Here is a 55,585-nt window from a genome sequence, read left to right as displayed (position 1 = left end):
ATGCAGGTGATGTGCATGAATTCGGGCGCAAGGTCGACGCACTGGCCGCCGCGATCACGACACAGGTGAAAGCCGCCTACATGGGCGAAGACGCCATCGGTAGCGCGGCAAACGCCAAGCAGGACCCGGCCGAGAAGAAAATGCTCGAGGACGCCGCACTGATCGGCCATGCCATGCAACTGGCCTATTTGGGCGAGAAGACCAACAGCAAGTCCCCGCCGGTGTTCAAGGCGTGGATCACCGACCGTGACCTGATCAAACAGAACATCCCGACCACTGATGTGCGGGTGCTGCTGACCAAGTCTCAGCTCAGCGACTTGAGTGACGTGATGAAACAGATCCTCGACGCCGCCAACGAAGGCCTGATTTCGCCGACGGAAATGTTCGAGCGTCTGCGCTCGGTCGCCGCAACCATGGGTGCCGACCCGAACCAGCTCAAGCAGAACGGCAACGCCAAACTGGCGGACATGGGCGTGCTCGGCGAGTACCTCGAAGACCTGCCGTATCAGAGCGAAGTGCTGAACCTGGACGAAGAAACCTGGAAGAGCTGGGACGGCCTGGCGCAGGAGAAATTCATCCGCACGCTCAATACCAAACTGCGGCACTACCAGCGCTACAACGCTGACGTCGACCGTTGGGTGGCTTTAGCCAAGGACAGCGATGCACGGGACAACGTGTACCCCGTGCCACTGGAAATGATGCCTTAACGAGACGCCAATGCTCGATATCAAAAACCTGCTGGTGCGCCGTGGTGAAGGCGCGCTGGCCCATCACGTGCGCCTGCCGCACTTGCAGGTGGGTGCCGGGGAAATCCTCGCCATCACCGGAGAGAGTGGCAGCGGCAAAAGCACCTTGCTCGAAGCCATTGGCTTGTTGCTGGCGCCGGTCGAGCTCGAGCGCTTTCGGCTGGGCGCTGCTCACGATCAGGACATCGCCCAACTGCTGGCCAGCGACGACCAGCCAGCCTTGGCGGCCGTGCGTTCGCGTCATCTGGGGTTCATTTTGCAGAGCGGCGGCTTGCTGCCGTTTCTGAGTGTGCGCGACAACATCAGCCTGCCGCGCCGCTTGCTCGGCATGCCGGTCAAGAGCGCGCATGTCGATCACGCGGTTGAGGTATTACGCCTGCAAGGGTTGCTGGATAAACAGCCACAGGCGCTGTCGATCGGTGAACGCCAACGCGTTGCCTGCATTCGTGCAATTGCCCATGAACCGCTGCTGCTGTTGGCCGACGAGCCGACCGCGGCACTCGATCCGCACAGCGCCCGGCGCTTGTTCGAATTGCTGCTGAGTCTGGTGTCGAGCATGGGCCTGAGCGCCTTGGTGGTTTCCCATGACTGGGCCTTGCTCAAGGATTTCGGCTTGCCGCGACTTGGCGCTATCAGCCGTCAGGGAGAGACTCTGTTTGAACCGATGGACTGACCGCTTGCGCCTGCTCGGAACGCTGGCCCTGCAAGACCTCTGGCACGACCGCAAGGTGTCGTTGTGCATCGCCGCCTCGCTGGTGGCGGTGATCGCGCCGCTGTTGCTGCTGTTCGGCCTCAAGCACGGCGTGGTCAGTCAGTTGCAGGACGAACTGCTGCGCGACCCGCGCAACCTTGAAGTGAAGATGCTCAGCAATGGCAACTACGACAGCGCCTGGATCGAGCGTGTGCGCCAACGTCCCGAGACCGGTTTTGCCCTCGGCCAGACACGCTCGCTCAACACCCAGGCCGACTTGCTGATCGGCATGCAACGGTTTGTCGAAGGCGCGGAAATCATCGCCACCGAGCCCGGCGACCCGCAACTGAACCTGCCGCAACTCAACCCGACCGGCGATCAAGTGATCCTCAGCGCCCGCGCCGCGCAACGTTTGCAGGCCAAGGTCGGCGACCGCGTGCAACTGCGCGTATTGCGCCGCCTGGAAGGCGTCAACGAACGCGGCGAGATGACGCTGACGGTGCTGGCGGTGCTCGACGGCGCGCGTTTCGGACGTGCTGCAGGGTTTGTCGCCCCACCGCTGCTGCTGAACCTGGAACGCTTTCGCGACGGTTATCAGGTCAGCGCATTCGGCATCGCAACCGGCAAGCCTCAGGGTGATCTGCAACCGCTGTACGCCCGCGCCCGCCTCTATGCCCGTGACATCGACCAGGTAGCACCACTGGAACGCTGGCTCAACGAACAACACATCGAAACGTCGAGTCGATTGGCCGACATCGACAACGTCAAAGCCATCAATCATGTGCTGGGGCTGATCTTCGGGGTGATTGCCCTCGCGGCGTTGATCGGCTGTGTGGCGTCGATGGTCGGGGCCTTTCTGGCCAACATCGACCGCAAGCGCAAAAGCCTCGCGGTCCTGCGTCTGCTGGGTTTCAAACGCACGGCGATCGGCGGTTTCGTGGTCCTGCAAGCACTGGTGCTGAGCCTCGCCGGTTACCTCGGCGGATTGGGCTTTTACGCGGTTGGCAGTCATTTGTTCGACTACCTGCTCGGCAGCAGCCAGGCCACCGGCACCTTCGTTTGCCACATCACACTCTGGCATGGCCTCGCGGCCCTGCTCCTGACCTTTCTGGTCGCTGCACTGGTGGCCGTTATCGGCGCCGTACGAGCGATCAACATCCAACCTGCGGAGAGTCTGCGTGAGCTATAAACGTTTGGGCTTGCTGTTGCCCCTGAGCTTCGGCTACTTGCTCGACGCCTCGGCGGCGGGCTGGGAAGAGAAGTTTTACAACCCGATGCCCGAGACCAGCGACGTCGTGCTGCCGATGCCGTGCGAAGGCTCGATGGTATTTCGCAAGGTGTTCATTCCGGTGGCCGGACCGCTTGACGACTATCCGATCAACATCGGTCAGGACGGCGCGGAATACGGCTACGTCGAACAGACTCGACCGACCTTCATCGCAGGCAGTTTTACCGGCGCGAAAAATGATAAATCCCGCTACTACTTGATGGCCAAGTACGAGATGAGTCAGCTCCAATACGCCGCGCTGACCGACGAAACCTGCCCCACCGCCGCCACCAAGATGCGCCTGCCGCAAGTGTCCGTGAGCTGGGTGCAAGCCGTCGAGGCGGCTGACAAGTACAACCTGTGGCTGCGCAAAAACGCCGCGGCCAAGCTGCCGAAAGAAGACGGCGCACTGGGTTTCCTGCGCCTGCCGACGGAAGTCGAGTGGGAGTTCGCGGCGCGCGGTGGCCTGGAGGTCGGTGCGGCAGAATTTCGCGATACACGCTACCCGATGGCCGAGGGCATCAACGCTTACGAGTGGTTCGCCGGGGCGCAATCGTCCAACGGCAAGCTGCAGTTGTCCGGTTTGCAAAAACCCAATCCGCTGGGCTTGCACGACATGCTCGGCAACGTCGACGAGATGATGTTCGAGCCGTTTCGCCTGAACAAACTCGATCGCCAGCACGGCCAGGCCGGTGGCTATGTGGTCCGGGGCGGCAACTACCTGACCGCTCAGGCCGACCTGCGCACTGCGTTGCGCAAAGAAGAGCCGTATTACAACGCCGAAGGCCAAGTGAAAAACAAAACCACCGGCCTGCGTCTGGTGCTGGTGTCGCCGACCCTGACCTCCCGCGAGCGCGTGGCTGGCATCGAAAGCAGCTGGAAGAAACTCGGCACCGGCAGCAAGGAAACCGAATCCGCCGACAAAGGCACGGTTCAGTCGCTGAACACCCTGGCCTCGGGCGTGGAAGACAAGGCGCTCAAGGAAAAGCTTCAAGCGTTGGAAAACCAATTGCGCGCCAGCAACCAGCAGCAGGAAGAAACGCGCGACCAGGCGATCCGCGCCAGCCTCAACCTCGGTGCGTTCCTGTGCACCAAGATGCTCGACGACGGCCAGTACGTGGACTTCCTGCAGAAGAACTACAAGCTCAACTGCGAATCTGCCGACAGAGACGCCAGCTGCGACATGCGTAAAGGCAAGCTCGACGAGCAGAAGGATCGCCTGCACAAACTCAGCCGGTACTACGCCAGCAGCCTGGTGGAATCAGCGACCTTGTACGGCCAGCCACTGCTGGAAGCGCAGGTGCCGGTGATGGAAGAAATCATCACCCGCAACAAACAGCTGCAGGAGCTCAAACCTTATTTGCGCACCCACTGGGCCAATCAGAAGACCTTCCTGCAAAAGCAGAAGATCGACACTGACGCCTGGCTGACCAGTTGCAAAACCGTCACTCAATAACTTTCTCAACAACAACAGCCAACACCGTCACCAAGGAGTTTCACCATGTCGCGCAGCCTTTGGACTCGCTTCAAGCTTCAGATCGCTTTCGTCCTCACCGGCAGCCTGCTGCTGACCGGTTGTGCCAACACCGGCAGCTCGATGCTCGGCGGCAGCGACGGCGCCGACCCGCGCCTGACCCAAGGCAATGACGCACAGTTCTTCAGCAAATCCGGTTACCAGGCCTGCGCGGTCGGCGCCGGTGTCGGCATCCTCGGTTGCGCGCTGTCCAACAGCAGCAACAAAGCCGTCTGCGCCATCGCCGCCGGTATTACCGCGTGTGGCGTGGCCATGGGTGCGAACTACTATCTGGATCAACGTCGCAGCGAATACTCCGACACCACCACTCGCCTGGCGAAGATGAACAGCGATGTCGAACTGGACACTCAGAACGTGATCGCCCGTACCGCGACCGCTCAGCAAGTGATCAATGATGATCAGGCGCGCATCGCCCAGATCAAAAAAGACATCGCCAGCAAAAAGGTCGACAAGACCAAGGCTCAGGTGCAGATCGCCGAGATCGACCAGAACATTGCACGTCTGCGTAAAGACCTCGGCAACATGCGCACCAAAGTCACCGAGTACACCAAAGTGGCGGACGCCGAGCGTGCGCAAGGCACCAGCACCGAGATCAAACAGGTGGACGTGAGCATCCTGAAGCTGAACGAGAAAGTTGCCGCCCTGCAAAAAGAAGTCGACGGCCTTTACAACCAGCGCTCCGCGATCACCCTGGGCTAAACACATGACTCTACGACAGCTGGCGGTCCTCACCGCCGTCCTGGCCTTGAGCGGTTGCGCGACGAAGCCGGGCGAATGCGATGCGACCAATCGCGACAGCAGCATGCTGACCAAAATGAACTGTGACTACTCCGGTGGTTACAGCGATCAGGTCAAGCAGAAGGAGCAGGCCCTGACCGTGTCCCGTCAGGAAAACGCAATGTTCCGCCAGGTGTACGAGAACATTCAGGCCCAGCAGCTGAGCACCAAAACCGACCTGGCCAGCCAGCAGAAATCGCAGGCTGAACTGAACAAGTCGCTGGGCCAGTTGCTGACTTCGCTGAAGGCCCGGCATGGCAATGAAAGCCAGGTGCAGAAGCAGATCGCCGGGCTTGAGCAGCAACTCAAGGCCTCGCAGGCTGCGCCCGCGACCAAGGCGTCTCCTGCGACGCTGGCGGCCAAGCAGGAACAACTGAAGGCGTTGCAGAAGAAAGTTAACCAGCTGCAATTCAGCCTCGGTTACGAAGAGTAACTTTTCACCCCGCAGGCCTCCCGATGGAGGCCTGCATCTTTTCAGGAATCGTCGTCATGCAGCGGGTCATCAGGGATGCGCAAGCCACACCGGAGGGGATGAGTGCGCTGCAAGCCAAAGTCGCCCTCATCCAGAAACACTTTCCGCCGACCGTCGCCAGCCTCTTCGCCATCCCGCGAATGGGCAGCGGCGACGTGCTGGAATGGTGGACCGAACTGGGTGGCCAACCCACGCCCTATGCCGACCTCAGCGAGGACGCGCAACGACGCTTGCTGGAAACCTATGAAGTGCGTCAGACGTCCCTTGGACAGCTGGCGGACGAACTGCAAAAACGCGGTCAGCCCACGGTAGCGAATGACCTGCGCAGCCTGCTCGGCACGCCCGAACTGGACAAACTCTACAGCCTCAACGGCGAACCGCTGGTGGTGCGCTGGAACCAGCGCCCGCCGAAACCGATCGTGCCGCCGGTTGTTCCGGTGGTGCCGGTCGTGCCGCCGTCGCGTCGTGGCTGGTGGATCGCGGCGGCCTTGCTGGCGTTGCTGTTGCTGCTTCTGGCGCTCTGGGCTTACTGGTGGTTTATGCACCGTGAACCCGTCGTCGTGGTGGTTCCACCTGTAGCGCCCGTGGTCACACCGGTCGAGAAACCGGTTGAGCCTGTTCCCGAGCCTGTCGTAGAGCCGGTGCCAGTGCCGGAACCGGTTCCAGAACCAGAACCCGTGCCAGAACCGGTCCCGGCCCCCAAGCCCGTTCCGCCGCCAAAACCGGTGGTGGTCGCCCCGCCACCGGCGCCGACGCTGGACAACTTCGCGTGCCGTAAAAAAGCGCCAAACGCAGAGATCCCGCAATTCGTCGTGGTCTTCGACACCTCGAATTCGATGAATCTGAACATCAAGTCAGTGAAAGCCGACGAAGACTGGGTCTTCGGCAATGAGCTCAACAAGTACCTGGATGCGAACCGCACCATGCAGGTCTTCGCCAAACCCACCCGCATGGACGTCGCCAAAGACTCCATGGTCGGCATGATCAACGGGCTGGACCCGAAGATCGACACGCGCCTCATCACCTTCGCCGGCTGCAACAGCACACCGGACCAGGGCGTGTTCAAGTTTGGCGACCGCCAACGGCTGATCAACGGGATTCGAGGCCTGGAGCCCAACGACGGCACACCGCTGGCCGACAGCCTCGCTCACGCTGCAAGCACCGTCGACGGGCGCAATAACGATGCCGTGATCGTGATGTTCGTCGACGGTGAGGACGGTTGCCAGAAAGACGCTTGCGCGGTATCCCGCCGAATCGCCAAGGAACAACCGCGCCTGCGGGTCAACGTGGTGAAAATCGGTGCCGGTGGCCCGTCACGTTGCATCGCTGATAACACCGGTGGCCGGGTTTACAGCAGCACCAACGCGGCGGAGCTGGGCAAGCAGTTGAAACTGGCGAGCAAGGAAGTGTCGAGCAACGCCAAGTGCGATTAGTCGTCTGCCTGGGCAAACCCCAGTAACAACGCAGCGACTTCCAAGACTTCATCCAGGGCCGCTTCGGCGGCCTTGGCTGATGGTTGCAACAACAGGTCATCGGCGTAGCCCATCGCCTGCGCAAAGATCTGCCGCGCTGCCCGTTCCGGAGAAGCACAGCGAAACACCTCAGTGACGACACCTTGCTCGATGATCTGCGCCAGCATCGTCTGCCATTGTTTGTTGACGACCAGGTAAGCAGCGGCCAGTTCGGCGTCGTGCATCGCTTCATCCCACGCGTCCAGCCACAGCGCCCAGCCATCGTCGGCGGAGGCCGGCAGGCAATCCTTGAGAAAACCCTGCAAAGCCATGAGTGGTGCAACGCCCGCCAGCGGTGCGCGGACTTCTTCCAGCTGTTCGTTGGCAAAACGTATGAAGGCTTCGCGTCGCAACTCCTTCCAGTCCGTGAAGTAGTGATAAACGTGACTGCGTGACAATCCGGCGTGCTCAGCCAGGTCACGGGTAGACACATCGGCGAAACCTTTGCTGCGAAACAGCTCCAGTGCGGAGGCGATGATCTGGTCTTTGCGTTCAGTGCGCGACATTCGGAAATAACCTCGTGGCGCCGGGCAGATGGACGGCGCTTGCTTCTTGAGCGGTCGCTCAAGGATACTTGAGCAGTCGCTCAATAGTAGCGTTTATCTTTCTCTTGGTGCACCCATGACAGCCGTCACCCCACACATCCTGATCGATGAAAGCAAAAAACTCGGTCAGCAATCCGCCAGCCAGACGCTCAAGGCCATTGCCAGGGCCTATCCCGGAAAGCTGTTTTTTACGTTATCGCTGGTGGCGCTGGAGAACGCGCTGCTGTTGGCGTATCCGCTGTTTGCCGGCTTCGCCGTGGACTCGATCATCCGTGGCGATGCCACCAGTGCGCTGTTTTATGCGCTGGTGGTGTTGGCGTTCTGGGTGGTTGGGGCCGCACGCAGGGCGGTGGATACCCGCACGTTCACGCGAATCTATGCCGACCTCGCCGTGCCGGTCATCCTCAATCAGCGCCTGCAAAACCAGAGCACTTCCACATCGGCGGCGCGGGTGGTGCTGGCGCGCGAATTCGTGGATTTCTTCGAGAAGCATGTGCCGACCATTGCCACGGCACTGGTGTCGATCGTCGGCGCGGCGGTGATGCTGCTGGTGATCGAGCCGTGGATTGGTCTGGCCTGCCTGATGGCGTTGCTGTTGTGCATGACCTTGCTCCCACGGTTCGCCCGGCGCAATCAGGCGCTGCATGAGCGGTTGAATGATCGGCTGGAGAAAGAGATCGGGCTGGTCGAGAAAGTCGGCGCTGACACCTTGCAGCGCCACTATCGAGTGCTGTCGCGGCTGCGAATCGGGCTCTCGGACCGTGAGGCCATCGCCTATCTGTTCGTAGGCTCGGTGGCGGCGGTGCTGTTTGTGATCGCCATCAGTCAGCTGGCGTTGTCACCGGCGGTGAAGGCGGGGCATGTGTATGCGGTGATGACGTATCTGTGGACGTTTGTCAGCAGTCTGGATGAAGCACCGTCGATGGTGGATCAGTTGGCGCGGTTAAAGGATATCGGCAAGCGGGTTGATCCGGGGCTTGGGGATAAGCTTGAGGATTGAGGTGATGCCAATCGCGAGCAGGCTCGCTCCCACATTGGGTTTGTTGTGAACACAGAATCTGTGAACACCAAAATTAAAATGTGGGAGCGAGCCTGCTCGCGATGGCTATTTCAGAGGCGACTCAACGAAACCGGTCAACCTCTTGGCGCAGGTCCGCCGCCAGCTTCTCCAGCTCTTTGGCGGTCACGGCCAGGTTCGACACCACTTCGCGCTGCTCACTGTTTGCCAGCGCAATGCTTTGCAGGTTGCTGCTGAGCAACGTCGCGGTGCTGCTCTGCTCCTGAGTCGCGGTGGTGATCGCCGCGAATTGCTGGCCCGCCGAACGGCTTTGCTCATCGATCCGCGCCAGGGCCGAGGCCACGTTGGCGTTGCGTGACAAGCCTTCCTGCATCAGCACGTTGCCCTGCTCCATGGTGCTGATCGCGTTGCCGGTTTCCTGCTGGATGCTTTGAATCATCCCGGAAATCTCGTCAGTGGCCTGACGCGTACGCGACGCCAGGTTACGCACCTCGTCGGCCACCACCGCAAAACCACGACCCTGCTCACCGGCACGGGCCGCTTCGATGGCCGCGTTCAGCGCCAGCAGGTTGGTTTGATCGGCGATCGAGGTAATCACCCCGACGATGCCGCCGATTTCCTGGGAGCGCTGGCCGAGGGTGTTGATCACGGTCGCGGTGCTGTTCAGCGCGCCGGCGATTTGCTCCAGCGACGAGGACGCTTCGTCCATCGACGTACGACCGATCTGCGTTTGTTGTGCGTTTTCCTGTGCCAGGCGCTGGGTGCTGCCCATGTTGTCGGCAATGTTCAGAGAGGTCGCGCTGAACTCTTCCACGGCGCCAGCCATGCTGGTGATTTCGCCCGACTGCTGCTCCATCCCTTCATAGGCGCCACCGGACAGGCCGGACAACGCCTGGGCGCGGCTGTTGACCTCGCCCGAGGCCTTGCGGATGTGCTCGACCATGGTCGACAAGGCCTGGCTCATCTGGTTGAAGGCACGGGCCAGCTGGCCGATTTCGTCATTGCTCGACACGCTCAGGCGCACGCTCAAATCACCGGCGCCCAAGGCTTCTGCCTGGCGCACCAGATCACCCAGCGGCGCGAGTTTGCTGCGCAGCAGCCAGACTGCCGAACCGACTGCGATCAACATCGCCAGCAGACTGCCGATCGCCAATTGAATGCCGACGCTCCAGGTCACGGCGCTGATTTCAGCCTGCGGCATGCTTGCCACCACCGACCACGGACCGCCTTCAAACGGTACGGCTACGCTGTAAAAGTCTTCGGACTTGTCGCTCCAGAAGTCGCCCTTGCCCGGGGTTTTCGCCAGATCGACGATGGCCGGAACTGCCTGATCCAACGCTTGCACGCCGGCGATCGGCACCAGCCATTTGCGTTGTTCATCCAGCAACGCCAGCGATCCGGTCTGGCCGATGCGGAAGCGTTTGAGGTTTTCGAACTGCGCGTTCTGCGCGTCGGTGTAATCAAATCCTACATACAGCACGGCGATGACCTTGCCGCTGCTGTCACGTACGGGGGTGTACTGCGACATGTAGAAGCGTTCGAACAGCAAAGCGCGACCCACGTAATTCTGCCCCGCCATCAACCGCGCGTAAGCCGGGTTTGCATGGTCGAGCAACGTGCCGATGGCGCGGGTGCCGTCCTGTTTGCTGACGTTCGTGCTGACCCGGATGAACTCATCGCCGCTGCGTACGAACACCGTCGCAACGCCCGCGGTCATTTGCTTGAACTCGTCCACTTCCTTGAAGTTGTTGTTCAACACTTCACCGCCCAGGTGCAATCCAGGCGTCTGGGTGCCCGCCACTGTCACCGGTTCATCCGGATGCACGCTCAGCCCCGCGCTGAAGCGCTTCTCGAACAGACCGGCCAGACGCTGGGTGCTTTCACGCAACGTGCCGTGAAAGGTGCTCAACTGATCGGCCAGCAACCGGGCTTCACTGGCCAGGTGCTCTTCGCGGGTGGCAAGGTTGGCGGAGTCCAGCGAACGCAGGGCGAACACGGTACTGCCAGTGATGACAATCGCCAAAATCACGGCGAGCGCAAGACCAAGCTGTGAGGCGATCCGGGCACGAGGTTGAGACATGACAGCTCCTGGCCGAGTGACCGGATCATCCTGATCACGATGCGCACTCGGCAAAAATTCAAATGGGAATTGCGACGAACCTGCACGAAGGTTCCACCTGCAGATTTTCGGCGGCAAATCTGAATACTTGAGTAAATAGCGGGGATATGGCGCAAAGCCTCTATTGCAGAGGCTCTATCGATTCAGCTCAAGCGCTCGACATCCGGTAAATCCATGGCCCGGACCTCGCCTTGGAGGAAATCGCTGAGCCGGCGCAAACGTTCACCTCCTGGACGGGTTTTCGGCCAGACGAGGTAATAATTCTCGCCGCTGGCGACGGCTGTAGGCCATGGCAAACTCAGGCGACCCTGTGCAACGTCCTCCGCCACCATCAGCAAATCCCCCATGGACACACCGTAGCCCCGCGCCGCAGCAATCATCCCCAGCTCCAGCGTGTCGAACACCTGCCCGCCCTTGAGCGACACCTGATCGGCCAGGCCCATGCGTTGCAGCCACGTGCGCCAGTCACGCCGGTCCGGTGCGGGGTGCAGCAACTCAGTGCTGGCCAGGCGTGCGACGTCCCACGGTTGATCGTCCATCAGGTTCGGTGCGCCGACCGGAATCAACTCCTCCGGGAACAGCAGCGTGGCCTCCCAGTCCGGTGGAAAATTCCCGGTGCTGAGGATGACGGCGCAGTCGAAGGGTTCGTGGTTGAAGTCCACGGTATCGATGTCCATCCACGCACTGGTCAATTGCACTTCGTTGCCCGGTTGCAGGTGCCGGAAGCGGCTCAGGCGTGCCAACAGCCAGCGCATGGTCAAGGTCGACGGGGCCTTCATGCGCAGGATGTCGTCTTCGGCGCGCAAGGTATTGCAGGCGCGTTCAAGCGCGGTAAAACCTTCACGAATGCCGGGCAGGATCAACCGCGCCGACTCGGTCAGTTGCAGGTTGCGCCCGCTGCGGTGAAACAGTCGGCAGGCAAAATGCTCCTCGAGCGTACGAATGTGTCGGCTGACCGCACTTTGGGTGATCGACAATTCTTCAGCGGCGCGGGTAAACGAGCTATGCCGCGCCGCCGCTTCGAATGCGCGCAGGGCATACAAGGGAGGAAGACGACGGGACATGCGGAAAGCTCCTATAGCGCGGTTACGCCACGTTAGCAGAAACTTGTCAGCATGAGTCTGACTCATGCCACCCATCCTTTTTATCCCTTTGTGAAAAGCCCGCAGAGCGCCGAGAATCGGCTCTCTCCTGTTCTCTCTGATAATCGAGGCGTGATGACCATGCAGCATCCAGCACGTACCGAACTCTGGGCCATCCTGCGGCTGGCGGGGCCGTTGATTGCCTCGCAGTTGGCGCACATGCTGATGGTCCTCACCGACACCTTGATGATGGCGCGCCTGAGTCCGGAAGCGCTGGCCGGTGGTGGCCTGGGCGCGGCGACGTATTCGTTCGTGTCGATCTTCTGCATCGGCGTGATCGCGGCGGTCGGCACGTTGGTGGCGATCCGTCAGGGCGCGGGCGACATCGTCGGCGCTGCGCGACTGACCCAGGCCGGATTGTGGCTGGCGTGGTTGATGGCGCTGGTGGCGGGTTTGCTGCTGTGGAACCTCAAACCGGTGCTGCTGCTGTTTGGCCAGACCGAAACCAACGTCCAGGCCGCCGGGCAGTTTCTGCTGATCCTGCCGTTTGCCCTGCCCGGCTACCTGAGCTTCATGGCCCTGCGCGGCTTCACCAGCGCCATCGGCCGGGCGACGCCGGTGATGGTCATCAGCCTCGGCGGCACGGTGGCTAACTTTCTGCTCAACTATGCGTTGATCACCGGGATGTTCGGCCTGCCAAAAATGGGCCTGGTGGGCATCGGGCTGGTCACCGCGATTGTCGCCAACCTGATGGCCGTGGCGCTGGCGCTGCACATCCGTCGGCATCCGGCTTACGACGCGTATCCGCTGCGCCAGGGTCTGTCGCGGCCTAACCGTCAGTATCTGAAGGAGCTGTGGCGCCTCGGCCTGCCCATTGGTGGCACCTACGCGGTGGAAGTCGGGCTGTTTGCGTTCGCCGCGCTGTGCATGGGCACCATGGGCAGTACGCAACTGGCCGCGCACCAGATCGCCCTGCAGATCGTATCGGTGGCGTTCATGGTTCCGGCGGGCATTTCCTATGCGATCACCATGCGCATCGGCCAGCATTACGGCGCCGGGCAATTGCTGGATGCGCGGTTGGCCGGTCGGGTCGGGATTGCGTTCGGTGCTGCGGCGATGCTCGGCTTCGCGATGGTCTTCTGGTTCCTGCCGAATCAGCTGATCGGCTTGTTCCTGGACCATAACGATCCGGCATTTCGCGACGTCATCAACCTGGCTGTGAGCCTGCTGGCGGTGGCGGCGTGGTTCGAGCTGTTCGACGGCACGCAAACCATCGCCATGGGCTGCATTCGCGGGCTCAAGGATGCCAAGACCACGTTCCTGGTCGGCCTGGGTTGCTATTGGCTGATCGGTGCGCCCGCCGCGTGGTGGATGGCGTTCAACCTGAACTGGGGGCCGACGGGCGTCTGGTGGGGGTTGGCGCTGGGGCTGGCGTGTGCGGCGGTGAGTTTGACGCTGGCGTTTGAGTGGAAGATGAAGCGGATGATTCGGCGGGAGCCGTCTTCAAAGCGTTTCGACATCCCCCAGACCGAGTGAGATCCCCTGTAGGAGCGAGCCTGCTCGCGATAGCGGAGTGTCAGTCAACATCATGGTTAACTGACACGGCCTCATCGCGAGCAGGCTCGCTCCCACATTTTGATCCGTGTTTAGACCACGACTTCCAGGGCGGGATGCTGGCTGCTGCCAAACGTCAGATACTCAACCAACTCCGCCAACGGCAACGGCTTGCTGATCAAATAACCCTGCACTTGATCGCAGCCAAACCCGCGCAGCAAATCCAGTTGCTCCGCCGTTTCCACGCCTTCGGCCACTACTTCAAGATTGAGGTTGTGCGCCAGGTTGATCATCGCGTGGACCAGTTTGCGGTTCTCTTCGCGCTCTTCCATGCCGCCGACAAAGCTCTTGTCGACCTTCAGCAACGCAATTGGCAGGCTGTTGAGGTGCACAAAGGAGGAGAACCCGGTACCGAAGTCATCCAGCGAGAAGCGCACGCCCAGGCGCCCGAGGGCGTCCATGGTCTGCTTGACCAGATCGCTGCGCCGCATGACCGCGGTTTCGGTCAGCTCGAATTCCAGCCATTGCGCCTCGACGCCGCGCTCGGCAATCAGCCGGCTCAGGGTCGACAGCAATTGGCTGTCCTGAAACTGCCGGAACGACAGGTTGATCGCCATGTGCAGCGCCGGCAAACCGCGCTCGCGCAACGCCTGCATGTCCCGCAGGGCCCGGGAAATCACCCAGTAACCGAGGGGCACGATCAGGCCGCTTTGCTCGGCCAGCGGCACGAACTCGCTGGGCGCCAGCAAACCGCGCTCGGCATGTCGCCAGCGCACCAAGGCTTCGAGGCCGACGATCTGGCCGTCCTCCAGGTTCAGGCGTGGCTGGTAATGCAACTCCAGCTCGTCCCGACGCAAGGCCCGGCGCAGCTCGCTTTCGAGGTCGGCCATGCTGCGGGCATTGCGATTGATGCGTTCGTTGAAGATGTGGAAGGTGCAGCCCTGAGTGCTCTTGGCTTGCTGCATGGCGATGTGTGCGTGCCACATCAGCGGGTCAGCGCCGGCCTGGGCCCGGGCGTGGGCAATGCCCAGGCTGGAACCGATCAGCAGGCTTTCGCCGTCGACCCAGTAAGGCTCGGCCAGGGCTTCGGTGATGCGTTCGGCCATCCATTCGGCGCGCTGAGGCGCGCGGCGGGTGTCGATCAGCAGGGCGAATTCATCGCTGCCCAGCCGCGCCAGTTGATCGCCGGCCTCAAGCTGGCTTTTCAGCCGCGCAACCACCTGCAGGATCAAGCGGTCGCCAGCCTGGTGACCGAGGGCATCGTTGGCGTGACGGAAGTTGTCGAGGTCAAGGTGACCGAGGGCCAGCCCGCGACCGTCGTTTTCCGCCAGACGCGCGGCCAGCAAGGTCTGGAAACCCTGGCGGTTGGCGATGCCGGTCAACGGATCTTGCTCGGCCAGGCGTTGCAGGGTGTTTTCCAGCAAACCGCGTTCACGCACATGGCGCAGGCAGCGACGCAGCATCCCGGGATCGAGATGGTCGCGCACCAGCCAGTCGCTCACGCCATCGGGCGGCGCCAGTGGCTCGTGCTCCAGCAATAACACCGTCGGCAAGCTGCAACGGCCAGGAAGTGGCTGAAGCGCAGGAATCGTCAACAACACCGCGCTGCGGTTGTCATCGAACAGACTGCTGACCGACTCCCAGCTTGGCGCGCTGATCAGCACGGCCGAGCTCCCCATCGGAGCCAGACACTCGCGCAACAACGCTGTCCACGCCGGCTCTTCGGCCAGTAGCAGCAAACGCAAGGGTTCGACAGGCGTAGACAAGCTAGCTCCCTAGACTCTGCAAAGATGTAGGCGGCAGGCATTATGCCGCGCCATCAACCAATGACCAAATGACATCAGTTATCAAACGTGGCTTTGTGTCTGGAATACGAACATTAGCCGCAAATTCACCGCGCATCCTGCTTGAAAGTATCAAAACCGGCAATTAGAGAAAGCGTGTTACGTCACAAGTCGGAGAGAGCAGCACAATTCGCTGAGCCTGTTAAAATGCCGGCCCATTTCGTACTGACTCCTGAATTTACGTATGTCCCGACTCAATCCCCGGCAGCAAGAAGCCGTGAGCTACGTCGGCGGCCCTCTTTTGGTGCTCGCCGGTGCAGGCTCCGGCAAGACCAGCGTGATCACGCGCAAAATTGCGCACCTGATCCAGAACTGCGGGATCCGCGCCCAGTACATCGTCGCCATGACCTTCACCAACAAGGCCGCGCGCGAGATGAAGGAACGGGTTGGCACCCTGCTCAAGGGCGGCGAAGGCCGTGGCCTGACGGTGTGCACCTTCCACAACCTGGGCCTCAACATCATCCGCAAGGAACACGTGCGGCTGGGCTACAAACCGGGCTTCTCGATCTTCGACGAGACCGACGTCAAAGCCTTGATGACCGACATCATGCAGAAGGAATACGCGGGCGACGACGGCGTCGACGAGATCAAGAACATGATCGGCTCGTGGAAAAACGACCTGATCCTGCCCGCCGAAGCCCTGGAAAACTCGCGCAACCCCAAGGAACAGACCGCCGCCATCGTCTACACCCACTACCAGCGCACGCTCAAGGCGTTCAACGCGGTGGACTTCGACGACCTGATCCTGCTGCCGGTGAAGCTGTTCCAGGAACACGCCGACATCCTCGAAAAATGGCAGAACAAAGTCCGCTACCTGCTGGTGGACGAATACCAGGACACCAACGCCAGCCAGTATTTGCTGGTGAAACTGCTGATCGGCACGCGCAATCAGTTCACCGTGGTCGGCGACGATGACCAGTCTATCTACGCCTGGCGCGGCGCCCGTCCGGAAAACCTGATGCTGCTCAAGGACGATTACCCGTCCCTGAAAGTGGTCATGCTGGAGCAAAACTATCGCTCCACCAGCCGCATCCTGCGTTGCGCCAACGTACTGATCTCGAACAACCCGCACGAATTCGAAAAGCAGCTGTGGAGCGAGATGGGCCACGGCGACGAGATCCGCGTGATCCGCTGCCGCAACGAGGACGCCGAAGCCGAGCGCGTGGCCGTGGAACTGCTGACCCTGCACTTGCGCACCGACCGGCCGTACAGCGATTTCGCGATCCTGTATCGCGGTAACTATCAGGCCAAGCTGATCGAGCTGAAGCTGCAGCACCACCAGATTCCGTATCGACTGTCCGGCGGCAACAGTTTCTTCGGGCGTCAGGAAGTGAAAGACCTGATGGCCTACTTCCGCCTGATCGTAAACCCGGACGACGACAACGCCTTTCTGCGGGTGATCAACGTGCCGCGCCGGGAGATCGGTTCGACCACCCTGGAGAAGCTCGGCAACTACGCCACCGGGCGCAAAATCTCGATGTACGCCGCCACCGACGAAATCGGCCTGGGCGAACACCTGGATGCGCGCTTCACCGATCGCCTGTCGCGCTTCAAGCGCTTCATGGACAAGGTCCGCGAGCAATGCGCCGGTGAAGACCCGATCTCCGCGCTGCGCAGCATGGTCATGGACATCGACTACGAGAACTGGCTGCGCACCAACAGCTCCAGCGATAAAGCCGCCGATTACCGCATGGGCAACGTCTGGTTCCTGATCGAGGCGCTGAAAAACACCCTGGAGAAAGACGAAGAAGGCGAGATGACCGTCGAAGACGCCATCGGCAAACTCGTCCTGCGTGACATGCTGGAACGCCAGCAGGAAGAGGAAGATGGCGCCGAAGGCGTGCAGATGATGACCTTGCACGCCTCCAAGGGTCTGGAATTCCCTTACGTGTTCATCATGGGCATGGAAGAGGAAATCCTCCCGCACCGCTCCAGTATCGAAGCCGACACCATCGAAGAAGAGCGCCGCCTGGCTTACGTCGGGATTACCCGCGCCCGCCAGACCCTGGCCTTCACCTTCGCCGCCAAGCGCAAGCAATACGGCGAAATCATCGATTGCGCGCCGAGCCGCTTCCTTGACGAGCTGCCGCCGGACGATCTGGCGTGGGAAGGCAACGACGACACACCGGTCGAAGTTAAAGCGGTTCGCGGAAATACCGCATTGGCTGACATACGCGCGATGTTAAAGCGCTAGAATTGCCTACTTTTTAACCAAACACTTTTTACAAGCTAGGCGCACCCGGCGCCAGTAGAGGAAAGCTTCATGGAAGCACTGCACCAGAAAATTCGCGAACAAGGCATCGTGCTGTCCGATCAGGTCTTGAAAGTCGACGCCTTTTTGAACCACCAGATCGACCCGGCCTTGATGAAGCTGATCGGCGACGAGTTCGCTGCGCTGTTCAAGGACTCGGGCATTACCAAGATCGTCACGATTGAAGCTTCGGGCATTGCCCCGGCGATCATGACCGGCCTGAACCTCGGCGTACCGGTGATCTTCGCGCGCAAGCATCAGTCCCTGACCCTGACCGAAAACCTGCTGTCGGCGACCGTTTACTCGTTCACCAAGCAGACCGAAAGCACCGTGGCCATCTCCCCGCGCCACCTGACCAGCAGCGACCGCGTGCTGATTATCGATGACTTCCTGGCCAACGGTAAGGCGTCCCAGGCGCTGATCTCGATCATTAAACAGGCCGGCGCGACCGTGGCCGGTTTGGGTATCGTGATCGAGAAGTCGTTCCAGGGCGGCCGTGCCGAGCTGGATGCGCAGGGTTATCGGGTTGAGTCGTTGGCTCGGGTGCAGTCGCTGAAGGATGGCGTTGTCACCTTCATCGAATAACCCGCCACACCGCATTTCCCTGTGGGAGCCAGCCTGCTGGCGATGGCGTCGTGTCAGTCAACATCTTCATGACTGACAGACAGTCATCGCCAGCAGGCTGGCTCCCACAGTTGTCTTGTGAACAGGCCGGCGCGACCGTGGCCGGTTTGGGGATCGTGATCGAGAAATCGTTCCAGGGCGGGCGTGCGGAACTGGATGCGCAGGGTTATCGGGTTGAGTCGTTGGCTCGGGTGCAGTCGCTGAAGGATGGCGTTGTCACCTTCATCGAATAACCCGCCACACCGCATTTCCCCTGTGGGAGCCAGCCTGCTGGCGATGGCGTCGTGTCAGTCAACATCTTCATGACTGACAGACAGCCATCGCCAGCAGGCTGGCTCCCACAGTTGGTTTTGCGTTGGGCGTTATTGCGCGGTGGCTTTTAGGCCGGTGAGCAGCAGCCGCTGAAACAGGTCCTCTTTCAATCCTTCCGGGTTGGTCAGCTGCATCCGCTCCAGATGCTCGGGAAACGCCGAAGCCTCGGGCGCATCCAGCGCAGCCTTGCCCAGTTCCAGAATCTCCGTCAGCTTGAACTTGCTCTTCAGCCAGTTCAGCGCCCGCAATAAGTCCCGCTCTTCAGCCGTGAAATCACACCCCAGCGGATACTCCGGAAACAGCTGCGAATGCCGCGCCTGAATCGCCTGCAAGCGCTCCGGGCTGTTGTCGGCAAAACGCGGATCGATACGGAAACCCTTCGGCAACTTGCCAACGTTCTGCGCCTGTTCGATCAACCCCGCCTGGAACCGGGAGTCGCTGATATTCAGCAATGCCTCGATCACCGCCGCGTCGGTCTTGCCACGCAGATCGGCGATGCCGTATTCGGTGACCACGATGTCCCGCAGATGCCGCGGGATCGTGCAGTGGCCGTATTCCCAGACGATGTTCGAACTGACCTCACCGCCCGCCTCGCGCCAGCTGCGCAGGAGCAGCACCGACCGCGCGCCTTCCAGCGCATGGCCCTGGGCGACGAAGTTGTATTGCCCGCCGACACCGCTCAGCACCCGCCCGCTTTCGAGCTGATCGGCCACGCCCGCACCGAGCAGGGTCATGGTGAACACGGTGTTGATGAAGCGCGCATCCACGCGCTGCAAGCGTTTGAGTTCTTCCTGACCGTAGAGCTCGTTGATGTAGCTGATGCGGGTCATGTTGAATTCGAGGCGCTTGCTTTGCGGCAGCTCGCGCAGGCGCTCGTAGAAACTGCGCGGCCCGAGGAAAAACCCGCCATGCACGCTGATGCCGTCGGTTTGTGCGGCTTCGTCGAGAGTGCCGGCATTCGCCTGTTGCTGGGTCGGCACGTCCGGGTAGACCTTGCGCCGAATGATTCCGGCGTCGGCCAGCACCAGCAGGCCGTTGACGAACATCTCGCTGCAACCGTAAAGGCCTTTGGCGAATGGATCGATGCCGCCCTCGCGCTCGATCAACTGCGCCCACTGGCTGAGGTTGATATCCGCCAGCAACCCCTTGTAACCGGCATTGTCGGCCTGGCGCGCCAGCAATGCGGCGGTCAGGGCATCGCCCATGGAACCGATGCCGATCTGCAAGGTGCCGCCGTCGCGCACCAGCGTACTGGCGTGCAGGCCGATGAAGTGATCCTGGAAACCCACGGGCATGTTCGGCGTGGAAAACAACGTGCTGTTGTCCTTCTCGTCGATCAGCAGGTCGAACGCGTCGATGCCGATTTCGGCGTCACCGGGCATGTAGGGCAAATCGTTGTGGACTTGCCCCACCAACAGGATGGTCTCCCCCGCTTCCCGGCGCTTGGCGATCATCGGAAACAGGTCGAGGGTGATGTCCGGGTTGCAGCTCAGGCTGAGCCGATCGGGATGCTCGGAATGACTCGCCACCAATTGCGCCACCAGGTTCAAACCGGCCGCATTGATGTCCCGCGCGGCGTGGCTGTAGTTGCTGCTGACGTAATCCTGCTGGGCCGACGCGCTGTGGAGCAGGCTGCCGGGCTGCATGAAAAATTGATGGATGTGAATGTTGGCCGGCAAGTTGTCGCGCTGCAGCCCGGCGAGGAAATCCAGCTCCGGATAATCGCCGAATACTCGCTCGATGAAGGGTTCGAGAAAACGCTTTTGCAAACCATCGCCCAGGGAAGGACGGCCCAGGCACAGGGCGGTGTAGATCGTCAGCTGCCGTTCGGGAAGTTGCGCGACACGCTGGAACAACGCGTTGACGAAGTGATTGGGTTTGCCCAGGCCGAGGGGCAAGCCCATGTGGATATGCGCCGGCAACCGTGCCAACACATCATCGACCGCCTGCTCGATAGAACACAGCTGCACCATCTGATCCTCCCTTACATTCCGTGAATTGGGGTTGGACCGAGCTTGCCGGGCCTTTGCTGCAAAGAATAGTCCTCACGGCAAATCGCAGGCACAAAAAAGCCGCTCACAAGCGGCTTTTTCGCTGCAGATGAACGCTTATTTCAAGCCGGACATCTTCTGGATGGCGCCTTTGAGATCGGCGTCAGCGCAATCGGCGCAGGTGCCTTTCGGAGGCATCGCATTGACGCCGGAGATCGCCTTCGCGAGCAAACCATCAAGACCGCCTTCTTTCTTGGCGCGTTCGCCCCAAGCGGCGGTATCACCGATTTTCGGCGCGCCCAAAAGGCCGGTGCCGTGGCAAGCGTTGCAATGTTTCGCAATCACTGAATCCGGGGTTTTGGCATCACCACCACCCGCCGAAGCAGCGACTTCCATCCCCTTGCACTCTTGGCCCGTCACACAGACCTGGCCAACTGGCTCAAGGCGTTTTGCAATATCGTCGTTCGTCGCAGCTTGAGCGCTGACAGCCCATAGGGCCAATACGGTTGCTGGTGCAGCCAGCATTTTCATAATTAGGTTCACGCGTTCACCCTCAATGGTGGCTAGTCACGCCTACGGCCACGGTTCGCAGGCGGGCGCAAGTATAGCGGTAAGCCCGCCGCACTGAAACAACCCCAAAGTCGAAGGGGTCTTGTTGCGCGGCGGAAAAACCCTTCGGGTGTCGCTGCCGTGCTGGCAGGACACCTCTTCTGTTAGAAATTTGCTGGCGTGGCTGCGCTGATTAGTCGCGCCGGCGCATCGAACGGATTACGGAAACGGTGCGGCTTGGTACTTTCAAAGTAGTAGCTATCGCCGGCTTCGAGCACAAAAGTTTCCAGCCCGACCACCAGTTCCAGCCGACCTTCCACCAGAATCCCGGTTTCCTCGCCCTCATGGGTGAGCATCTCGTCACCGGTGTCGGCGCCTGGCGGATAGATTTCATTGAGGAAAGCGATTGCGCGGCTCGGGTGCGCCCGACCGACCAGTTTCATGGTCACTGCGCCATCGGAAATATCGATCAGCTCGTTAGCCTTGTAGACGATCTGCGTCGGTTTTTCCTGCAGGATTTCTTCGGAAAAGAACTCAACCATGGACATGGGAATCCCGCCCAGAACCTTCCTCAGCGAACTGATCGAGGGACTGACGCTGTTCTTCTCGATCATCGAAATCGTGCTGTTGGTGACACCCGCGCGTTTGGCGAGCTCACGCTGGGAAAGACCTTTGAGCTTACGGATGGATTGCAGTCGTTCACCGACGTCCAATGCTGGAGCCTCCAGGGATTCAGGTTGTAGAAATATTGAGCGTTATCATGGCGACAGCGTTCAGTATTTACAACACTTTGGCCTGAATCCTGTTCAGCGAGGCGACTTCCGGCACGGACTGTTGACCGCTAACCCTCGGAATAGAGCTTTGGCACCCGGCGCAGGTTGCAGAAGATCTGATAAGGAATAGTGTCAGCGGCTGCGGCCACTACGCTTGCGAGGATGTTTTTGCCCCACAACTCAACAGTCGAACCCAGTCCGGCCTGCGGTACATCAGTCAGATCGATGCACAGCATGTCCATCGACACCCGGCCGATCAACTGGCTGCGCTGCCCGGCGACCATCACCGGCGTACCGGTCGGTGCATGGCGCGGGTAGCCATCGGCATAACCCATCGCCACCACACCAACGCGCATCGGTTTCTGAGTGATGAACTTGGCGCCGTAACCAATCGGCTCGCCGGCCGGCAGTTCACGCACGCAAATCACTTTCGATTCCAGGGTCATCACTGGTTGCAGGCGCGATGCCACGGCATTGGCTTCTTCGAAAGGTGTGGCGCCGTAGAGCATGATGCCCGGGCGAACCCAGTCACTCGGTATCTGCGGCCAACCCATCACCGCCGGTGAATTGCGCAGGCTGACCTCGGCGGACAACCCCTGACGCGCCGCTTCAAATACCGCGACCTGTTCGATGCTGGCCTGCTCGTGCAGCTCATCGGCGCGGGCGAAGTGGCTCATCAAGACGATCTTTGCCACCTTGCCGCTGCCCAGCAGCCGTTGATAGGCGGCCTGATAATCCTTTGGATGCAAGCCAACCCGGTGCATGCCCGAATCGAGTTTGAGCCAGACCGTGATCGGCTTGCTCAACGCGGCGTTCTCGATGGCTTCGAGTTGCCACAACGAGTGCACCACGCACCAGAAATCATGCTCGACGATCAGCGACAGTTCATCGGCTTCGAAAAAACCTTCCAGCAATAACACCGGTGCACGAATACCGGCGGCCCGCAGCTCCAAAGCCTCTTCGATACAGGCCACGGCAAACCCGTCCGCTTCCGCTTCCAGCGCCTGGGCGCAACGCACCGCGCCATGGCCGTAGGCATCTGCCTTGATCACGGCGAGGGCCTTGGCCCCCGTGATTTCACGGGCGATCCGGTAGTTGTGACGCAGGGCTTGAAGGTCGATCAGGGCACGGGCTGGACGCATGGCGGCAGGCTTCTAGGCGGTCATGGGAATAAAAACCGGCGCTGGCTGACGGCGTGAACCGCCAACAGCACCGGGAGAGGGATCTTTCTGACAGGCTTACGGCAGAGCGGCGACCACCGACAACTCAATCAGGATTTCCGGTTCGCACAGCTTCGACTCGACCGTTGCGCGGGCCGGAGCGACGCCTTTTGGCAGCCACTTGTCCCACACTGCGTTCATGCCTTCGAAATGTGCGTCGATGTCCTTCAGATAAATCGTCACCGACAGCAAACGGCTCTTGTCGGTGCCGGCCAGATCGAGCAAACGCTCGATGTTGGCGAGGGTTTCACGGGTCTGCTGTTCAATCCCGGCACTCATGTCGTCGCCGACTTGCCCTGCCAGATAAACGGTGCCGCTGTGGACAACGATCTGGCTCATGCGCTCATTGGTGAGCTGGCGCTGGATTGACATGTTTGGCGGACTCCTGGGTCTTGTTTCCATAACGAGAAATATCGAGGCCTTCGGCGCTGATCTGCGGCGTTTTCTTCGCCATCAGGTCAGCCAGCAAACGGCCCGAGCCGCAGGCCATGGTCCAGCCGAGTGTGCCGTGACCGGTGTTCAGGAACAGATTCTTGAACGGCGTGGCGCCAACGATCGGCGTGCCGTCCGGGGTGGTCGGACGCAGACCGGTCCAGAAACTTGCCTGAGCCAGATCGCCGCCCTGAGGATAAAGGTCGTTGACAATCATCTCCAGTGTTTCGCGCCGACGCGGGTTCAGCGACAGGTCAAAACCGGCTATCTCAGCCATGCCGCCGACGCGGATGCGATTGTCGAAACGGGTGATCGCGACCTTGTAGGTTTCGTCGAGAATGGTCGAAGTCGGGGCCATCGCCGGGTTGGTGATCGGCAAAGTCAGGGAGTAACCCTTGAGCGGATACACCGGGGCCTTGATGCCCAGCGGCTTGAGCAGTTGCGGCGAGTAGCTGCCGAGTGCCAGCACGTAGCGGTCAGCGGTTTCCAGCTTGCCGTCGATCCACACGCCGTTGATGCGATCACCGGCGAAGTCCAGTTTCTGAATGTCCTGGCCGAAGCGGAATTCCACGCCCAGTTTCACAGCCATTTCGGCCAGCCGCACGGTGAACATCTGGCAATCACCGGTCTGGTCGTTCGGCAGGCGCAAGGCACCGGCGAGGATATCGGTGACATTGGCCAGGGCCGGCTCAACGCGGGCAATGCCGGCGCGGTCGAGCAGTTCGAACGGCACGCCGGACTCTTTCAGTACTGAAATATCCTTCGCGGCGCCGTCCAGCTGGGCCTGGGTGCGGAACAGTTGGGTCGTACCGAGGCTGCGGCCTTCGTAGGCAATGCCGGTTTCAGCGCGCAACTCGTCGAGGCAGTCACGGCTGTACTCGGACAGACGGACCATGCGCTCTTTGTTCACCGCGTAACGGCTGGCAGTGCAGTTGCGCAGCATCTGCGCCATCCACAGGTATTGGTCGATGTCGGCGGTGGCCTTGATCGCCAGCGGCGCGTGGCGCTGCAACAACCACTTGATGGCCTTGAGCGGCACGCCCGGTGCGGCCCACGGCGAGGCATAACCTGGCGACACCTGGCCGGCGTTGGCGAAACTGGTCTCCATGGCAGCGGCCGGCTGACGGTCCACCACCACCACTTCGAATCCGGCACGCGCCAGATAATAAGCACTGGTGGTACCGATGACGCCGCTACCCAAGACCATAACGCGCATTTTCATATCCCTCATCGCGGCTTGCCGCTGACGTTCGTAGTTGTCGAGCAATGATGTGCGCAGTTTAAAAAAGATCAGGCAGTGCTTTTCACTATATAACTGCCTATATTTGGCGAGAATTCTCGGCAAAAACCCTTTTCACGGAGGCGCATCCCCTATGCGTACCAACACTCAAACCAAACGTGAGCTGGACAAGATCGACCGCAACATCCTGCGGATCCTGCAAGCGGACGGGCGCATCTCCTTCACCGAGCTTGGGGAAAAGGTCGGGCTCTCGACCACGCCGTGTACCGAGCGGGTCCGGCGCCTGGAGCGCGAAGGGATCATCATGGGCTACAACGCCCGCCTCAATCCGCAGCACCTCAAGGGTAGTCTCCTGGTGTTCGTCGAGATCAGCCTCGACTACAAATCCGGTGATACTTTCGAAGAGTTCCGACGCGCGGTGCTGAAACTTCCGCATGTGCTGGAGTGCCATTTGGTGTCAGGGGATTTCGACTACCTGGTGAAGGCACGGATTTCCGAGATGGCTTCGTACCGCAAATTGCTCGGCGATATTTTGCTCAAGCTGCCACATGTGCGGGAATCGAAGAGCTATATCGTGATGGAAGAGGTTAAGGAGAGTTTGTGCCTGCCGATTCCGGATTGAGGTTTTGCGGTGTCTGTTCGGGCCCCATCGCTAGCAGGCAAGCTCCCACAGTTGATCTTCAGTGGTCAGAAATTCGGCGTACGACACAGATCCAGTGTGGGAGCGAGCCTGCTAGCGATTACAGGCAACTCGGTCTTCCCTTAGACGAGGACCTGCCGAGTAGAAGCCATGTACTCATGAATCTGCTTCTCCACCCGCGGATGAATCAGCTCCACCGGCCCCCGCCCATTCGGGCATGGCAAGGTCTTGGTGGTGCCAAACAATCGGCAAATCAGCGGCCGCTCGTCATACACCGTGCAGCCGTTGGGCCCAAGGTGCACGCAGTTGAGTTCATCCATCGCCGCGTCCTGCTCGGCGCGGGTCTTGCGCGGCAGGCGGGACATTTCTTCCGGTGAGGTGGTCACCGGCCCGCAGCAGTCATGGCAGCCGGGCACGCACTCGAAAGAGGGAATCTGCTGGCGCAGCGTGCGGATTTTCTGACTGTTGCAGCTCATCGAAGCGATAACCAAAAGCGGGACAGGCCGGGATTCTGAAGCAAAAACCGCGATCCAGACAGCATCAACCGACCGATGTTGCCCGCGCCGGAAGGTCCGGCTTATGCTCCGTCAAATTTTATAGACACACGAATCAGGGACGCTCACATGAATGCCCGTGCCCAGCACACCGCCTCTTACTACGCCGCCAGCAGCCTGCCGCAGCCCGATCATCCGGTGCTGCAAGGCGACCTGGTGGCGGACGTGTGCGTGGTCGGCGGCGGGTTTTCCGGACTGAACACGGCGCTAGAGCTGGCCGAACGTGGCTTCAGCGTGGTGCTGCTGGAAGCGCACAAGATCGGCTGGGGTGCCAGCGGACGCAATGGCGGGCAGTTGATTCGCGGCGTCGGCCATGGCCTCGATCAGTTCGCCAGCGTGATCGGTGCAGACGGCGTGCGCCAGATGAAACTCATGGGCCTGGAAGCGGTGGAAATCGTCCGCCAGCGCGTCGAGCGTTTTCAGATCCCGTGCGACCTGACCTGGGGTTACTGCGATCTGGCCAACAAGCCCCGCGACCTCGAAGGGTTCGCCGAAGATGCCGAAGAGCTGCGCGGCCTCGGCTACCGCTACGAAACCCGGCTGTTGCAAGCCAACGAAATGCACACGGTGGTGGGATCGGACCGCTACGTCGGCGGCCTGATCGACATGGGCTCGGGGCATCTTCACCCGCTCAACCTGGCGCTGGGCGAAGCGGCCGCCGCGCAGCAGCTGGGCGCGCAGCTGTTCGAACACTCGGCGGTGACACGCATCGATTACGGCCCGGAAGTGAAGGTCCATACCGCACAAGGCTCGGTTCGCGCCAAGACGCTGGTGCTGGGCTGCAACGCCTACCTCAACGAACTCAATCCGGAACTCAGCGGTAAAGTGCTGCCCGCCGGCAGCTACATCATTGCCACTGAACCCTTGAGTGAAGAACTGGCGCACTCACTGCTGCCGCAGAACATGGCGGTCTGCGATCAACGGGTGGCCCTGGATTATTACCGACTCTCGGCGGACCGACGCTTGCTGTTCGGCGGTGCCTGCCACTACTCAGGCCGCGATCCGAAGGACATCGGCGCGTACATGCGGCCGAAGATGCTGGAAGTGTTCCCGCAGCTGGGTGGGGTGAAGATCGACTATCAATGGGGCGGGATGATCGGCATCGGCGCCAACCGACTGCCGCAGATCGGCCGGCTGAAGGACCAGCCGAATGTGTATTACGCTCAGGCTTACTCTGGCCATGGGGTGAATGCCACGCATTTGGCGGGCAAGTTGTTGGCCGAGGCGATCAGCGGGCAGCAGGGTGGCGGGTTTGATCTGTTTGCCCGGGTGCCGCATATCACCTTCCCCGGGGGCAAGCATTTGCGCTCGCCGTTGTTGGCGCTGGGGATGTTGTGGCATCGGCTGAAAGAGTTAGTCTGAGGGATTACCTGTGTTGCTTCGGGCCCAATCGCGAGCAGGCTCGCTCCCACAGGGTCTGTGTCGATCACATATCCCCCCTGTGGGAGCGAGCCTGCTCGCGATTGGGCCGCACGGACTGCGCAAGACTCAGATCCGCCAGAAAGGCTTAAGCCCTTCCTCCCGCGCCTGCTCCCGACTTAACCCGACATCCCTGAGCTGCTGCGGCGTCAGCTCCAGCAACGCCTTGCGCGTGTGCAGACGATGCCAGAACAGACCCCAGCGACTCAGGCCGGGCGGTGCATTGCGCAAGCGCGCCTCGCGTGCGCCGTTGATTTGCCCTGCCGCCAGCTCCTGACTGTGAATCATCAGCCGCACATCGCTCAAGCCGTTCATTTTGATTGCTCCTGTTTACTTGGGTAGCCAGAGCTTTCATGATGCGCGGACGGTGAAAAGCGTTACAGATTCAAACCTCCCGTATTAATTCCATACAGATTTTCCAGTTCGGCGTCTGAATCCTATAATTTCGACCCATCTGTACTGGTTAACCGAATCACCCACACCGAGACTGCACCATGACCCTTTACGTCAATCTCGCGGAATTGCTCGGCATGCGTATCGAACAGGGCTTTTATCGCCCCGGTGACCGGCTGCCGTCGGTGCGGGCATTGAGTGTCGAGCACGGGGTTAGCCTGAGCACAGTGCAGCAGGCTTATCGCGTGCTGGAAGACAGTGGGTTGGCGACGCCAAAACCCAAGTCCGGCTACTTCGTCCCAGTGGGTCGCGAACTGCCGGAGCTGCCGGCCATTGGTCGCCCGGCCCAGCGTCCGGTGGACATTTCGCAGTGGGATCAGGTGCTGGAATTGATTCGCGCCGTCCCGCGCAAGGACGTCGTGCAACTGGGCCGCGGCATGCCGGACATCACCACGCCGACCATGAAACCGTTGCTGCGCAACCTGGCGCGAATCAGCCGCCGGCAGGACATGCCCGGTCTGTATTACGACAACATCTACGGCACCCTCGAACTGCGCGAACAGATCGCCCGCCTGATGCTCGATTCCGGCTGCCAATTGACGGCCCACGACCTGGTGGTGACCACCGGTTGCCACGAAGCGCTGTCCACCAGCATTCGCGCCATCTGCAATCCGGGTGACATTGTGGCGGTGGACTCGCCGAGTTTTCACGGCGCCATGCAGACGCTCAAGGGCCTGGGCATGAAAGCCCTGGAAATCCCCACCGACCCGATCACCGGGATCAGCCTCGATGCCCTCGAACTGGCCCTGGAGCAGTGGCCGATCAAGGCCATACAGTTGACGCCCAACTGCAACAACCCGCTGGGCTACATCATGCCGGAATCGCGCAAACGCGCGTTGTTGACGCTCGCACAGCGTTTCGACGTGGCGATCATCGAAGACGATGTGTATGGCGAGCTTTCCTACAGCTACCCCCGCCCGCGCACGATCAAATCCTTCGACGAGGATGGCCGTGTCCTGCTGTGCAGTTCCTTTTCCAAGACCCTTGCTCCTGGCCTGCGCATTGGCTGGGTCGCGCCGGGCCGCTATCTGGAACGGGTGCTGCACATGAAATACATCAGCACCGGTTCCACGGCCCCGCAACCGCAGATCGCAATTGCCGAATTCCTCAAGGCCGGGCATTTCGAACCGCATCTACGGCGGATGCGCACGCAATACCAGCGCAACCGCGACCTGATGATCGACTGGGTCACCCGCTATTTCCCTGCCGGCACCCGCGCCAGCCGCCCGCAAGGCAGCTTCATGTTGTGGGTTGAACTGCCGGACGGCTTCGACACCCTGAAACTGAATCGCGCCCTGCACGACCAAGGCGTACAGATTGCCGTCGGCAGCATCTTTTCCGCCTCGGGAAAGTACCGCAACTGCCTGCGGATGAACTACGCTGCCAAGCCAACACCGCTGATCGAAGAGGCTGTGCGCAAGGTCGGCGCTGCAGCGATCAAACTGCTGGCGGAAACGGATTACATCACTGACTGACCTTTCTCAGGAAAGCAGCGTCCATATGCCGACATTTGCCGCCAATCGGAACGATCCCACGTGAGAGTCAGACAGCCCCTGCTCGCTCTTCTGCTACTCGCCTCGTTCCTGGGCGGTTGCGCCAGCTTCGATGTTCAGCGCGAACCGAGTCAGGCCTTACCTGCCAGCGACTCGGCATTCGGTCGCTCAATCCAGGCCCAGGCCGCGCCCCATGAGGGCAAGTCCGGCTTTCGTTTGCTGTCCAACAGCAGCGAAGCCTTCATGGCCCGCGCCGAGCTGATCCGCAACGCCCAAAGCAGCCTCGACTTGCAGTACTACATCGTCCACGACGGCATCAGCACTCGCATGCTGGTCGACGAATTGCTCAAGGCGGCGGATCGCGGCGTGCGCGTGAGAATCCTGCTCGATGACACCACCAGCGACGGCCTGGACTGGATCATCGCGACCCTTGCCGCGCACCCGCAGATCCAGATCCGCCTGTTCAACCCGCTGCACCTTGGCCGCGCCACGGGCGTGACGCGCACCATGGGCCGGTTGTTCAACCTGTCGCTGCAACACCGGCGCATGCACAACAAATTGTGGCTGGCGGACAATAGCGCGGCCATCGTCGGCGGGCGCAACCTGGGAGACGAATACTTCGATGCCGAGCCCAACCTGAATTTCACTGACATCGACATGCTCGGCGTCGGGCCGGTGGCCGAGCAGCTTGGCCACAGCTTCGACCAGTACTGGAACAGCGCGCTGAGCAAGCCGATTGACGAATTCCTGTCGACCAAACCGACGCAAAAGGACCTGCAAAATACCCGCACCCGCCTGGAAGAATCGCTGGAAGAGACACGCAAACAGAATCACGCGCTGTATCAGCAGTTGATGACTTACACCACCAGGCCACGCCTGGACATCTGGCGCCGGGAGCTGATCTGGGCGTGGAACCAGGCGTTGTGGGATGCGCCGAGCAAGGTCTTGTCAGACGGCGAGCCTGACCCGCATTTGCTGCTGACCACACAACTCGCACCTGAGCTGAAGGGCGTCAGCAAAGAGCTGATCATGATCTCGGCCTACTTCGTACCGGGGCAGCCGGGGCTGGTGTACCTCACCGGTCGGGCCGATGCCGGAGTCTCCGTCAGCCTGCTGACCAACTCGCTGGAAGCGACCGACGTGCCGGCCGTGCATGGCGGTTATGCGCCTTATCGCCGAGCGCTGCTGGAACACGGCGTGAAGTTATACGAACTGCGTCGCCAGCCCGGCGAAGGTGGCGGCAGCGGGCCGATTTTCTACCGCAAGTCCTACCGAGGTTCCGATTCCAGCCTGCACAGCAAGGCGATGATCTTCGACCGGCAGAAATCATTCATCGGTTCGTTCAACTTCGACCCGCGCTCGGTGCTGTGGAACACCGAAGTCGGTGTGTTGGTGGACAGCCCTGAGCTCGCCGTCTATGTGCGCAAGGCGGCCATGGAGGGTATGGCGCCGCCCCTGAGTTATCAGGTGAAACTGGAAAATGACCGGATCGTCTGGGAGACGGAAGACGACGGCAAAATGCACACGCTGACCAAGGAACCGGGAAGCTTTTGGCGCCGCGTCAATTCCTGGTTGAGCACCGCGGTTGGCCTGGAGCGGATGTTGTAGTCAGGCGTCGCGATCAATTGTGGCGAGGGAGCTTGCTCCCGCTCGACTGCGCAGCAGTCGCAAATCGGCATATGCGTTCTGCCTGAACAATTGGCAGTGCCTGATTTCAGGGCCGCTTCGCACCCCAGCGGGAGCAAGCTCGCTCGCTACAGGTTTTGTGTCGTGTGCTCAGGCAGGCTCGGCAACCGTGCCAAACGCGCCTTGGCGCCTCAACAAAATTACCAACCCGAAAGCCCCCGCCGCCATCAGCAACGGCAACGCATGCCCGCTGATCCACTGGCTGCCTGCACCAGCGGCCAACGGTCCGACCAGACAACCAATCCCCCACAACTGCGCGATATGCGCATTGGCCCGCACCAGCGCATCGTCACGATAGCGCTCGCCGATCAGGATCAGCGACAAGGTGAACAATCCCCCGGCGCTGGCACCAAACAGCACCCATAACGGCCAGATCAGCAGCGTGTCGATGAGCAACGGGATCGCCAGGCTCGAGATCAGCAACACCACCGCACAACCGGTGAACAGCGTGCGTCGCGACAAGCGATCCGCCAGCGCGCCAATCGGCAGTTGCAGCAAGGCATCACCCACCACCACGGTGCTGACCATCGCCAGCGCGATCTCGGTGGTGAAACCCTGACGCAGGCAGTAGACCGGTAACAAGGTCAGGATCATCGCTTCGAATGCCGCGAACAGCGACACCGCCCAGGCAATCGCCGGCAGCCCCCGACAGAAGCCCCATAAATCGCTGAAGGTCACGCTGCAGGCTTCGCTGGTCGGTGCGCCGCTGCGGCCCAGCAACAGGAACGGTGCCGCGGTGAGCAAACCGACGCCGACCCAGAATCCGTAATCGTGTTCGGTGCCCAGAACACCCAGCAGCAACGGCCCGGCCAGCTGGCTCAGCGCATAGCTGCTGCCGTACAGCGCCACCAATCGTCCGCGCCATTGTTCGACCACCAGTTGGTTGATCCAGCTTTCGCCGAGGATGAAAACCAGGGTCAGGATCACGCCGATCATCAGGCGCAACAGCAGCCAGATCGGGTAACTCGGCAACAGCGCCAGTAAACCGATGGACACCGCCCCGGCCCACAGGCACAGGCGCATCAGATTGGCCGTGCCAAGACGGGAGGCCAGATGGCTGGAGATCTTTGCCCCCAGCAACACGCCAATGGCCGGCATTGCGGCCATTACGCCGATGGCAAACGAGCCGTAACCCCAACTTTCCAGGCGAAACGACACCAGCGGCATACTGACACCCAGGGCCAGGCCGACACTCAAGACAGACGCCAACACGGCGAAATAAGTCGCCCAACGCATGTTCCACGCTCCTGTGGATATTTTATGTACAACACAAAACACTGTGGGAGCGAGCCTTTGTGGCGAGGGGATTTATCCCCGTTGGGTCGCGCAGCGGCCCCAAAACCTGCAATAACGGAGTATCAGATACGCCGTGCGCGCCGATTTCGCGACTGCTTCGCAGCCGAACGGGGATAAATCCCCTCACCACAAAGGCTTGCTCCCACAGGGATTTGTTCAATCGGGAGCCTGATTTGGCAGGCTCCCTTTAACGGCTTACAACTTGATCCAGGTCGCCTTCAGCTCGGTGTACTTGTCGAACGCGTGCAGCGACTTGTCGCGGCCGTTACCCGACTGCTTGAAGCCACCGAACGGTGCGGTCATGTCGCCGCCATCGTATTGATTGACCCACACGCTACCGGCACGCAGCGCACGAGCGGTCAGGTGGGCCTTGGAGATGTCCTTGGTCCACACCGCTGCGGCGAGGCCGTACGGCGTGTCGTTGGCAATCGCAACGGCCTCTTCGGCGGAGTCGAAAGTGATGACCGACAGCACCGGGCCAAAGATCTCTTCCTGGGCGATTTTCATCGCGTTGGTCACGCCGTCGAAAATCGTTGGCTCAACGTAGGTGCCACCGGACTCCTGAAGCGTGCGCTTGCCGCCAGCCACCAGTTTGGCGCCATCGGTATGGCCGGACTCGATGTAGGACAGCACGGTATTCATCTGCTGGGTATCCACCAACGCGCCGACGTTGGTCGCCGGGTCCAGGGGGTTGCCCGGTTTCCAGGTTTTCAGTGCTTCGATTACCAACGGCAGAAAGGTGTCCTTGATCGAACGCTCGACCAGTAGACGCGAACCGGCGGTGCAGACTTCGCCCTGGTTGAAGGCGATGGCACCCGCCGCCGCTTCGGCCGCGGCTTGCAGGTCCGGGGCATCGGCGAACACGATGTTCGGGCTCTTGCCGCCGGCTTCGAGCCAGACGCGTTTCATGTTCGACTCGCCGGAGTAGATCAGCAATTGCTTGGCGATCTTGGTCGAACCGGTGAACACCAAGGTATCGACGTCGTTGTGCAGGGCCAAGGCCTTGCCGACGGTGTGACCGTAACCCGGCAGCACGTTCAGCACGCCTTTCGGAATCCCGGCTTCAACGGCCAGTGCGGCGATGCGGATCGCAGTCAGCGGCGATTTTTCGGACGGTTTGAGGATCACCGAGTTGCCGGTGGACAGCGCCGGGCCCAGTTTCCAGCAAGCCATCATCAACGGGAAGTTCCACGGCACGATCGCGCCGACGACACCGACTGGCTCGCGAGTGACCAGACCCAATTGGTCATGGGGCGTCGCGGCGACTTCGTCGTAGATCTTGTCGATGGCTTCACCGCTCCAGCTCAAGGCTTGCGCCGCGCCGGGAACGTCGATGTACAGGGAATCGCTGATCGGCTTGCCCATGTCCAGGGTTTCAAGCAAAGCCAGCTCTTCGGCGTGCTGTTTCAGCAGGCCGGCGAAACGGATCATGGTGGCTTTGCGTTTGGTCGGTGCCAGACGCGACCAGACGCCAGAGTTGAACGTGGCGCGGGCGTTTTCAACAGCACGCTGGGCGTCGGCGGCGTCACAGCTGGCAATCTTGCCCAGCAGACGGCCATCGACCGGGCTGATGCACTCGAAGGTCTCGCTGGAGACGGCATCGGTGTATTCGCCATTGATATAGGCGCGGCCTTCGATCTTCAGATCGCGGGCCCGTTGTTCCCAATCGGCACGAGTCAGGGTGGTCATTCGAGTGTCCTCCTCTTATTGAATACGAGCGCCTCGCGGTCTTCGCGGGCACTGTCAGGAATTCTGCCCAGCCAGCCTGATTTTTCGGCCCAAGGCAACCGCCACCCTAAACCAGCCGCCCCACATGTTTCAATATATTTGACATAAGGCCGGCAAACGGCCTTGCGATGTTCATTTTAATAAACATAGACTTTGGGTCTTTCCAGCCATCGCGCCGCAATCACGGGGACTTACAACAATGAATATCCAGGATGTCGTCGACTTCAGCCTCGCCACTACCGAGCCCGAGCGCTACAAACCGGATCAGGCGAAAATCCTGAAAGGCGATCCCGAGCAGGTGGTCTACAACCACTACAACAGCCCTTGCGGCCAGTTGAACGCGGGGGTTTGGGAAGGTGCTGTTGGCCAGTGGCATGTGAACTTCACCGAGCATGAGTACTGCGAAATCATTCAGGGCGTTTCAGTGCTGCGCGACAACGAAGGCAATGGCAAGACTTTGCGCGCGGGTGATCGCTTCGTGATCCCGGCCGGGTTCCGCGGCACTTGGGAAGTGCTGGAAACGTGCCGCAAGATTTATGTGGCGTTTGAACAGAAGGCCTGAAGATTTGTGTTGTTTGGACCGTCGCTATCGTCGGAACGCCGCCCGGAGCCGGCTCGCTCCCACAGTTGACCGCATTCCAATGTGGGAGCGAGCCTGCTCGCGATGAGGTCCTGACAGGCGCTTCAAAATCAACAGGCAACAAAAAAGGCCCGTATCTCGCGATACGGGCCTTTTTCGTAAGAGGGAAAAATCAATTACTTGATTTTGCCTTCCTTGTAGATCACGTGCTTGCGAACAACCGGATCAAATTTCTTGATCTCGATTTTGTCCGGAGTAGTACGCTTGTTCTTGTCGGTAGTGTAGAAGTGACCAGTACCGGCGCTCGAAATCAAACGAATCAATTCACGCATGATTAGCTCCCTTAGATCTTGCCGGCTTTGCGGATTTCGGCCAGCACGACAGTGATGCCACGCTTGTCGATGATACGCATGCCTTTGGCAGATACGCGCAGACGCACGAAACGTTTCTCTTCTTCAACCCAGAAGCGGTGATGCTGCAGGTTCGGCAGGAAACGACGACGGGTTTTGTTGTTTGCGTGGGAAATGTTATTCCCAGTCACCGGACCCTTACCGGTAACTTGACATACTCTCGACATGCCTCAGCCCTCTAAAACCACATGCCCAACCCGGCATGGGTTGGCCGCTTAATCTCTCAGTCATTTGGCGCCAGGCGCCGCGTTTCTTTAGAGGTCTTACCGGCTACACCTACAGTGAAGGAACCGGGCCCCTAGAAAAGAGCGCTGCTTTATACCAGAAAGACTGAAGAGCAACAACATTCCGTGTGCACGGACTTGATAAAAACCCCGCTTTTAGGGCTGCGAGCGCCTTGGATAAAGGCTGTCGTCGATTTAGACCGCTCGTCGCAGAGAATCGGCCAATTGACCGATTCCGGGTTTTCTTCGGCCCGCATCACCGAAAACAAGCGCACATAGTCCCCTTAAAATGAAAAAGGGGATAGTCATTTGCAAAAGAGCCCACTAGGGTAAGCCTTTTCCAGACTGCACTTGCAGATGGGCCTTCGATCTGTAAAGGAATCCGACCATGCGCCTCGCTGCCCTACCGCTGTTGCTTGCCCCGCTCCTGCTGAGCCCGCTGGCCCATGCCGCCGCCCTTAGCGTCTGCACCGAAGCCAGCCCGGAAGGGTTCGATGTGGTGCAATACAACTCGCTGACCACCACCAACGCCTCGGCCGACGTATTGATGAACCGTCTGGTGGATTTCGACACCGCCAGCGGCAAAGTGGTCGCCAGCCTCGCGGACAGCTGGGAAATCACGCCCGATGGCCTGACTTACGTATTCAAGCTGCACCCGCAGGTGAAATTCCATCGCACCGAATACTTCAGCCCGACGCGTGAACTGACCGCCGAAGATGTGAAATTCAGCTTCGACCGCATGCTCGACCCGGCAAACCCTTGGCACAAAGTCGCCCAGAGCGGCTTCCCGCACGCCCAGTCGATGCAATTGCCGGCGCTTATCAAGAAGATCGACGCACTCGACCCCCTGACCGTGCGCTTCACCCTCGATCACCCGGATTCGACCTTCCTCGCGACCCTGAGCATGGGCTTCGCCTCGATCTATTCCGCCGAATACGCCGACAAACTGCTGAAAGCCGGCACGCCCGAGAAGCTCAACAGCCAGCCGATCGGCAGTGGCCCATTCGTGTTCACACGATTCCAGAAAGATGCCTCGATTCGCTACAAGGCCAACCCGGATTACTTCCGTGGCAAGCCTTCGGTGGACCCGCTGATCTTCGCCATTACGCCGGATGCCAACGTGCGCTTGCAGAAACTGCGCCGCAACGAGTGCCAGATCGCCTTGTCGCCCAAGCCGCTGGACGTACAGGCTGCGCTGAAAGAACCGACGCTGAAAGTGGAAAAGACCGACGCGTTCATGACCGCGTTCGTCGGCATCAATAGCCAGCATCCGCCGCTGGATAAACCTGAAGTGCGCCAGGCGATCAACCTCGCGTTCGACAAGGCCAACTACGTCAAGGCCGTGTTCGAAGATACCGCCGAAGCCGCCAACGGTCCGTACCCGCCGAACACCTGGAGCTACGCCAAAGGCTTGCCGGGTTATCCACATGACGTCGAAAAGGCCAAGGCCCTGATGGCCAAGGCCGGACTCAAGGACGGCTTCCAGACCACCATCTGGACCCGACCTTCCGGTAGTTTGCTAAATCCGAACCCGAGCCTGAGTGCGCAAATGCTGCAATCCGACCTCGCGGAAATCGGCATCCAGGCCGAAATCCGCGTGATCGAATGGGGCGAACTGATTCGCCGCGCCAAGGCCGGCGAGCACGACCTGTTGTTCATGGGCTGGGCCGGCGACAACGGCGACCCGGACAACTTCCTCACGCCGCAGTTTTCCTGCGCCGCGGTCAAGTCCGGCACCAACTTCGCCCGTTACTGCAACCAGGATCTGGACAAGCTGATCAGCGCCGGCAAGACCACCGGCGAGCAAGGTGTGCGCACCAAGCTCTACGAACAGGCCCAGGCGCAGATCCAGCAGCAGGCGCTGTGGCTGCCGCTGGCTCACCCGACGGCCTTCGCGCTGACGCGCAAGGACGTCGAGGGTTACTCGGTGAGCCCGTTCGGCCGTCAGGATTACTCGAAGGTCAACCTCAAGTAACACCGCAAACCCTTGTAGGAGCCGGCTTGCTGGCGATGGCATCACCGCGGTCAATCAGCCACACCGCGTCGCCCGGATCGCCAGCAAGCCGGCTCCTACAAAGTCCCGTTACATCCACCCATACTCCGCCATCGACAGCGGATCGCCATCCCCGATGATGAAATGGTCGAGCACCCGCACATCAACCAGGTCCAGCGCCTCTTGCAGGCGCTTGGTCAGCATTCGATCGGCCTGACTGGGATCGGGATTGCCCGACGGATGGTTGTGGCAGAGGATCAGGGCGGCGGCGTTGTGGGCCAGTGCGCGCTTGACCACCTGTCGCGGGTACACGCTGGTGTTGTCGATGGAGCCGCGAAACAGCACTTCAAACGCCAGCACGCGATGTTTGGAATCCAGGAAAAGACAGCCGAATACCTCATGCGGCTCGTGACGCAGCATCGACTTGAGGTAATCACGCACTGCCAGCGGACTCTCCATCACTGAATCACGCCGCAATCGTTCTGCCAGATGCCGACGGGCCATTTCCAGCACCGCCTGCAATTGCGCAAACTTTGCCGGCCCAAGCCCGAGTTCACCGCTGAAGGTCCGAAGGTCAGCCTCGAGTAACGTGCGCAGGCTGCCAAATTGCTGCAACAAATGTCGTGCCAGATCCACCGCGCTTTTACCGGACACGCCGGTTCGTAGAAAGATGGCCAGTAACTCGGCGTCCGAAAGACTCGCCGAACCCTGCTCCAGTAACTTCTCCCGCGGCCGCTCCGCCGCCGGCCAATCGCGAATACTCATAGCACCTCCATGTCTGTGGGCGCCGCTGTTCCATAGCGGTCGCTGTGATATCGTAGCCCATCTTTTTTGCGAGCGATTTCACTCCTGGGGAGGGGGGTATCGCCACGCAGTCATCAACGAAATGAAAGGCAGACCTATGCAGCGGCTGTATCGGAAACGCATCGTTCTGGGCGTCGGCGGCGGCATTGCTGCCTACAAGAGCGCCGACCTGGTTCGTCGCCTGATCGACCAGGGCGCCGAAGTGCGCGTGGTCATGACCCGTGGCGGCAGCGAGTTCATCACCCCGTTGACCATGCAGGCCTTGTCCGGCCACCCGGTTCATCTCGACCTGCTGGACCCGGCGGCTGAAGCTGCCATGGGCCATATCGAGCTGGCCAAGTGGGCCGACATGGTGCTGATCGCCCCCGCTACGGCGGACCTGATCGCCCGCCTGGCCCAAGGCATTGCCGACGACCTGCTGACCACCCTGGTGCTGGCCACCGACGCCGTGGTCGCCGTTGCTCCGGCGATGAACCAGGCCATGTGGCGCGATCCGGCGACCCAGGCCAACCTGCAAACCCTTGAAAGCCGCGACATCAAAGCCTTCGGCCCCGCTTCCGGCAGCCAGGCCTGCGGTGACGTCGGCCTGGGCCGCATGCTCGAAGCCGTCGAACTCGCCCAATGCGCGGCGGACTGCTTCAAGCGTCAGGCGCTGACCGGCAAACACGTGCTGATCACCGCCGGCCCGACCCAGGAAAACATCGACCCGGTGCGTTACATCACCAATCACAGCTCCGGCAAGATGGGCTTTGCCCTGGCCGAAGCCGCGGTGGAAGCCGGCGCCCGCGTCACGCTGATCACCGGCCCGGTACACCTGCCGACCCCGGATCGTGTCACCCGCATCGACGTGGTCAGCGCCCGCGACATGCTCGCCGCCTGCGAAGCCGCAATCCCTTGCGACCTGTTCATCGCCTCGGCAGCGGTCGCGGATTACCGCCCGGAAGTTGTCGCCCCACAGAAACTCAAGAAAGACCCTACGAACGGCGACGGCTTGTTGCTACAGATGGTGCGTAACCCGGACATCCTGGCCACCATCGCCACGCGCCCCGACCGTCCGTTCAGTGTCGGTTTCGCTGCCGAGACCGAACACCTGCTCGATTACGCTGCGCGCAAGTTGAAAGACAAGAACCTCGATCTGATCGTCGCCAACGACGTCGCCAACCCGAGCATTGGCTTCAACAGCGAAGAAAACGCCTGCAGCGTGATCGACCGTGAGCTCCACGCCACACTTTTCGCCCAGACCAGCAAGAGCAAAATCGCTCGCCAGCTGATCACTTTTATCGCCGAACGTCTGAACCAGGTTTAATTTACATGCACGCTTTGCAAGCCAAGATCCTCGACCCCCGCATCGGTACCGAATTCCCGCTGCCCCAATACGCCACACCAGGCTCCGCCGGCCTCGACCTGCGCGCCATGCTGGAAAAAGACATCGTGATCAAGCCGGGTGAAACCGTGCTGATCCCGACCGGCCTGTCCGTCTATATTGGCGATCCGGGTCTGGCCGCGCTGATCCTGCCGCGCTCCGGTCTGGGTCATAAACACGGCATCGTGCTGGGCAATCTGGTCGGCTTGATCGACTCCGATTACCAGGGTCCGCTGATGGTCTCGTGCTGGAACCGAGGCCAGACAGACTTCAACATGGTGGTCGGTGAGCGGCTGGCTCAGCTGGTTCTGGTACCAGTGGTTCAAGCGCACTTCGAGATGGTCGAAGAGTTCGTCGAAACCGAGCGCGGCGCGGGCGGTTTCGGCCACTCGGGCAGCCACTGATCGGATAGAGAATCCTGTGGCGAGCGAGCTTGCTCGCGCTGGGCTGCGAAGCGGCCCCAAGATTTTTTGGGTGCTGCGCACCCAAGCGGGAGCAAGCTCCCTCGCCACAATTTGCACAACGCTCAGCTGGAAGGTTTACCACCCAAAATCAAGGCATTGACCGGTCATTACCCCGCAAACGCAGGTGGCATGGCCTTTACACACCACGAACTCTCAGTGGAAAACGCCGTCATACCCTTCAGTTTGCGCCTGCTGACGAGTTCTTCGCAGACAGGTAAAGCCACCTTCGAGATGGAGCATTTCCAGTAATGAGCACCCCCGCCCAAGTCGCACCCAAGTTTCCCGACAGCATTTTCCGCGCCTATGACATTCGCGGCACCGTCCCGGAATTCTTGAACGCTGAAACCGCTTATTGGCTCGGTCGCGCCATCGGTGCCCAGAGCCTGGCCCAGGACGAACCGAACGTTTCCGTAGGCCGTGACGGTCGCCTTTCCGGCCCGGAACTGGTCGAACAACTGATCAAAGGCCTGGCCGACAGCGGTTGCCACGTCAGCGACGTCGGCCTGGTGCCAACGCCTGCGCTCTACTACGCCGCCAACGTACTGGCTGGCAAATCGGGTGTGATGCTGACCGGCAGCCACAACCCGTCGAACTACAACGGTTTCAAGATCGTGATCGCTGGCGACACTTTGGCCAACGAACAGATCCAGGCCCTGCACGACCGCCTCAAGACCAACAACCTGAGCAGCGGCAAGGGCAGCATCACCAAAGTCGAGATCCTCGATCGCTACAACACTGAAATCGTCCAGGACATCAAACTGGCTCGTCGCCTCAAAGTCGTGGTCGACTGCGGCAACGGCGCGGCCGGCGTGATTGCTCCGCAACTGATCGAAGCGTTGAACTGCGAAGTCATCCCGCTGTTTTGCGAGGTCGACGGCAACTTCCCGAACCACCACCCGGACCCGGGCAAGCCTGAAAACCTCGTCGACCTGATCGCCAAGGTCAAGGAAACAAACGCCGACCTCGGCCTGGCTTTCGACGGCGATGGCGACCGCGTCGGCGTGGTGACCAACACCGGCAGCATCGTCTACCCGGACCGCCTGCTGATGCTGTTCGCCCGCGACGTGCTGGCGCGCAACGCTGACGCGGAAATCATCTTCGACGTCAAATGCACCCGCCGCCTGACCCCGCTGATCAAGGAATACGGCGGTCGTCCGCTAATGTGGAAGACCGGTCATTCGTTGATCAAAAAGAAAATGAAACAGACCGGCGCCCTGTTGGCCGGCGAAATGAGCGGGCACATCTTCTTCAAGGAGCGCTGGTTCGGTTTTGACGACGGCATTTACAGCGCTGCGCGCCTGCTGGAGATCCTCAGCAAGGAAAAATCCACCGCGGAAGAGCTGTTTGCGACCTTCCCGAACGATATTTCTACGCCTGAAATCAATATCCATGTGACCGAAGAGAGCAAATTCAGCATCATTGATGCATTGCACGACGCGAAGTGGGGCGAAGGCGCCGACCTGACCACCATTGACGGCGTGCGAGTCGACTACGCCAAAGGCTGGGGCCTGGTGCGCGCGTCCAACACCACACCGGTGCTGGTGCTGCGCTTCGAGGCCGATGACGAGGCGGAATTGCAGCGCATCAAGGACGTGTTCAAAGTCCAGTTGAAGCGTGTTGCACCTGATCTCCAACTACCGTTTTGATTTATTGAAGCGCCTTTTATCGAAGTGCCGGAGCCCTGAATGACCCTCGAACGCGAAGCCGCCGCCAACACCGCCAAGGTCCTGTCCGAAGCGTTGCCTTACATTCGCCGCTATGTCGGCAAGACGCTGGTGATCAAGTACGGCGGCAACGCGATGGAAAGCGAGGAGCTGAAAACCGGCTTCGCCCGCGACATCGTGCTGATGAAAGCTGTCGGCATCAACCCGGTGGTGGTTCACGGCGGCGGCCCGCAAATTGGCGACTTGCTCAAGCGTCTGTCGATCGAGAGCCACTTCATCGATGGCATGCGCGTGACTGACGCGCAAACCATGGACGTGGTGGAAATGGTCCTCGGTGGCCAGGTCAACAAGGACATCGTCAACCTGATCAACCGTCATGGCGGCAGCGCCATCGGCCTGACCGGAAAAGATGCCGAGCTGATTCGTGCTAAGAAACTCACCGTCACCCGCCAGACGCCGGAGATGACCCAGCCGGAAATCATCGACATCGGCCAAGTGGGCGAAGTGGTCGGGATCAACACCGACCTGCTGAACCTGCTGGTCAAAGGTGATTTCATCCCGGTGATCGCGCCGATCGGTGTCGGCGCCAACGGCGAGTCGTACAACATCAACGCTGACCTGGTGGCCGGCAAAGTCGCCGAAGCACTGAAAGCTGAGAAGCTGATGCTGCTGACCAACATCGCCGGCCTGATGGACAAGTCGGGCACCGTCCTGACGGGGCTGACGACGCAGCAGGTGGACGATCTGATCGCCGACGGCACCATCTACGGCGGCATGCTGCCGAAGATCCGTTGCGCGCTGGAAGCGGTCCAGGGCGGCGTCGGCAGTTCGCTGATCATTGATGGTCGGGTTCCGAACGCGATTCTGCTGGAAATCTTCACTGATACCGGTGTGGGCACTTTGATCAGCAATCGCAAGCGTCCTTGATTTAAAGAGCCTTAGAAGGCCGCAGTCTTCGACTATTCCTACGGCAATACGTACTCACGTACGAATTTTCCGTAGGGGTTAACGAAACCTGCGGTCTTTTTTATGCACGAAGGAAATGCCTGACGGTAATACACGAATCGTCCGACATCCTGCCGGCATCCATCCGCTTAGGATCTTCCGTGAATCCACTGGAGATCTTCCCCATGCAAAAAGACCACGTTCCCTACGGCAGCGATGTATCCGCAGGCACCTATGAGTGCGCAGACTGCGGACGCGAATACACCAATCAATCGAAGACTTCGCTTCCTCCGTGCCCGGACTTCAAACCAAGCACTCACTCCCTTAATGGCTGGAATATCCTGACCGGCCAAGGCGACGCAGTCGCGGATCCGTACCCAAACGAGCCTTCCAAGTAACCAGGGGAGGCTGAGCCATGCAGATCTCGTTCACGATCGACGCCCAGGCTTTCGAGCAGGAGCAAAAGGAACCTGTCAAAAAGACCCTGAAGATATCGGACAGCGAAATCGCTCATGCCTTACAACGTATCGCCAAAGCGAGCCTGACCGAATACCTCAAAATGCTTGTGGAAGGCGGCATGCCGAGTCGGGCCGATGAAGCGAAACAGGATCGCTTGCTGTACTTGATTCAAAGTTACTTCGGGCAGACATTGCCGACCGAATCGCAGATATCGACGATTTTTCAGCTGACCCAGAGCCAAAGCAAAACCCTGTTGAAAAACACGGTATCGCGCTTTCGCAACCAGCTGGACGACATCCTGCAACACAGCATGCGAGCGGTGATCGAGTCTGCGGAACATGCTCAGACCGTGTATCTGGTGGTTATCAGTTCGGACGTGATCCGCGATGAACTGAACATGCTGATTACACAGAACGAGCCAACCTTCAAACCCATCACAAAACGTAAAGGCAGCGCCGGGCAGTTCGAGATTAGCGAGGACTCTCACGATTTGCTGTGCAGGACGCTGGGTCTGAATGCCGTTCAGTGACATCGTCGCGGTCAGCGGCTTGCTGCTGACCCTGACCACCTTCATGTTCAACCTGGCATGGCCCAGGCTGCATGAAGCGCTGGAGCTGGATGAAAGCCAATCTGGCGCGCTCGCCAGAAAACGAAGTCGAAAAAAGGTAACGAACGTTTTGTTCGCCTGCGCCCTCCCTCTGACCAGCGCCTTTCTGGCGCTGTTTTACGTCAACTTTCCTGCTGCTGTGAAAATCATGGGCAGCAGCACGCTGGATCTGTGGGACTTTGACGTGGATCGCACGCTTTACGTGTTCGTCGTACTGGCACTGCTGGTGTTTGCGCTGTTCAACTTGGGATTGGCATTCAAACTGATAGGAAAATGGCGAAGACTGCACTGACAAAAAAAGACCCCGCTCAGCCTGGCCGAGCGGGGTCTTTTTTTGCTTTCGATCCCTGTGACAATCCACCTTTTGTGGCGAGGGAGCTTGCTCCCGCTTGAGTACGCAGCACTCACAAAATCCTTGGGTCTGCTACGCAGCCCAGCGGGACGGTGCGACGATTCGACAAGCTCCCTCGCCACACAAGCTCGCCCCCATAAGGGGAGTGATCAGACGCCGAACTGGGCCCGGTAGGCTTCTACGGCCGGCAAATGCTGCTTGAGCTGCGGATCGTCCGCCAGGAATTCCAGCACCTGGTTCAGCGAAACGATGCTGATCACCGGGATGCCGAAATCACGTTCCACTTCCTGGATCGCCGACAATTCACCATTGCCACGCTCCTGACGGTTCAGCGCGATCAGCACGCCTGCGGCCTTGGCGCCGTCCTGGGAAGCGATGATCTGCATCACTTCGCGGATGGCGGTGCCGGCGGTGATCACGTCGTCGATGATCAGCACGTCGCCGGTCAACGGCGCGCCAACGAGGCTGCCGCCTTCGCCATGGGCCTTGGCCTCTTTACGGTTGAAGCACCACGGCAGGTCACGCTCGTGATGTTCGGCCAGGGCCACGGCAGTGGTCGCCGCCAAAGGGATGCCTTTGTACGCAGGGCCAAACAGTACGTCGAACGAAATACCGCTCTCGACAATGGCTGCCGCGTAGAAACGACCCAGTTGCGCCAGGGCCGAACCCGAGTTGAACAGGCCGGCATTGAAGAAGTAAGGACTGGTGCGTCCTGACTTCAGGGTGAACTCGCCGAAGCGCAAAACGCCGCGATCGATGGCAAAACGAATGAAATCGCGCTGATACGCTTGCATGAAAAAAACCCCAAATACCACGGATTTAGCTAATTAGGTTGACGCCGTGTATCATACACGCACGCGATTTTTGGGGCCATTTATGCGGATCATCAGTGTGAACGTCAATGGTATTCAGGCTGCAGTGGAGCGAGGTTTGCTCAGTTGGCTGCAAGCACAGAATGCCGACGTCATCTGCCTGCAGGACACCCGCGCCTCCGCCTTTGAACTGGACGATCCAGCCTTCCAACTGGATGGCTACTTCCTTTATGCCTGCGAAGCCGAAGTTCCCGCCCAGGGTGGCGTGGCTTTGTATTCGCGGTTGCAACCGAAGGCAGTCATCAGCGGTCTCGGCTTCGAGACGGCCGACCGCTACGGGCGCTACCTGCAAGCCGATTTCGACAAGGTCAGCATCGCGACCTTGCTGCTCCCTTCGGGGCAGAACGGCGATGAAGACTTGAACCAGAAGTTCAAGCTAATGGACGACTTCGCCCGTTATCTGGATAAACAGCGACGCAAACGTCGCGAGTACATTTACTGTGGCTCGCTGTACGTGGCGCAACAGAAGCTGGATATCAAGAACTGGCGCGACAGCCAGCAATCCCCGGGCTTCCTGGCACCTGAACGTGCCTGGATGGACGAGATTGTCGGCAATATGGGCTATGTCGATGCCCTGCGTGAAGTCAGCCGTGAAGGTGACCAGTACAGCTGGTGGCCGGATAACGAACAGGCTGAGATGCTCAACCTCGGTTGGCGTTTCGACTATCAGTTGCTGACGCCGGGCCTGCGCCGCTTTGTTCGTAGCGCGCGCCTGCCTCGTCAGCCACGATTCTCGCAACACGCACCACTGATCGTGGACTACGACTGGACGCTGACCATCTAAGCGTTTTTTCGCAGATACAAAAAAGCCGACAGCAGTGTCGGCTTTTTTGTGCGCGCTGAGTTTTCAATGTGGGAGCGAGCCTGCTCGCGATGGCGTCGTGTCAGTCACCCTATTCAGTGGCCGAAGGGACGCTATCGCGAGCAGGCTCGCTCCCACAATGGATCTGTGTCGTGGCTACTTGATCAACCGCCAGGTGAATGGGTAACGGTAAGGCACCCCTTCATTGGCTTTCACGCCACCGATGATTGTCAGCACCAACGCACCAATCGCCACCAGACCAAACAGGAAGAACCCGATGATCACCACCATCAGCAAGAAGCAGATGGCGGAGGCAATGGCGACGGTGATCTGAAAGTTCAGCGCCTCCTTGCCTTGCGCATCGACAAACGGGTCCATCTCGCGCTTCATCTGCCAGAGAATCAGCGGGCCGATCAGCGTACCGAACGGAATCCAGATCCCCAGCAAGGCGGACAAGTGACAAAACATTGCCCATTGCCGAACTTCTTTGCTCGGGATGGGAAGTAGCTGCTGCTCGTCACTCATGGTGTCCTCCTTGCGTGGAACATCCGATCAGTCGGCCAGTGCGGCCTTTTGCAGTTCGAAGATCTCGGTCATGCCTTTCTTCGCCAGCTCCAGCATAGCGTTCAGCTCTTCCGGCTGGAACGGTGCGCCTTCGGCAGTGCCCTGGACTTCGATGAAGCCGCCAGTGCTGGTCATCACCACGTTCAGGTCAGTCTCGGCAGCCGAGTCTTCCAGGTAGTCGAGGTCGAGCACAGGCTCGCCCTGGTACATGCCCACCGAAACGGCAGCGATCATTTGCTTGAGCGGATCGCCGCCTTTCAGGCCGCCACGCTTCTTGATCACTTTCAAGGCATCGACCAGCGCAACCATGGCGCCGGTGATGGACGCCGTGCGGGTGCCACCGTCAGCCTGGATCACGTCGCAGTCGACGTACAGGGTGACGTCGCCCAGCTTGGACATGTCCAGCGAAGCACGCAGTGAACGACCGATCAGACGCTGGATTTCCAGGGTGCGGCCGCCCTGCTTGCCACGGCTCGCTTCACGCTGGTTACGCTCGCCGGTGGCGCGCGGCAGCATGCCGTATTCGGCGGTCAACCAGCCTTGGCCCTGCCCCTTGAGGAAACGTGGCACGCCGTTTTCGACGCTGACGGTGCAGATGACTTTGGTATCACCGAACTCGACCAGTACAGATCCCTCGGCGTGTTTGGTGTAGTTGCGGGTAATGCGGATCGAGCGGAGCTGATCGGCAGCGCGACCACTTGGACGTTTCATAGGGAATACCTGTACGGGGGACGGAAAACTGCCGAGCATTATAGAGCCGCGCGCCAAGACTGGGCACTTCTAAAAAATCCACCCGACGATTGAAGGCGCTGACTAGAGCTTAGAACAGCGCTTTGCCGACGGCCTGCAGCCCTTTGTCACACCGCGTGTTTGGGCGCATCCGCCCCACTGCGCTACAATCCTGCGCCTTTGCTGCCTGTCGGCTTTAATTCACAGATATCGGGTCTTGCGAAACCTTTGGTAACGCAAACCTGAATTGCGAGGTACCTCCATGGTGCACAGCATGACCGCCTTCGCCCGCGTTGAAAAAGCCGGCGCCCAAGGCACCCTGAGCTGGGAACTGCGCTCGGTCAACAGCCGCTACCTGGAACCCCATCTGCGCCTGCCGGAGTCGTTTCGCGACCTCGAGGGTGCGGTTCGCGAAGCGCTGCGCCAGGGAATCTCCCGGGGCAAGCTCGAATGCACCCTGCGCTTCACCGAAGAAAACACTGACAAACCCCTGCAAGTGGACCGCGAACGCGCCGCGCAACTGGTTGCGGCCGCCGAGACCATCGCCAGCCTGATCAAAAATCCGGCTGCGCTGAACCCGCTGGAAGTCCTGGCCTGGCCCGGCGTGCTGGTGGGTGATGCCACCGACCCGCAAGCCTTGAATGCTGAAGCACTGGCTTTGTTCAACGAAGGCTTGAAAGAACTCAAGGCCGGCCGCGAGCGCGAAGGCGCGGAGCTGGCCCGACTGATCAACGATCGCCTGACCTCCATTGAAGGAGACGTGGTAACCCTGCGTGAACTGGTCCCGCAGATGCTCGCCACCCAGCGCCAGAAAGTCCTCGACCGCTTCGCCGACATGAAAGCCGAGATGGACCCGCAACGCCTGGAACAGGAAATGGTCATGCTCGCTCAGAAGAGCGACGTCGCCGAAGAACTGGATCGCCTGAGCACTCACATCATTGAAGTTCGCCGGGTGCTCAAATCCGGCGGCGCTGCCGGTCGGCGCCTGGACTTCCTGATGCAGGAACTCAACCGCGAAGCCAACACACTGGGCTCCAAAGCCTTCGACCCGCGCAGCACCCAGGCGGCGGTCAACCTCAAAGTGTTGATCGAGCAGATGCGCGAACAAGTGCAGAATATTGAGTAAGGCAAACCCGACATGACCCACAGCACCGGCACCCTGTACATCATTTCCGCCCCTTCAGGCGCGGGCAAGAGCAGCCTGGTCAAGGCCTTGACCGACGCTGATCAGGAGATCCGCGTCTCGGTCTCCCACACCACCCGCGCCATGCGCCCCGGTGAAGTGAATGGTGTGAATTATCACTTCGTCGAACGCGGCGAGTTCGTGAAGATGATCGAGCACGGGGATTTCCTCGAGCGCGCCGAAGTGTTCGGCAATCTCTATGGCACCTCGCAAAGCCACCTGCAGCAGACCCTGGACGAAGGCCACGACCTGATTCTGGAAATCGACTGGCAGGGTGCGGAGCAAGTGCGCAAGCTGATGCCCCAGGCCCGCTCGATCTTTATTTTGCCGCCGTCTTTGCAGGCCTTGCACCAGCGCCTGACCAATCGCGGCCAGGACAGCGACGAGATCATCGACGGCCGGATGCGCGAAGCCGTCAGCGAGATGAGCCACTATGTCGACTACGACTACTTGATCATCAACGACGATTTCGCCCACGCGCTGAAGGATTTGCAGGCGATTTTCCGTGCCAATCAGCTACATCAGAAGCGTCAACAGCAGCGTAACGGAAAACTTTTGGCTGAATTGCTCGGGTAAACAGCACTTCCCAAAACCGCTGCAAGGGCTTTACATTGGCACTTGCAGCGCGTTGAAGGGCTTGCTCAAAAAATCAGCGCTTCCCTAATCGCTGGTGATTTTTTAAACTGTTGAGTCCGCTCGCCCAACCGGGCAGCGCGCATATTGCATTCGCTCCGAGGAATACCATGGCCCGCGTAACCGTTGAAGACTGCCTAGAACACGTGGAAAACCGCTTTGAGCTGGTCATGCTCTCTACCAAGCGTGCCCGTCAACTGGCCACCGGTGGCAAAGAGCCGCTGGTTCAGTGGGAAAACGACAAGCCTACCGTTGTAGCGCTGCGTGAAATCGCTGAAGGCCTGATGAGCTACGAGTTCATCGCCAATGCTGAAATCGTCGAAGACGAACCGCTGTTCGCAGCGTTCGAGGACGAGTCCAACGAGGCCGTCTAAGCCTATGCCTGGTCGACGTAGCACGGCGCGGGGTCACAGCGAACGGCAGGAGTTATCATGCCGAGCATAGACGCCCTCGCCGATCGCTTATCGACCTACCTCGGCAAGGACCAGGTCAATCTGGTCCGCCGAGCGTACTTCTACGCCGAACAAGCCCACGACGGCCAACGCCGCCGAAGCGGTGAGGCGTACGTCACGCATCCTCTTGCGGTGGCGAATATTCTTGCCGACATGCACATGGACCATCAGAGTTTGATGGCTGCGATGCTGCATGACGTGATCGAAGACACCGGTATTGCCAAGGAAGCGCTGCAAGCGCAGTTCGGCGAAACCGTGGCCGAACTGGTCGATGGCGTCAGCAAGCTGACCCAGATGAACTTCGAGACCAAAGCCGAAGCACAAGCCGAAAACTTCCAGAAAATGGCCATGGCCATGGCCCGCGATATTCGCGTGATCCTGGTCAAGCTGGCCGACCGCCTGCACAACATGCGCACGCTGGAAGTTCTGTCCGGTGAAAAGCGCCGGCGGATCGCCAAGGAAACCCTCGAAATCTATGCGCCCATCGCCAACCGGCTGGGCATGCACGCCATCCGCATAGAATTCGAAGACCTCGGTTTCAAGGCCATGCACCCGATGCGTTCCGCGCGGATCAACCAGGCGGTCAAACGCGCCCGGGGCAACCGCAAGGAAATCGTCAACAAGATCGAAGAATCCCTCAGTCACTGCCTGGCCATCGATGGCATCCAGGGCGAGGTCAGCGGTCGCCAGAAACACCTCTACGGCATCTACAAGAAAATGCGCGGCAAGCGTCGGGCCTTCAACGAGATCATGGACGTCTACGCGTTCCGGATCATCGTCGACAAGGTCGATACCTGCTACCGCGTGTTGGGTGCTGTGCATAATTTGTACAAACCGTTGCCGGGGCGCTTCAAGGATTACATCGCAATCCCCAAGGCCAACGGCTATCAGTCGCTGCATACGACGCTGTTCGGCATGCACGGTGTTCCGATCGAGATCCAGATCCGCACCCGTGAAATGGAAGAGATGGCCAACAACGGCATCGCCGCCCATTGGCTGTACAAATCCAGCGGCGACGAGCAGCCGAAAGGCACGCATGCCCGCGCACGACAGTGGGTCAAAGGCGTGCTGGAGATGCAGCAACGGGCTGGCAACTCGCTGGAATTCATCGAGAGCGTGAAGATCGACCTGTTCCCGGACGAGGTCTACGTGTTCACGCCCAAAGGCCGGATCATGGAGCTGCCCAAAGGCTCCACGGCGGTCGACTTCGCTTACGCGGTGCACACCGACGTGGGCAACAGCTGCATTGCCTGCCGGATCAATCGTCGGCTCGCACCGCTGTCCGAACCGCTCCAAAGCGGCTCCACGGTCGAGATCGTCAGCGCCCCAGGCGCGCGACCAAACCCGGCCTGGCTCAACTTCGTGGTCACCGGCAAGGCGCGGACCCACATCCGCCATGCGCTGAAACTGCAGCGCCGCTCCGAATCCATCAGCCTTGGCGAACGCCTGCTGAACAAAGTACTCAACGGTTTCGACAGTTCGCTGGAAAAAGTACCGGCCGACCGCGTCAAGGCGATGCTCACCGAATACCGTCTCGAACTGATCGAAGACTTGCTGGAAGACATCGGCCTGGGCAATCGCATGGCCTACGTGGTCGCCCGCCGCCTGCTCGGCGAAGGCGAACAGTTGCCAAGTCCGGAAGGCCCGCTGGCGATTCGCGGCACCGAAGGTCTGGTCCTCAGCTACGCCAAGTGCTGCACACCGATCCCGGGCGACCCGATTGTCGGTCACCTGTCGGCGGGCAAAGGCATGGTTGTGCACCTGGACAACTGCCGCAACATCAGCGAAATCCGCCACAACCCGGAAAAATGCATCCAGCTCTCGTGGGCCAAGGATGTCACCGGCGAATTCAATGTCGAGCTGCGCGTCGAACTGGAACACCAGCGTGGCCTGATCGCCCTGCTGGCCAGCAGCGTCAACGCGGCCGACGGCAACATCGAGAAAATCAGCATGGACGAACGCGATGGTCGCATCAGCGTGGTCCAACTGGTGGTCAGCGTGCACGACCGTGTGCACCTGGCCCGCGTGATCAAGAAACTGCGCGCACTGACCGGGGTGATTCGCATCACCCGCATGCGTGCCTAAGCCAACCTATTACAAGGAGTCATTCATGACCAAGACTGTTATCACCAGCGACAAGGCCCCGGCCGCCATCGGTACTTATTCCCAGGCGATCAAGGCTGGCAACACCGTCTACATGTCGGGCCAGATTCCTCTGGACCCAAAAACCATGGAACTGGTTGAAGGCTTCGAAGCCCAGACCGTCCAGGTGTTCGAGAACCTCAAAGCCGTGGCCGAAGCCGCTGGCGGTTCCTTCAAGGACATCGTCAAACTGAACATCTTCCTCACCGACCTGAGCCATTTCGCCAAGGTCAACGAGATCATGGGCAAGTACTTTGACCAGCCATACCCTGCCCGCGCCGCCATCGGCGTGGCCGCCCTGCCAAAGGGTTCGCAGGTTGAAATGGATGCCATTCTGGTCATCGAGTAATGCGTCCGGCGCAGCCTTTCAGGTTGCGCCGACTTCGTTTCTGAAAGGATTCCACCATGCGCCAAGCGCTAGCTCTCTCGCTGGTCGCCCTACTCTTGGGCGGATGTGCCAGCAACCCTGCCGACCGTGACATCAGCGGCACCTGGATCAATCAGGTGGCGATCGACGCTGCGTCCAAAGGCGGCCCCCTGCGTGAAGCGCTCCAGGCTTACGGCCCGAACCTGGAATGGGACGTCAATACCAAGGCCGGTCAGGCCCGCTACACCAATGGTTTTGAAAACGTCGACGGCAAGCTGCTGGGCGAAGAGTCCGGGGCCTGGAAAATCGACTTTTATGGCAGCTCCGCCAGCGAACTGAAGCGTGACGGCAAGCAACTGAGCCAGGCCGCCAGCGAAAACGAGCGGGAGCAGGTCTTTGACCGTGCGCCGATTCCGGTACCGGAAGGCGCACCGATTGGCGCGAGCTTCGAACGCGCGTTGTACACCGCCTACATGGGCGGCAGCTGGAAGATCGTCAATGGTCCGGGCGAAGGCAATACCGTGCAATTCCAGGCTGATGGCCAGGTAGCCGGCCTGCCGGGTGCCGATCGTTATGCCCTGTGCCTGGCGGGCGATTGCGCGTCGATGAGCGGCGGCAATGACAATATGTGGCTGCAAGTGAACGGCCAGGGCAACACCTGGATCTTTGCGCGCAAGGGCAAGGAACTGGAGATTGTGCAGGCGGTGAACACGGCTCAGGCAGACGAGATGCCTCAGTTCACGCCGGGCGAGCGCAAGTGGTTGCTGGAAAAGCAGTGACCCGACTTTAGCTGCAACGCAGATCCCATGTGGGAGCGAGCAGGCTCGCTCCCACATTTGGTTCGGGGTGACGGGAAGTCAGCCGCGACCTTCGAGAATCGCGGCGTAGCCTTCGCGATAGGTGGGGTACTTCGGCGTCCAGCCCAAGGCCTTCGCCTTGGCATTACTGCACTGCTTGCTGCCAGTGCGCCGCACGCTCTGATCTTCAGCCCATTCAGTCACACCCAGATACTCACGCAACCAGCCCACCACTTCGGCCAAGGGCGCAGGCGCATCGTCTACACCGATATAGACGTCATCCAACGCGACCCCGCGCCGATCCGCTTCAAGTAGATAAGCCATCAACCCCGCCGCATCGTCGGCGTGAATGCGGTTGCCATACAGCGGCGGGTCAACGGCCACGCGATAGCCGCGACGAACCTGGGTCAACAGCCATTCGCGGCCGGGGCCGTAGATGCCGGTCAAGCGCACGATGCTCGCCGGAATGCCGCTTTGCAGTGCAACTTGCTCCGCCTCAAGCATCAATCTGCCCGAATAGCCTGTTGCAATGGTCGGCGAACTCTCGTCGACCCACTCGCCATCCTGCTGGCCATACACACTGCTGCTGGAAACGAATAGCAGGCGATTCGGCACCTGCCCGTAGTCGTCCAGCCACTCCAGCACATGCTTCAAACCCTGGACATAGGCAGCGCGATAACCGGCTTCATCGTGATCGGTAGCGGCCGCGCAATACACCAGATAATCCACTGCACCGACCGGCCAGCTCTCCGGGCAGTCTTCCTTGAACAAGTCGCCGGCAACGCCAATGACCCCCTCGGGCAGGCGCGAAACATCACGCCGCAGGCCATGAACCTCCCACCCGGAAGCCACCAGCTGTGTGGCCAGACGACTGCCGACATCACCGCAACCGGCAATCAAAACAGAAGGCGCAGACATCAGAAAACTCCCATCAGAAAGGCACAGAGTAGCGCCGGCAAAGGACGAGCGGCTAGCAATCAAGGAAAAAAAGATACTCTATTACTTCTGTTAACAAGAATTACTTGCAATAATGCACGCCACTTTTGTTCTCGGCCTCTCGAGGCCTGGAAGAACATTTACCGTCTTTTCCTTTCAGGTCCGGCCAGCATGACACGCAATCAATTCCCCGCTTCGCCAACCAAACGACCTCGCGCCTGGAGCGCAGTGGCCGCCCTGCTGCTCAGCCTGATGCTGGCGCCGACCGCCGCTTTCGCTGACGCACAAGCGCCCGCCACTCCAGCCGCCGCCGCGGCTCCAGCCCCGGCAGATCATGCCGCCCCGGCCGTGGCGCCAGCCGCAACCGACCCGGCCCAGGCGGTAGGCGCCGAAGACGTTCCTGAAGTCCTCGAAGCCGATAACACCCTGGGCATGGCCCACGATCTGTCGCCTTGGGGCATGTACCAGAACGCCGACATCATCGTGAAAATCGTGATGATCGGTCTGGCCATCGCGTCGATCATCACCTGGACCATCTGGATCGCCAAGGGCTTCGAGCTGATGGGCGCCAAGCGTCGTCTGCGCACCGAAATCGTCCACCTGAAAAAAGCCACCACCCTTAAAGAAGCCAGCGCGTCCGCGACCAAGCAAGGCACCCTCGCCAACCTGCTGGTGCATGACGCCCTGGAAGAGATGCGCTTGTCGGTCAACAGCCGCGAGAAAGAAGGCATCAAGGAACGTGTCGCCTTCCGTCTCGAGCGCCTCGTTGCAGCCTGCGGTCGCAACATGAGCAGCGGCACCGGCGTGCTCGCCACAATCGGTTCCACTGCGCCGTTCGTAGGTTTGTTCGGCACTGTGTGGGGCATCATGAACAGCTTCATCGGCATCGCCAAAACCCAGACCACCAACCTCGCCGTCGTAGCGCCGGGCATCGCCGAAGCCCTGCTGGCCACCGCGCTGGGTCTGGTTGCGGCGATTCCTGCCGTGGTGATCTACAACGTCTTCGCTCGCTCCATCGCTGGCTACAAGGCGCAAGTGTCGGATGCCTCGGCTGAAGTCCTGCTGCTGGTCAGCCGCGACCTCGATCACCTGCCGACCGTCGAGCGCTCCACGCAACCCCACGTGGTCAAAGTAGGGTAATCAGCCATGGGCTTGCATTTGAAAGAAGGCGCAGACGACGATCTGGCCGAGAACCACGAAATCAACGTCACGCCGTTCATCGACGTGATGCTGGTGCTGTTGATCATCTTCATGGTAGCCGCTCCGTTGGCCACCGTGGACATCAAGGTCGACCTGCCTGCCTCCAGCGCCAAACCGGCCCCACGACCAGAGAAACCGGTGTTCCTCAGCGTCAAGGCTGACCAGCGCCTGTACCTCGGCGAAGAAGAAGTGAAGGCCGAAGCACTCGGCGCCACCCTCGACGCCAAAACCCAGGGCAAGAAAGACACGACGATCTTCTTCCAGGCCGATAAAGGCGTGGATTACGGCGACCTGATGAGCGTGATGGACAACTTGCGCTCCGCCGGTTACCTGAAGGTCGGTCTGGTCGGGCTCGAGACGGCAGTCAAGAAATGATCACGACGCGCCATAAGCTGACGCGTTACAGCGGGAGCCTGGCCGTGGTGCTGGGCGTCCATGCGCTGGCCATTGCGCTGGCGATGAACTGGACCGCGCGCCCACCCATCGAGCTGCCTCCGCAGGCGATGATGGTCGAGTTGGCACCGGTTCCCGCTCCGCCACCGCCGGCACCGCCGAAAGTGATAACGCCACCACAGCCACCGGCACCGGTGGAAGAACTGCCGATCCCGAAACTGGCTGAAGTGCCGAAGGCCGAGATCGTTGTGCCGAAGCCGGTCAAACCCAAGCCGAAGCCGCAACCGCCCAAGCCTGTGGAGAAAAAGCCGGAGCCGCCGAAGGAGAAGCCGTCCGAGGAGAAACCGAGCGACGCGCAACCGACTCAGGCACCGACGGAGAAATCCCCTCCGCCAACACAAGGCCCGTCCGCTGCTCAGCAAGCGGCTAAAGCCAGTTGGGAAGGCACCCTGCTCGCGCACTTGGGCAAGTACAAAAAGTACCCGGTGAGCGCACAGTCGCGGGGCAAGGAAGGGACCAACCGTCTGCGCTTCGTCGTTGATGCCGAAGGTAATGTGTTGTCGTTTGAACTGGTGGGCCGCTCCGGCACTGCAGATCTGGACCGGGCTACCCTGGAAATGATCCGTCGCGCCCAACCGCTGCCCAAGCCTCCGGCTGATATGCTGACCAATGGCACCATCGAAATCACGGCGCCGTTCCTCTACTCCCTGGAAAAACGCCGCCGCTGAATGCAACACAAGACCCCATGTGGGAGCGAGCCTGCTCGCGATAGCGGTGTAACAGCCAACAAAGATGTTGGATGTGAAGACGCCATCGCGAGCAGGCTCGC

55 protein-coding genes and 1 pseudogene (1 of these 56 cut by a window edge) are annotated in these 55,585 nt (G+C 60.3%); 35 read left to right on the top strand and 21 right to left on the bottom strand.

Annotation, left to right across the window (positions count from 1 at the left end; genetic code table 11):
• The 7 genes in view from ACRC4F_RS06735 to ACRC4F_RS06705 are tightly spaced (at most 56 nt apart) and all read left to right on the top strand, a layout consistent with a single transcriptional unit that may run on beyond the window.
• Positions 1-707: the 3' portion of a vWA domain-containing protein gene (locus ACRC4F_RS06735; protein WP_438658623.1), read on the top strand. 1,285 nt of this gene lie to the left of the window's left edge; only the last 707 of its 1,992 coding nucleotides appear in the window; its start codon lies beyond the left edge, outside the window; its stop codon occupies positions 705-707.
• 10 nt (positions 708-717) lie between these two features.
• Positions 718-1,419 carry an ABC transporter ATP-binding protein gene (locus ACRC4F_RS06730; protein ID WP_438658622.1) on the top strand — a complete coding sequence of 234 codons (702 nt, stop codon included), beginning with the start codon at positions 718-720 and terminating at the stop codon, positions 1,417-1,419.
• Positions 1,403-2,626 (top strand): ABC transporter permease, encoded by a 1,224-nt coding sequence (locus ACRC4F_RS06725; protein ID WP_438658621.1) that lies wholly within the window; start codon positions 1,403-1,405, stop codon positions 2,624-2,626. Before ACRC4F_RS06730 ends, ACRC4F_RS06725 begins: the two co-directional genes overlap by 17 nt.
• Positions 2,616-4,160, top strand: a complete 1,545-nt coding sequence (locus ACRC4F_RS06720; RefSeq protein ID WP_438658620.1) for an SUMF1/EgtB/PvdO family nonheme iron enzyme — start codon at positions 2,616-2,618, stop codon at positions 4,158-4,160. The genes ACRC4F_RS06725 and ACRC4F_RS06720 overlap by 11 nt, the downstream gene beginning before the upstream one ends.
• 45 nt (positions 4,161-4,205) lie before the next feature.
• Positions 4,206-4,937, top strand: a complete 732-nt coding sequence (locus ACRC4F_RS06715; protein WP_438658619.1) for a hypothetical protein — start codon at positions 4,206-4,208, stop codon at positions 4,935-4,937.
• A 4-nt stretch (positions 4,938-4,941) separates the two neighbouring features.
• Positions 4,942-5,448, top strand: a complete 507-nt coding sequence (locus tag ACRC4F_RS06710) for a hypothetical protein (protein ID WP_438658618.1) — start codon at positions 4,942-4,944, stop codon at positions 5,446-5,448.
• Positions 5,449-5,504: 56 nt separating this feature from the next.
• Entirely contained in the window at positions 5,505-6,920 is a 1,416-nt protein-coding gene (locus ACRC4F_RS06705; RefSeq protein ID WP_438658617.1) for a VWA domain-containing protein, read from the top strand.
• Here ACRC4F_RS06705 and ACRC4F_RS06700 read toward each other — a convergent pair.
• Positions 6,917-7,504, bottom strand: a complete 588-nt coding sequence (locus ACRC4F_RS06700) for a TetR/AcrR family transcriptional regulator (RefSeq protein ID WP_438658616.1) — start codon at positions 7,502-7,504, stop codon at positions 6,917-6,919. The two genes, ACRC4F_RS06705 and ACRC4F_RS06700, sit on opposite strands and share 4 nt — an antisense overlap.
• 115 nt (positions 7,505-7,619) lie before the next feature.
• Between ACRC4F_RS06700 and ACRC4F_RS06695 the strand changes: the two genes are divergently transcribed.
• A complete protein-coding gene (locus ACRC4F_RS06695) occupies positions 7,620-8,543 on the top strand; it encodes an ABC transporter six-transmembrane domain-containing protein (RefSeq protein ID WP_438658615.1) in 924 nt (307 codons plus the stop codon).
• Positions 8,544-8,664: 121 nt separating this feature from the next.
• On the opposite strand, the gene ACRC4F_RS06690 is transcribed toward ACRC4F_RS06695, so the two are convergent.
• Both ACRC4F_RS06690 and ACRC4F_RS06685 read right to left on the bottom strand, forming a co-directional pair.
• Positions 8,665-10,641, bottom strand: a complete 1,977-nt coding sequence (locus tag ACRC4F_RS06690; protein WP_438658614.1) for a methyl-accepting chemotaxis protein — start codon at positions 10,639-10,641, stop codon at positions 8,665-8,667.
• A gap of 182 nt (positions 10,642-10,823) precedes the next feature.
• Positions 10,824-11,744, bottom strand: coding sequence for a LysR substrate-binding domain-containing protein (locus ACRC4F_RS06685; RefSeq protein ID WP_438658613.1), 921 nt, complete (start codon positions 11,742-11,744; stop codon positions 10,824-10,826).
• Positions 11,745-11,903: 159 nt separating this feature from the next.
• Here ACRC4F_RS06685 and ACRC4F_RS06680 point away from each other — a divergent pair, with 159 nt between their 5' ends.
• A complete protein-coding gene (locus tag ACRC4F_RS06680; protein WP_438658612.1) occupies positions 11,904-13,298 on the top strand; it encodes a NorM family multidrug efflux MATE transporter in 1,395 nt (464 codons plus the stop codon).
• A 110-nt stretch (positions 13,299-13,408) separates the two neighbouring features.
• Here the strand turns inward: ACRC4F_RS06680 and ACRC4F_RS06675 are convergent, their stop codons facing one another.
• A complete protein-coding gene (locus tag ACRC4F_RS06675) occupies positions 13,409-15,082 on the bottom strand; it encodes a putative bifunctional diguanylate cyclase/phosphodiesterase (RefSeq protein WP_438658611.1) in 1,674 nt (557 codons plus the stop codon).
• Between the two features lie 262 nt (positions 15,083-15,344).
• Between ACRC4F_RS06675 and rep the strand changes: the two genes are divergently transcribed.
• From rep to ACRC4F_RS06660, 3 genes are all read left to right on the top strand, one after another.
• Complete coding sequence (gene rep / locus ACRC4F_RS06670) at positions 15,345-17,354, top strand: DNA helicase Rep (RefSeq protein WP_438658610.1); 2,010 nt, start codon at positions 15,345-15,347, stop codon at positions 17,352-17,354.
• Between the two features lie 69 nt (positions 17,355-17,423).
• Positions 17,424-17,996, top strand: coding sequence for a xanthine phosphoribosyltransferase (locus tag ACRC4F_RS06665; protein ID WP_109626693.1), 573 nt, complete (start codon positions 17,424-17,426; stop codon positions 17,994-17,996).
• Positions 17,997-18,064: 68 nt separating this feature from the next.
• Positions 18,065-18,268 (top strand): hypothetical protein, encoded by a 204-nt coding sequence (locus ACRC4F_RS06660; protein ID WP_438658609.1) that lies wholly within the window; start codon positions 18,065-18,067, stop codon positions 18,266-18,268.
• Positions 18,269-18,397: 129 nt separating this feature from the next.
• On the opposite strand, the gene ACRC4F_RS06655 is transcribed toward ACRC4F_RS06660, so the two are convergent.
• The 6 genes from ACRC4F_RS06655 to dadA form a co-directional block, all read right to left on the bottom strand.
• Positions 18,398-20,320, bottom strand: a complete 1,923-nt coding sequence (locus ACRC4F_RS06655; protein WP_438658608.1) for an acetyl-CoA hydrolase/transferase C-terminal domain-containing protein — start codon at positions 20,318-20,320, stop codon at positions 18,398-18,400.
• 135 nt (positions 20,321-20,455) lie between these two features.
• The gene (locus ACRC4F_RS06650) at positions 20,456-20,881 is read right to left on the bottom strand and encodes a c-type cytochrome (protein ID WP_438658607.1); all 426 of its coding nucleotides are present in this window, start codon (positions 20,879-20,881) and stop codon (positions 20,456-20,458) included.
• Positions 20,882-21,051: 170 nt separating this feature from the next.
• Positions 21,052-21,600 carry a cupin domain-containing protein gene (locus ACRC4F_RS06645; protein ID WP_007947433.1) on the bottom strand — a complete coding sequence of 183 codons (549 nt, stop codon included), beginning with the start codon at positions 21,598-21,600 and terminating at the stop codon, positions 21,052-21,054.
• 128 nt (positions 21,601-21,728) lie between these two features.
• Positions 21,729-22,802: an alanine racemase gene (gene alr / locus ACRC4F_RS06640; RefSeq protein WP_438658606.1), complete on the bottom strand. Its 1,074-nt coding sequence runs from the start codon at positions 22,800-22,802 to the stop codon at positions 21,729-21,731.
• Between the two features lie 96 nt (positions 22,803-22,898).
• Complete coding sequence (locus ACRC4F_RS06635) at positions 22,899-23,252, bottom strand: RidA family protein (RefSeq protein ID WP_403099791.1); 354 nt, start codon at positions 23,250-23,252, stop codon at positions 22,899-22,901.
• Entirely contained in the window at positions 23,224-24,528 is a 1,305-nt protein-coding gene (gene dadA / locus ACRC4F_RS06630; RefSeq protein ID WP_438658605.1) for a D-amino acid dehydrogenase, read from the bottom strand. Before dadA ends, ACRC4F_RS06635 begins: the two co-directional genes overlap by 29 nt.
• Positions 24,529-24,685: 157 nt before the next feature.
• On the opposite strand from dadA, the gene ACRC4F_RS06625 reads away from it, so the two are divergent.
• Positions 24,686-25,174, top strand: coding sequence for an Lrp/AsnC ligand binding domain-containing protein (locus ACRC4F_RS06625; RefSeq protein ID WP_010465173.1), 489 nt, complete (start codon positions 24,686-24,688; stop codon positions 25,172-25,174).
• A gap of 140 nt (positions 25,175-25,314) precedes the next feature.
• Here the strand turns inward: ACRC4F_RS06625 and ACRC4F_RS06620 are convergent, their stop codons facing one another.
• Positions 25,315-25,668: a YkgJ family cysteine cluster protein gene (locus ACRC4F_RS06620; RefSeq protein WP_007947437.1), complete on the bottom strand. Its 354-nt coding sequence runs from the start codon at positions 25,666-25,668 to the stop codon at positions 25,315-25,317.
• Positions 25,669-25,815: 147 nt separating this feature from the next.
• On the opposite strand from ACRC4F_RS06620, the gene ACRC4F_RS06615 reads away from it, so the two are divergent.
• A complete protein-coding gene (locus tag ACRC4F_RS06615) occupies positions 25,816-27,108 on the top strand; it encodes an NAD(P)/FAD-dependent oxidoreductase (RefSeq protein ID WP_438658604.1) in 1,293 nt (430 codons plus the stop codon).
• Between the two features lie 126 nt (positions 27,109-27,234).
• Here the strand turns inward: ACRC4F_RS06615 and ACRC4F_RS06610 are convergent, their stop codons facing one another.
• Positions 27,235-27,480, bottom strand: coding sequence for a DUF1127 domain-containing protein (locus ACRC4F_RS06610; protein WP_438658603.1), 246 nt, complete (start codon positions 27,478-27,480; stop codon positions 27,235-27,237).
• 179 nt (positions 27,481-27,659) lie between these two features.
• Here ACRC4F_RS06610 and ACRC4F_RS06605 point away from each other — a divergent pair, with 179 nt between their 5' ends.
• Positions 27,660-29,093 (top strand): PLP-dependent aminotransferase family protein, encoded by a 1,434-nt coding sequence (locus tag ACRC4F_RS06605; RefSeq protein WP_438658602.1) that lies wholly within the window; start codon positions 27,660-27,662, stop codon positions 29,091-29,093.
• A gap of 60 nt (positions 29,094-29,153) precedes the next feature.
• Entirely contained in the window at positions 29,154-30,719 is a 1,566-nt protein-coding gene (locus ACRC4F_RS06600; protein ID WP_438658601.1) for a phospholipase D family protein, read from the top strand.
• Between the two features lie 168 nt (positions 30,720-30,887).
• Here ACRC4F_RS06600 and ACRC4F_RS06595 read toward each other — a convergent pair whose 3' ends face one another.
• Together ACRC4F_RS06595 and ACRC4F_RS06590 are read right to left on the bottom strand one after the other, a co-directional pair.
• On the bottom strand, positions 30,888-32,033 hold the full coding sequence (locus tag ACRC4F_RS06595) for an MFS transporter (RefSeq protein WP_438658600.1): 1,146 nt from the start codon (positions 32,031-32,033) through the stop codon (positions 30,888-30,890).
• A gap of 255 nt (positions 32,034-32,288) precedes the next feature.
• Positions 32,289-33,782: an aldehyde dehydrogenase gene (locus tag ACRC4F_RS06590; RefSeq protein WP_438658599.1), complete on the bottom strand. Its 1,494-nt coding sequence runs from the start codon at positions 33,780-33,782 to the stop codon at positions 32,289-32,291.
• Positions 33,783-34,020: 238 nt separating this feature from the next.
• On the opposite strand from ACRC4F_RS06590, the gene ACRC4F_RS06585 reads away from it, so the two are divergent.
• Complete coding sequence (locus ACRC4F_RS06585; RefSeq protein WP_109626712.1) at positions 34,021-34,383, top strand: cupin domain-containing protein; 363 nt, start codon at positions 34,021-34,023, stop codon at positions 34,381-34,383.
• A 194-nt stretch (positions 34,384-34,577) separates the two neighbouring features.
• Here the strand turns inward: ACRC4F_RS06585 and rpmG are convergent, their stop codons facing one another.
• Both rpmG and rpmB read right to left on the bottom strand, forming a co-directional pair.
• On the bottom strand, positions 34,578-34,733 hold the full coding sequence (gene rpmG / locus ACRC4F_RS06580) for a 50S ribosomal protein L33 (RefSeq protein WP_007894709.1): 156 nt from the start codon (positions 34,731-34,733) through the stop codon (positions 34,578-34,580).
• An 11-nt stretch (positions 34,734-34,744) separates the two neighbouring features.
• The gene (rpmB, locus tag ACRC4F_RS06575) at positions 34,745-34,978 is read right to left on the bottom strand and encodes a 50S ribosomal protein L28 (RefSeq protein ID WP_007894701.1); all 234 of its coding nucleotides are present in this window, start codon (positions 34,976-34,978) and stop codon (positions 34,745-34,747) included.
• 445 nt (positions 34,979-35,423) lie between these two features.
• Between rpmB and ACRC4F_RS06570 the strand changes: the two genes are divergently transcribed.
• Entirely contained in the window at positions 35,424-37,010 is a 1,587-nt protein-coding gene (locus ACRC4F_RS06570; protein ID WP_438658598.1) for an ABC transporter substrate-binding protein, read from the top strand.
• Positions 37,011-37,118: 108 nt separating this feature from the next.
• Here the strand turns inward: ACRC4F_RS06570 and radC are convergent, their stop codons facing one another.
• Positions 37,119-37,793 carry a RadC family protein gene (radC, locus tag ACRC4F_RS06565; protein WP_438658597.1) on the bottom strand — a complete coding sequence of 225 codons (675 nt, stop codon included), beginning with the start codon at positions 37,791-37,793 and terminating at the stop codon, positions 37,119-37,121.
• A 136-nt stretch (positions 37,794-37,929) separates the two neighbouring features.
• On the opposite strand from radC, the gene coaBC reads away from it, so the two are divergent.
• From coaBC to ACRC4F_RS06530, 7 genes and pseudogenes are all read left to right on the top strand, one after another.
• Positions 37,930-39,138 (top strand): bifunctional phosphopantothenoylcysteine decarboxylase/phosphopantothenate--cysteine ligase CoaBC, encoded by a 1,209-nt coding sequence (gene coaBC / locus ACRC4F_RS06560; protein WP_077748581.1) that lies wholly within the window; start codon positions 37,930-37,932, stop codon positions 39,136-39,138.
• Between the two features lie 5 nt (positions 39,139-39,143).
• Complete coding sequence (gene dut / locus ACRC4F_RS06555) at positions 39,144-39,599, top strand: dUTP diphosphatase (RefSeq protein ID WP_109626720.1); 456 nt, start codon at positions 39,144-39,146, stop codon at positions 39,597-39,599.
• A 302-nt stretch (positions 39,600-39,901) separates the two neighbouring features.
• A pseudogene (locus ACRC4F_RS06550) lies at positions 39,902-41,305 on the top strand (phosphomannomutase/phosphoglucomutase); the annotation flags it as partial.
• A gap of 39 nt (positions 41,306-41,344) precedes the next feature.
• Positions 41,345-42,250, top strand: coding sequence for an acetylglutamate kinase (gene argB, locus ACRC4F_RS06545; protein ID WP_109626724.1), 906 nt, complete (start codon positions 41,345-41,347; stop codon positions 42,248-42,250).
• A gap of 203 nt (positions 42,251-42,453) precedes the next feature.
• Positions 42,454-42,666: a hypothetical protein gene (locus tag ACRC4F_RS06540; protein WP_438658596.1), complete on the top strand. Its 213-nt coding sequence runs from the start codon at positions 42,454-42,456 to the stop codon at positions 42,664-42,666.
• A gap of 17 nt (positions 42,667-42,683) precedes the next feature.
• A complete protein-coding gene (locus ACRC4F_RS06535; protein ID WP_438658595.1) occupies positions 42,684-43,256 on the top strand; it encodes a hypothetical protein in 573 nt (190 codons plus the stop codon).
• Positions 43,243-43,626, top strand: a complete 384-nt coding sequence (locus tag ACRC4F_RS06530) for a hypothetical protein (protein ID WP_438658594.1) — start codon at positions 43,243-43,245, stop codon at positions 43,624-43,626. The genes ACRC4F_RS06535 and ACRC4F_RS06530 overlap by 14 nt, the downstream gene beginning before the upstream one ends.
• 209 nt (positions 43,627-43,835) lie before the next feature.
• Here the strand turns inward: ACRC4F_RS06530 and pyrE are convergent, their stop codons facing one another.
• Positions 43,836-44,480 (bottom strand): orotate phosphoribosyltransferase, encoded by a 645-nt coding sequence (pyrE, locus tag ACRC4F_RS06525; protein ID WP_054048446.1) that lies wholly within the window; start codon positions 44,478-44,480, stop codon positions 43,836-43,838.
• A gap of 82 nt (positions 44,481-44,562) precedes the next feature.
• Here pyrE and ACRC4F_RS06520 point away from each other — a divergent pair, with 82 nt between their 5' ends.
• Positions 44,563-45,342: an exodeoxyribonuclease III gene (locus ACRC4F_RS06520; RefSeq protein ID WP_007934608.1), complete on the top strand. Its 780-nt coding sequence runs from the start codon at positions 44,563-44,565 to the stop codon at positions 45,340-45,342.
• Positions 45,343-45,516: 174 nt separating this feature from the next.
• Here the strand turns inward: ACRC4F_RS06520 and ACRC4F_RS06515 are convergent, their stop codons facing one another.
• Both ACRC4F_RS06515 and rph read right to left on the bottom strand, forming a co-directional pair.
• Positions 45,517-45,885, bottom strand: a complete 369-nt coding sequence (locus ACRC4F_RS06515; protein WP_102594927.1) for a DUF4870 domain-containing protein — start codon at positions 45,883-45,885, stop codon at positions 45,517-45,519.
• Between the two features lie 27 nt (positions 45,886-45,912).
• Complete coding sequence (rph, locus tag ACRC4F_RS06510) at positions 45,913-46,635, bottom strand: ribonuclease PH (protein WP_010465211.1); 723 nt, start codon at positions 46,633-46,635, stop codon at positions 45,913-45,915.
• 280 nt (positions 46,636-46,915) lie between these two features.
• On the opposite strand from rph, the gene ACRC4F_RS06505 reads away from it, so the two are divergent.
• From ACRC4F_RS06505 to ACRC4F_RS06480, 6 genes are all read left to right on the top strand, one after another.
• Complete coding sequence (locus tag ACRC4F_RS06505) at positions 46,916-47,779, top strand: YicC/YloC family endoribonuclease (RefSeq protein WP_438658593.1); 864 nt, start codon at positions 46,916-46,918, stop codon at positions 47,777-47,779.
• A gap of 12 nt (positions 47,780-47,791) precedes the next feature.
• Positions 47,792-48,412, top strand: coding sequence for a guanylate kinase (gene gmk / locus ACRC4F_RS06500; protein ID WP_438658592.1), 621 nt, complete (start codon positions 47,792-47,794; stop codon positions 48,410-48,412).
• Between the two features lie 167 nt (positions 48,413-48,579).
• On the top strand, positions 48,580-48,843 hold the full coding sequence (gene rpoZ / locus ACRC4F_RS06495) for a DNA-directed RNA polymerase subunit omega (RefSeq protein ID WP_003177259.1): 264 nt from the start codon (positions 48,580-48,582) through the stop codon (positions 48,841-48,843).
• A gap of 57 nt (positions 48,844-48,900) precedes the next feature.
• Entirely contained in the window at positions 48,901-51,006 is a 2,106-nt protein-coding gene (spoT, locus tag ACRC4F_RS06490) for a bifunctional GTP diphosphokinase/guanosine-3',5'-bis pyrophosphate 3'-pyrophosphohydrolase (RefSeq protein ID WP_438658591.1), read from the top strand.
• Positions 51,007-51,031: 25 nt separating this feature from the next.
• Positions 51,032-51,412: a RidA family protein gene (locus tag ACRC4F_RS06485; protein ID WP_003229509.1), complete on the top strand. Its 381-nt coding sequence runs from the start codon at positions 51,032-51,034 to the stop codon at positions 51,410-51,412.
• 56 nt (positions 51,413-51,468) lie between these two features.
• Positions 51,469-52,209, top strand: coding sequence for a hypothetical protein (locus ACRC4F_RS06480; RefSeq protein ID WP_438658590.1), 741 nt, complete (start codon positions 51,469-51,471; stop codon positions 52,207-52,209).
• 78 nt (positions 52,210-52,287) lie between these two features.
• Here ACRC4F_RS06480 and ACRC4F_RS06475 read toward each other — a convergent pair whose 3' ends face one another.
• On the bottom strand, positions 52,288-53,145 hold the full coding sequence (locus ACRC4F_RS06475; RefSeq protein WP_438658589.1) for an SDR family oxidoreductase: 858 nt from the start codon (positions 53,143-53,145) through the stop codon (positions 52,288-52,290).
• Between the two features lie 189 nt (positions 53,146-53,334).
• Between ACRC4F_RS06475 and exbB the strand changes: the two genes are divergently transcribed.
• From exbB to ACRC4F_RS06460, 3 genes are read left to right on the top strand one after another with little or no spacing between them, the layout of a single operon-like run.
• Positions 53,335-54,303: a tonB-system energizer ExbB gene (gene exbB / locus ACRC4F_RS06470; protein ID WP_438658588.1), complete on the top strand. Its 969-nt coding sequence runs from the start codon at positions 53,335-53,337 to the stop codon at positions 54,301-54,303.
• A 6-nt stretch (positions 54,304-54,309) separates the two neighbouring features.
• A complete protein-coding gene (exbD, locus tag ACRC4F_RS06465; RefSeq protein ID WP_438658587.1) occupies positions 54,310-54,738 on the top strand; it encodes a TonB system transport protein ExbD in 429 nt (142 codons plus the stop codon).
• Entirely contained in the window at positions 54,735-55,484 is a 750-nt protein-coding gene (locus tag ACRC4F_RS06460) for an energy transducer TonB family protein (RefSeq protein WP_438658586.1), read from the top strand. The genes exbD and ACRC4F_RS06460 overlap by 4 nt, the downstream gene beginning before the upstream one ends.
• Positions 55,485-55,585 lie beyond the last annotated feature (101 nt).

Origin of the sequence: Pseudomonas sp., from assembly GCF_051660785.1 — a bacterium.
Taxonomy (GTDB): Bacteria; Pseudomonadota; Gammaproteobacteria; order Pseudomonadales; family Pseudomonadaceae; genus Aquipseudomonas.
This window is presented reverse-complemented; position numbering and strand designations above follow the sequence as displayed.

What these genes read in the sequence shown, in the direction of transcription:
- ACRC4F_RS06585 (WP_109626712.1), top strand. Translation starts at nt 34,021, where the DNA reads ATGAATATCCAGGATGTCGTCGACTTCAGCCTCGCCACTACCGAGCCC.
- ACRC4F_RS06700 (WP_438658616.1), bottom strand. Translation starts at nt 7,504, where the DNA reads ATGTCGCGCACTGAACGCAAAGACCAGATCATCGCCTCCGCACTGGAG.
- coaBC (WP_077748581.1), top strand. Translation starts at nt 37,930, where the DNA reads ATGCAGCGGCTGTATCGGAAACGCATCGTTCTGGGCGTCGGCGGCGGC.
- ACRC4F_RS06625 (WP_010465173.1), top strand. Translation starts at nt 24,686, where the DNA reads ATGCGTACCAACACTCAAACCAAACGTGAGCTGGACAAGATCGACCGC.
- rph (WP_010465211.1), bottom strand. Translation starts at nt 46,635, where the DNA reads ATGAAACGTCCAAGTGGTCGCGCTGCCGATCAGCTCCGCTCGATCCGC.
- ACRC4F_RS06535 (WP_438658595.1), top strand. Translation starts at nt 42,684, where the DNA reads ATGCAGATCTCGTTCACGATCGACGCCCAGGCTTTCGAGCAGGAGCAA.
- exbD (WP_438658587.1), top strand. Translation starts at nt 54,310, where the DNA reads ATGGGCTTGCATTTGAAAGAAGGCGCAGACGACGATCTGGCCGAGAAC.
- ACRC4F_RS06590 (WP_438658599.1), bottom strand. Translation starts at nt 33,782, where the DNA reads ATGACCACCCTGACTCGTGCCGATTGGGAACAACGGGCCCGCGATCTG.
- ACRC4F_RS06665 (WP_109626693.1), top strand. Translation starts at nt 17,424, where the DNA reads ATGGAAGCACTGCACCAGAAAATTCGCGAACAAGGCATCGTGCTGTCC.
- ACRC4F_RS06620 (WP_007947437.1), bottom strand. Translation starts at nt 25,668, where the DNA reads ATGAGCTGCAACAGTCAGAAAATCCGCACGCTGCGCCAGCAGATTCCC.
- gmk (WP_438658592.1), top strand. Translation starts at nt 47,792, where the DNA reads ATGACCCACAGCACCGGCACCCTGTACATCATTTCCGCCCCTTCAGGC.
- pyrE (WP_054048446.1), bottom strand. Translation starts at nt 44,480, where the DNA reads ATGCAAGCGTATCAGCGCGATTTCATTCGTTTTGCCATCGATCGCGGC.
- ACRC4F_RS06520 (WP_007934608.1), top strand. Translation starts at nt 44,563, where the DNA reads ATGCGGATCATCAGTGTGAACGTCAATGGTATTCAGGCTGCAGTGGAG.
- ACRC4F_RS06710 (WP_438658618.1), top strand. Translation starts at nt 4,942, where the DNA reads ATGACTCTACGACAGCTGGCGGTCCTCACCGCCGTCCTGGCCTTGAGC.
- ACRC4F_RS06540 (WP_438658596.1), top strand. Translation starts at nt 42,454, where the DNA reads ATGCAAAAAGACCACGTTCCCTACGGCAGCGATGTATCCGCAGGCACC.
- ACRC4F_RS06485 (WP_003229509.1), top strand. Translation starts at nt 51,032, where the DNA reads ATGACCAAGACTGTTATCACCAGCGACAAGGCCCCGGCCGCCATCGGT.
- ACRC4F_RS06660 (WP_438658609.1), top strand. Translation starts at nt 18,065, where the DNA reads ATGACTGACAGACAGTCATCGCCAGCAGGCTGGCTCCCACAGTTGTCT.
- rpmB (WP_007894701.1), bottom strand. Translation starts at nt 34,978, where the DNA reads ATGTCGAGAGTATGTCAAGTTACCGGTAAGGGTCCGGTGACTGGGAAT.
- radC (WP_438658597.1), bottom strand. Translation starts at nt 37,793, where the DNA reads ATGAGTATTCGCGATTGGCCGGCGGCGGAGCGGCCGCGGGAGAAGTTA.
- rpmG (WP_007894709.1), bottom strand. Translation starts at nt 34,733, where the DNA reads ATGCGTGAATTGATTCGTTTGATTTCGAGCGCCGGTACTGGTCACTTC.
- ACRC4F_RS06680 (WP_438658612.1), top strand. Translation starts at nt 11,904, where the DNA reads ATGCAGCATCCAGCACGTACCGAACTCTGGGCCATCCTGCGGCTGGCG.
- dut (WP_109626720.1), top strand. Translation starts at nt 39,144, where the DNA reads ATGCACGCTTTGCAAGCCAAGATCCTCGACCCCCGCATCGGTACCGAA.
- exbB (WP_438658588.1), top strand. Translation starts at nt 53,335, where the DNA reads ATGACACGCAATCAATTCCCCGCTTCGCCAACCAAACGACCTCGCGCC.
- ACRC4F_RS06615 (WP_438658604.1), top strand. Translation starts at nt 25,816, where the DNA reads ATGAATGCCCGTGCCCAGCACACCGCCTCTTACTACGCCGCCAGCAGC.
- ACRC4F_RS06715 (WP_438658619.1), top strand. Translation starts at nt 4,206, where the DNA reads ATGTCGCGCAGCCTTTGGACTCGCTTCAAGCTTCAGATCGCTTTCGTC.
- ACRC4F_RS06730 (WP_438658622.1), top strand. Translation starts at nt 718, where the DNA reads ATGCTCGATATCAAAAACCTGCTGGTGCGCCGTGGTGAAGGCGCGCTG.
- ACRC4F_RS06655 (WP_438658608.1), bottom strand. Translation starts at nt 20,320, where the DNA reads ATGGTGCAGCTGTGTTCTATCGAGCAGGCGGTCGATGATGTGTTGGCA.
- ACRC4F_RS06635 (WP_403099791.1), bottom strand. Translation starts at nt 23,252, where the DNA reads ATGTCAATCCAGCGCCAGCTCACCAATGAGCGCATGAGCCAGATCGTT.
- ACRC4F_RS06480 (WP_438658590.1), top strand. Translation starts at nt 51,469, where the DNA reads ATGCGCCAAGCGCTAGCTCTCTCGCTGGTCGCCCTACTCTTGGGCGGA.
- alr (WP_438658606.1), bottom strand. Translation starts at nt 22,802, where the DNA reads ATGCGTCCAGCCCGTGCCCTGATCGACCTTCAAGCCCTGCGTCACAAC.
- dadA (WP_438658605.1), bottom strand. Translation starts at nt 24,528, where the DNA reads ATGCGCGTTATGGTCTTGGGTAGCGGCGTCATCGGTACCACCAGTGCT.
- ACRC4F_RS06695 (WP_438658615.1), top strand. Translation starts at nt 7,620, where the DNA reads ATGACAGCCGTCACCCCACACATCCTGATCGATGAAAGCAAAAAACTC.
- argB (WP_109626724.1), top strand. Translation starts at nt 41,345, where the DNA reads ATGACCCTCGAACGCGAAGCCGCCGCCAACACCGCCAAGGTCCTGTCC.
- ACRC4F_RS06595 (WP_438658600.1), bottom strand. Translation starts at nt 32,033, where the DNA reads ATGCGTTGGGCGACTTATTTCGCCGTGTTGGCGTCTGTCTTGAGTGTC.
- rpoZ (WP_003177259.1), top strand. Translation starts at nt 48,580, where the DNA reads ATGGCCCGCGTAACCGTTGAAGACTGCCTAGAACACGTGGAAAACCGC.
- ACRC4F_RS06515 (WP_102594927.1), bottom strand. Translation starts at nt 45,885, where the DNA reads ATGAGTGACGAGCAGCAGCTACTTCCCATCCCGAGCAAAGAAGTTCGG.
- ACRC4F_RS06685 (WP_438658613.1), bottom strand. Translation starts at nt 11,744, where the DNA reads ATGTCCCGTCGTCTTCCTCCCTTGTATGCCCTGCGCGCATTCGAAGCG.
- ACRC4F_RS06505 (WP_438658593.1), top strand. Translation starts at nt 46,916, where the DNA reads ATGGTGCACAGCATGACCGCCTTCGCCCGCGTTGAAAAAGCCGGCGCC.
- ACRC4F_RS06610 (WP_438658603.1), bottom strand. Translation starts at nt 27,480, where the DNA reads ATGAACGGCTTGAGCGATGTGCGGCTGATGATTCACAGTCAGGAGCTG.
- ACRC4F_RS06530 (WP_438658594.1), top strand. Translation starts at nt 43,243, where the DNA reads ATGCCGTTCAGTGACATCGTCGCGGTCAGCGGCTTGCTGCTGACCCTG.
- ACRC4F_RS06605 (WP_438658602.1), top strand. Translation starts at nt 27,660, where the DNA reads ATGACCCTTTACGTCAATCTCGCGGAATTGCTCGGCATGCGTATCGAA.
- ACRC4F_RS06460 (WP_438658586.1), top strand. Translation starts at nt 54,735, where the DNA reads ATGATCACGACGCGCCATAAGCTGACGCGTTACAGCGGGAGCCTGGCC.
- ACRC4F_RS06570 (WP_438658598.1), top strand. Translation starts at nt 35,424, where the DNA reads ATGCGCCTCGCTGCCCTACCGCTGTTGCTTGCCCCGCTCCTGCTGAGC.
- rep (WP_438658610.1), top strand. Translation starts at nt 15,345, where the DNA reads ATGTCCCGACTCAATCCCCGGCAGCAAGAAGCCGTGAGCTACGTCGGC.
- ACRC4F_RS06475 (WP_438658589.1), bottom strand. Translation starts at nt 53,145, where the DNA reads ATGTCTGCGCCTTCTGTTTTGATTGCCGGTTGCGGTGATGTCGGCAGT.
- ACRC4F_RS06690 (WP_438658614.1), bottom strand. Translation starts at nt 10,641, where the DNA reads ATGTCTCAACCTCGTGCCCGGATCGCCTCACAGCTTGGTCTTGCGCTC.
- ACRC4F_RS06705 (WP_438658617.1), top strand. Translation starts at nt 5,505, where the DNA reads ATGCAGCGGGTCATCAGGGATGCGCAAGCCACACCGGAGGGGATGAGT.
- spoT (WP_438658591.1), top strand. Translation starts at nt 48,901, where the DNA reads ATGCCGAGCATAGACGCCCTCGCCGATCGCTTATCGACCTACCTCGGC.